Here is a 52269-nt window from a genome sequence, read left to right on the forward strand (position 1 = left end):
CCACCGGCGCGTCCAACGACATCATGCGTGCGAGTCAGATTGCACGGAACATGGTGACCAAGTGGGGACTGTCGGAAAAACTCGGTCCTTTGATGTATGCCGAGGAGGAAGGCGAAGTATTCCTGGGTCGCGGTGGTGGCGGTCAAGCGGCCAGCTTCTCTGGTGAGACAGCCAAGCTGATCGACTCCGAAGTGCGCAGCATCATTGACCAGTGCTATGGCACGGCCAAGCAGATCCTCACCGATAACCGCGACAAGCTCGACGCCATGGCTGACGCCCTGATGAAGTACGAGACCATTGATGCCGATCAGATTGACGACATCATGGCCGGTCGTACGCCTCGCGAGCCTCGCGATTGGGAAGGTGGTTCGGGTACTTCGGGCACGCCTCCAGTGGTACAGAACGAACGCCCTGAAGCTCCAATCGGCGGCCCGGCTGCTGACCATTAAGGTTTGAAATGACTTCTGCGTTGTCCTCGACCCGGTTGCCTTGCGGCAGCCGGGTTCTTGATTTGGCCCGTACGCACGTGATGGGCATTCTTAACGTAACCCCTGACTCTTTTTCCGATGGCGGTCGCTTCAGTCAGCTTGATGCTGCGTTGCGCCATGCGGAAGCCATGGTGGCTGCCGGGGCGACGTTGATTGACGTGGGCGGCGAGTCGACCCGTCCCGGGGCTCGCGCGGTTTCTCCCCTTGAGGAGTTGGAGCGTGTTGCGCCGATTGTCGAGCGCATTCATCGAGAGCTGGATGTGATCATCTCTGTCGACACCTCGACACCGGCTGTCATGCGTGAAACCGCGCGGTTGGGCGCAGGGTTGATCAACGATGTGCGTTCCCTGCAGCGCGATGGTGCTCTGGATGCGGCTGCCGCCACGGGGGTGCCGGTTTGCCTGATGCATATGCTCGGTGAGCCGGGCACCATGCAGGACGACCCGCATTACGACGACCTGGTCGGTGAAGTGAAAGATTTCCTTGCCGAGCGCATGGCTCAATGCGCCGCAGTGGGGATTGCCCCCGAGCGGATAATCCTCGATCCCGGATTTGGTTTTGCCAAGACCTTGCAGCACAATTTAAGCCTGTTCAAGCATATGGAATCCCTGCATGCCCTTGGTCGCCCTTTGTTGGTCGGGGTTTCGCGTAAGAGCATGATAGGTCTGGCGTTGAATCGTCCGGTGGGTGAGCGGCTGCATGGCGGCCTGGCACTTGCGGCACTTGCCGTGGTCAAGGGTGCACGTATTTTGCGCGTGCATGACGTGGCCGAGACGATAGATGTGGTGCGAATGATCGCAGCGGTTGAATCAGCCGAATAAGAATGATGGAGCACTTATGACTAAAAAGTATTTTGGCACCGATGGCATTCGCGGTCGGGTCGGCGAATTCCCGATTACTCCCGATTTCATGCTCAAGCTGGGCTGGGCTGCCGGTATGGCGTTCCGCAGCATGGGTGCCTGCCGCATCCTGGTGGGCAAGGACACGCGTATCTCGGGTTATATGTTTGAGTCGGCGCTGGAGGCAGGGCTGTCCGCTGCTGGCGCCGATGTGATGCTGCTGGGGCCGATGCCTACGCCAGCGATCGCTTACCTGACGCGGACCTTCCACGCTGAAGCCGGTATTGTGATCAGTGCTTCGCACAATCCTCACGATGACAACGGTATCAAGTTCTTCTCGGGCCAGGGCACCAAGCTGCCGGACGAGATCGAGCACATGATCGAAGAGTTGCTGGATGCGCCGATGACCGTCGTCGAATCGAGCAAGCTGGGTAAGGTGTCGCGGATTAACGACGCTTCTGGTCGTTACATTGAATTCTGCAAAAGCAGCGTGCCGAGCAGTACCAATTTTGCCGGGCTGAAAGTCGTCATCGACTGCGCTCACGGTGCGACCTACAAGGTGGCGCCGAGCGTGTTCAAAGAGCTTGGCGCAGACGTTACTGTGCTGTCCGCCCAGCCGAATGGCTTGAACATCAACGACAATTGCGGCTCGACCCATATGGGGCAGTTGCAGGCGGCTGTGCTGGCTGAGCATGCTGACCTGGGTATCGCGTTCGATGGTGATGGTGATCGGGTCTTGATGGTCGATCATACGGGTGCAATTGTTGATGGTGATGACCTGTTATTCATCATTGCCCGTGACTTGCACGAGCGTAACAAGCTGCAGGGCGGGGTCGTCGGCACCTTGATGAGCAATCTTGGCCTGGAGCTGGCCCTGGCAGATCTGGGTGTTCCGTTTGTGCGTGCCAATGTCGGTGACCGCTACGTGATCGCTGATCTGCTGGAGCGTAATTGGCAGGTGGGTGGTGAAAACTCCGGGCATATCGTCTGCTTCCAGCACACGACTACCGGGGATGCGATCATCGCGGCGCTGCAAGTGCTGCTGGCGCTGCGTCGTCGCGAAGAAAGCCTGGCCCAGGCACGGCAGGCGCTGCGCAAGTGCCCTCAAGTACTGCTCAACGTGCGCTTTGCAGGCGGTGACAACCCTATCGAGCATCCGGCTGTGAAAGAGGCCAGCGAGCGTGTCACTGCCGCCATGGCGGGTCGTGGCCGGGTCTTGTTGCGCAAGTCGGGCACAGAGCCTTTAGTGCGTGTCATGGTCGAAGGCGAGGACGAAACACAGGTTCGCGGCTATGCCGAAGAGCTGGCAAAACTGGTAACTGAAGTTTGCGCCTGAATTCGGCTTGCCAGTGATGATGTGGTTGGGTAACATCTGCGCCCACTTTGACCGACGAGGTACAGCATGCGTCGCACTATGGTAGCTGGTAACTGGAAGATGCACGGTACCCGCGCCAGTGTCGCTGAGCTGATCAATGGCCTTCGTCACTTGGCCTTGCCTAGCGGTGTTGATGTCGCGGTATTCCCGCCTTGCTTGTATATCAATCAAGTGATTGATGGCTTGAAAGGCAAGTCGATCCAGGTCGGCGCGCAGAACTCTGCGGTGGAATCCATGCAAGGTGCTTTGACCGGTGAGATTGCACCGAGTCAGCTGGTTGATGCAGGTTGTTCCCTGGTGCTTGTTGGGCACTCCGAGCGCCGTCAGATCATGGGCGAGCGTGATGGGACACTGAATCGCAAATTCGCAGCGGCACAGGCTTGTGGCTTGATTCCGGTGTTGTGCATAGGGGAGACCCTTGAACAGCGTGAGTCCGGTAAAACTCTTGAGGTTGTCGGGCGTCAGCTGGGCAGCATCATCGAGGAGCTGGGAGTCGGTGCCTTTGCAAATGCAGTAATTGCTTACGAGCCGGTCTGGGCCATTGGCACCGGGCTGACTGCTTCGCCGCAACAGGCGCAGGATGTGCACGCAGCCATCCGCGCGCAGTTGGCGGCAGAGAATTCTGAGGTCGCGCAAGGTGTGCGGCTTCTATACGGCGGCAGCGTGAAGGCGGCCAATGCGGTCGAACTGTTCGGCATGCCGGATATCGATGGGGGGCTCATTGGTGGAGCTTCCCTGAATGCAGATGAGTTCGGTGCGATTTGTCGCGCCGCGGGAAACTGAAAAAATGCTGGAAACAGTCATCGTTGTTTTTCATCTGCTGGGTGCACTGGGCGTAGTTGCTCTGGTTTTGCTGCAGCAGGGTAAGGGTGCGGACGCTGGTGCGTCTTTCGGGGCAGGTGCTTCAAATACTGTGTTCGGAAGCCAAGGTTCCTCTACCTTTCTTAGTAAGTTTACTGCTATACTTGCCGCCGGTTTCTTCATAACCAGCTTGGGGTTAGGATACTTTGCTAAAGAGAAAGCTCATGTGCTGACTCAAGTAGGTCTCCCAAACCCAGCAGTGTTGGAAGTACCAAAAGCAAAACCGGCTTCTGATGATGTCCCGGTGCTTCAAGAGCAAAAGTCGGCTACTCCAGCGACTGACGTACCTCCAGCTCAAGAGCAGAAGTAAGAAGGTTGTAAACGCTGTATTGCCGAGGTGGTGGAATTGGTAGACACGCAACCTTGAGGTGGTTGTGCCCATAGGGTGTAGGGGTTCGAGTCCCCTTCTCGGTACCAATTATCAGGAGAGCCCGCTGTTGCGGGCTTTCTTGTAGGTGGAAGGTTACATTGACCCTGTAAAGGATCGGTCGTATACTTCCGCCCCAGCTTTGTCGCGGGGTGGAGCAGTCTGGTAGCTCGTCGGGCTCATAACCCGAAGGTCGTCGGTTCAAATCCGGCCCCCGCAACCAGTTTTAGCGGAGCCCCTTTTAAGGGGCTTTTTGTTAGCTGGACACTTTCAACGCCGCTGTTCGACGGCGTTTCAAGGATGGGCGTTTCGCCCATTTTTTTATTTTGCACAGCATGCACATACATGCACGAGGGGGTTCAGGTGTCGAGCAAGCTAGAAGAGTTGCAGGCCTTGTTGGCCCCGGTGGTCGTGGCCCTAGGCTATGAATGCTGGGGTATTGAGTTTTCGGCTCAAGGTCGCCACTCAATGTTGCGCGTTTATATCGATAAAGAGGGCGGCGTGCTGGTGGACGATTGTGCCATTGTCAGCCGTCAGATCAGCGGTGTCCTGGATGTTGAAGATCCGATCTCCGTTGAATACACCCTCGAAGTTTCCTCGCCTGGCATGGAACGCCCACTGTTCACTATTGATCAGTTTGCAAAATTTGCCGGTGAACAAGTGAAGATCAAGCTGCGCTCTCCCTTTGAAGGGCGACGCAACTTTCAGGGCCTTCTGCGCGGTGTAGAAGAGCAGGACGTCGTGGTGCAGGTAGAAGACCATGAGTTCCTGTTGCCGATCGATATGATCGACAAGGCCAACATTATTCCCAGTTTTGACTGAGACGCGGATCCCGCGGATCCAATGGCTTGCGAAAGGCGAGGCGTACGATGAGCAAAGAAGTACTGCTGGTTGTTGAGTCGGTATCCAATGAAAAGGGCGTACCGGCAAACGTGATTTTTGAAGCGCTGGAGCTGGCTCTGGCCACTGCTACCAAAAAGCGTTTTGAAGACGAAGTTGATCTGCGTGTGGAAATCAACCGCCACACCGGTGCCTACGAGACTTTCCGTCGCTGGACGGTCGTCGAAGAAGCCGATCTTGATGATCCGGCCATCGAAACCTGGCCGAGCAAGGTTGCTGAAACGCATCCGGGCGCACAGGTCGGTGATGTCGTTGAAGAAAAGATCGAATCCATCGAGTTCGGCCGCATCGCTGCACAGACTGCCAAGCAAGTCATCGTGCAGAAGGTCCGCGAAGCCGAGCGCGCTCAAGTCGTTGACGCTTATCGCGAGCGCCTGGGGGAAATCATCTCCGGCACCGTGAAAAAAGTCACCCGCGACAACGTGATCGTCGACCTGGGTAACAACGCTGAAGCGTTGCTGGCCCGCGAAGACATCATTTCCCGCGAAACTTTCCGGGTTGGTGTGCGCTTGCGTGCACTGCTCAAGGAAATCCGCACCGAGAACCGCGGCCCTCAGTTGATCCTGTCGCGTACCGCGCCGGAAATGCTGATCGAGTTGTTCCGCATCGAAGTGCCGGAAATTGCCGAAGGCCTGATCGAAGTCATGGCTGCGTCCCGCGATCCGGGTTCGCGCGCCAAGATCGCGGTCCGCTCCAAGGACAAACGCATCGACCCGCAAGGTGCTTGCATTGGTATGCGCGGTTCGCGCGTCCAGGCAGTGTCGGGCGAATTGGGCGGTGAGCGTGTGGACATCGTCCTGTGGGACGATAACCCGGCGCAGTTTGTGATCAACGCAATGTCGCCTGCTGAAGTGGCGGCAATTATCGTTGACGAGGATGCCCATGCAATGGACATCGCCGTTGGCGCAGACAATCTGGCTCAGGCCATCGGTCGCGGTGGTCAGAACGTACGTTTGGCCAGCCAGTTGACCGGCTGGACCCTGAACGTGATGACCGAATCGGACATCCAGGCTAAGCAGCAAGCAGAAACCGGTGACATCCTGCGCAACTTCATCGACGAGCTGGAAGTCGACGAAGACCTGGCACAGGTGCTGGTAGATGAAGGCTTCACCAGCCTGGAAGAGATTGCCTACGTACCGTTGGAAGAAATGCTCAACATCGACGGCTTTGACGAAGACACCGTCAACGAGCTTCGCGCTCGGGCCAAGGATCGTTTGTTGACTAAAGCCATCGCTACTGAGGAAAAGCTGGCAGACGCCCATCCGGCCGAAGACCTGCTCTCGCTTGAGGGTATGGACAAGGATTTGGCGATGGAACTGGCGGTGCGCGGCGTAATTACCCGCGAAGACCTGGCCGAGCAGTCTATTGACGACCTGCTCGACATCGACGGCATTGACGATGATCGTGCCGGCAAGTTGATCATGGCCGCCCGAGCCCATTGGTTCGAGTAATTAGGCGCGGCCTGAGGAGAGAAGTGCATGACGCAAGTCACGGTGAAACAACTGGCCGATGAGGTCAAAACACCGGTAGAGCGCCTGTTGCAGCAGATGCGTGAGGCAGGTCTGCCGCACACCGCCGCCGACGAAGGTGTGAGCGATAGTGAGAAGCAGTCTTTGCTGACTCACTTGAAGAGCAGCCACAAGGCGAAAGTGGAAGAACCGCGCAAGATTACATTGCAGCGCAAAACCACCAGCACCCTGCGTGTTGCTGGCAGCAAGAGCATCAGCGTTGAAGTACGCAAGAAGAAAGTCTTCGTACAGCGCAGCCCGGAAGAAATCGAAGCCGAGCGCAAACGCGAACTGGAAGAACGTCGCGCAGTAGAAAATGCTGCTCGTCAGAAGGCTGAAGAAGAAGCCAAGCGTCGCGCCGAAGAAGAAGCGCGTCGCCAGCCTGCTGCTGCGCAACCTGCTAACACTGAGGCCGTTGCTGCGCCTAGCGCGCCTGTTGAAGCTGTTCGTGAGGCCGCTCCGGTTGCCGCCGCGCCGGCTCCTGCAGCCGACGCTCGCAAACGCGAAGAACCTCGTCGTCCGGACAAACCACGTGCTGACGATAACAATCGTCGTGGCAGTGGCGATGGTGAGCGCAAAAACGCTCCACATCGTGCTTCGGTCAAAGAGAAGGCGCCAGCGCCACGCGTTGCTCCACGTACTACCGACGAAGAAAGCGACAGCTTCCGTCGCGGTGGTCGCGGCAAGGCCAAGCTGAAGAAACGCAACGCCCACGGTTTCCAGAGCCCAACCGGCCCTGTCGTGCGTGATGTGCAGATCGGCGAGACCATCACTGTTGGCGACCTCGCCAATCAGATGTCGGTCAAGGCTGCTGAAATCATCAAGTTCATGTTCAAACTGGGTACCCCAGCGACCATCAACCAGGTACTGGACCAGGAAACTGCCCAACTGGTTGCTGAAGAGCTGGGCCATAAAGTGACCCTGGTCAGTGACACCGCCCTGGAAGATTCCCTGGCCGAGTCCCTGAAGTTTGAAGGCGAGACTTTCTCCCGTGCGCCAGTCGTGACCGTAATGGGCCACGTTGACCATGGTAAGACCTCGCTGCTCGACTACATCCGTCGTGCCAAGGTAGCTGCAGGCGAAGCCGGCGGTATCACCCAGCACATCGGTGCATACCACGTTGAAACCGAACGCGGCATGGTCACCTTCCTCGACACCCCTGGTCACGCCGCGTTTACCGCCATGCGTGCCCGTGGTGCCAAGGCGACTGACATCGTGATCCTGGTAGTTGCAGCGGACGACGGCGTAATGCCGCAGACCATTGAAGCTGTCCAGCACGCCAAGGCCGCTGGTGTTCCACTGGTTGTTGCAGTGAACAAAATCGACAAGCCGGGCGCCGATCTTGATCGCATCCGTAGCGAACTGTCGGTTCACGGCGTGACTTCCGAAGAGTGGGGCGGTGATACGCCATTCGTTTCGGTTTCGGCGAAAGTCGGTACCGGTGTAGACGAACTGCTCGAAGCTGTTCTGCTGCAAGCCGAAGTTCTCGAACTGAAAGCCACTCCATCGGCCCCGGGTCGTGGTGTTGTGGTTGAATCGCGTCTCGACAAAGGTCGTGGCCCGGTTGCAACCGTTCTGGTTCAAGACGGTACCCTGCGCCAAGGCGACATGGTCCTGGTCGGTTCGAACTATGGCCGTGTACGTGCCATGCTCGACGAGAACGGCAAGCCAATCAAGGAAGCCGGTCCTTCCATTCCTGTCGAGATCCTCGGCCTGGACGGTACCCCGGACGCTGGCGACGAGATGAGCGTGCTGTCGGACGAGAAGAAAGCCCGTGAAGTGGCTCTGTTCCGTCAAGGCAAGTTCCGCGAAGTCAAGCTGGCCCGTGCTCACGCCGGCAAGCTGGAAAACATCTTCGAGAACATGGGCCAGGCAGAGAAGAAGACGCTTAACATCGTCCTCAAATCTGACGTTCGTGGTTCCCTCGAAGCGTTGAACGGCGCCTTGAACGGCCTGGGTAACGACGAAGTGCAAGTGCGTGTTGTCGGTGGCGGTGTCGGTGGTATCACCGAATCCGACGCCAACCTGGCACTGGCTTCCAACGCTGTACTGTTCGGCTTCAACGTGCGTGCCGATGCTGGCGCACGGAAGATCGTCGAGCAGGAAGGCCTGGACATGCGTTACTACAACGTCATCTACGACATCATCGAAGACGTCAAGAAAGCCCTCACCGGCATGCTTGGCAGCGACGTCCGGGAGAACATCCTGGGTGTGGCCGAGGTGCGTGACGTGTTCCGCTCGCCGAAATTCGGCGCGATCGCCGGTTGCATGGTTATCGAAGGTGTTGTGCACCGTAACCGTCCAATCCGTGTACTGCGTGAAGACATCGTTATCTTCGAAGGCGAGCTGGAATCCCTGCGCCGCTTCAAGGATGACGCTTCCGAAGTACGTGCCGGCATGGAATGCGGTATCGGCGTCAAGAGCTACAACGACGTCAAGGCGGGTGACAAGATCGAAGTCTACGAGAAGGTTCAGGTTGCTCGCAGCCTCTAACTCGCGCACTTCAAGGGCCACGCGGCGCCCGGGCATGCAAATGCCTGGCGCCGTGTTCGGACTCTAAACGCAACGCCCGGTCTGGCTTTTGTCAGGCCGGGCGTTTGCCGCTTTCAGACCCCACGGGTTTCACCGTGTGGCAGTAACAGGTAACAAGACATGGCAAAAGAATACAGCCGTACCCAACGTATCGGCGATCAGATGCAGCGCGAGCTGGCACAGCTGATCCGTCGTGAAGTAAAAGACCCACGTGTTGGCCTGGTCACCATCACCGCCGTTGAGGTCAGCCGTGACGTTGGTCACGCCAAGATCTTCATCACCGTGATGGGCCAGGACAGCAGCGAAGAAATCGCGCAAAGCATCAAGGTGCTCAACTCTGCCGCAGGCTTCCTGCGCATGCAGTTGGCCCGTGAAATGAAGCTGCGCAGCGTTCCACAGTTGCACTTCCACTACGACGAAAGCGTCGTGCGTGGTGCGCACCTGTCGGCACTGATCGAGCGGGCCGTGGCTGAAGACAATCAGCACCCGGTATCCGCCACGCCTGAAGACGCCAAGGAGTAATCGGTGGCTCAGGTCAAACGTATCCGTCGTAACGTCAGCGGCATCATTCTGCTCGACAAGCCCATTGGCTTTACCTCCAATGCGGCGTTGCAGAAGGTTCGCTGGCTGCTCAATGCCGAGAAGGCAGGGCACACCGGCAGCCTCGACCCCTTGGCCACCGGCGTGTTGCCGTTGTGCTTCGGCGAGGCCACCAAGTTTTCGCAATACCTGCTCGATTCCGACAAGGGTTACGAAACCCTGATGCAACTGGGCAAGACCACCACCACGGCAGACGCCGAAGGTGATGTTCTGCAGGTTCGCGAAGTGACCGTTGGTCGTGCTGATATCGAAGCGGCTTTGCCTGCTTTTCGTGGGCAAATCAGTCAGATACCGCCGATGTACTCGGCTCTCAAGCGTGATGGCCAGCCGCTTTACAAGCTGGCACGTGCAGGTGAAGTGGTGGAGCGCGAACCGCGTTCTGTTACTATTGCGCGCTTGGAATTGCTCGCCGCTGAAGGCGACACTGCCCGGTTGGCGGTGGACTGCAGCAAAGGCACCTATATCCGTACCCTCGTGGAAGATATCGGTGAGCTACTAGGCTGTGGCGCATACGTTGCAGAACTGCGACGCACCCAGGCAGGCCCTTTCACCCTGGCCCAGACGGTCACGCTGGAAGAGCTGGAAGCCGTACATGCCGAAGGCGGCAACGAAGCGGTTGATCGCTTCCTGATGCCATCGGACAGCGGTTTGCTGGATTGGCCATTGCTGCACTTTTCGGAGCACAGCGCGTTCTACTGGCTTAACGGCCAGCCAGTACGTGCACCGGATGCCCCGAAGTTCGGCATGGTGCGGGTACAAGATCACAACGGTCGCTTTATCGGTATCGGTGAAGTGAGCGAAGACGGGCGCATCGCGCCGCGTCGACTGATTCGGTCAGAATGACCGAACGAGGGTGGCTGTTAACAGGCATGGTCACTACTCATTTTTAGATACAGGGATTTGTCCCTGGCCTGTTGAAACCGCCCTTTGGGTGGTTTCCTGAAAAAAGGATTGCCTCATGGCTCTCGACGTTCAAGAAAAAGCTCAAATCGTAGCTGACTACCAGCAAGCTGTTGGTGACACTGGTTCGCCAGAAGTGCAAGTTGCACTGCTGACCCACAACATCAACAAGCTGCAAGGTCACTTCAAGGCCAACGGTAAAGATCACCACTCCCGTCGTGGTCTGATCCGCATGGTAAACCAGCGTCGTAAGCTGCTGGACTACCTGAAAGGCAAGGATCTGGGTCGTTATCAGACTCTGATCGGTCGCCTGGGTCTGCGTCGCTAATAAGCGATTGCGCTAGAGGTTGGTTGGCTGTCGTGTGTCAGTGGGTTTCCCGCTGGCCCATGGCAGGCTTCCAGCCTCAAGTTTTATCTGGATACACGTTTTACCCTGGACAGGCGTTGGGCCGATTCCCGACATTGCCCAAGAATTTCGCAAGAAGACAAGTTCCCCAAGAGCCACAAAGAAGGTAGGACACCGTGAACCCGGTTATCAAAAAATTCCAGTTCGGTCAGTCGACCGTTACCCTCGAGACAGGCCGTATCGCCCGTCAAGCCTCCGGCGCAGTGCTGGTCACCGTTGACGACGACGTCACCGTATTGGTGACCGTTGTAGGCGCCAAGACCGCTGATCCAAGCAAAGGCTTCTTCCCTCTTTCCGTTCACTACCAGGAAAAGACTTACGCTGCCGGTAAGATCCCTGGTGGTTTCTTCAAGCGCGAAGGCCGTCCTTCCGAGAAAGAAACCCTGACTTCCCGACTGATCGACCGTCCGATCCGTCCGCTGTTCCCAGAAGGCTTCATGAACGAAGTGCAGGTTGTCTGCACCGTCGTTTCCACCAGCAAGAAGACCGATCCGGACATCGCTGCGATGATCGGTACCTCGGCTGCCCTGGCCATCTCCGGTATTCCTTTCGATGGCCCGATCGGCGCTGCCCGCGTTGCATTCCACGAAAGCACCGGCTACCTGCTGAACCCGACTTACGAACAACAGAAAGCGTCGAGCCTGGACATGGTCGTTGCCGGTACTTCGGAAGCGGTGTTGATGGTTGAATCGGAAGCCAAAGAGCTGACCGAAGACCAGATGCTGGGCGCGGTACTGTTTGCTCACGACGAGTTCCAGGTTGTGATCAACGCTGTTAAAGAACTGGCCGCTGAAGCTGCCAAGCCAACCTGGACCTGGGCTCCTCAGCCAGAAGCTACCGCACTGTTGGGCGCTATCCGCTCCGAGTTCGGCACAGCCATCTCCGACGCCTACACCATCACTATCAAGGCCGACCGCTACGCTCGCCTGGGTGAGTTGAAGGACCAGGTTGTTGCCAAGCTGTCCGGTGAAGAAGGCCAGCCTTCTTCCAGCGAAGTCAAAGCAGCCTTCGGCGAAATCGAATACCGCACCGTTCGCGAAAACATCGTTAACGGCAAGCCTCGTATCGACGGTCGCGACACTCGCACTGTACGTCCGCTGAACATCGAAGTCGGCGTTCTGCCAAAAACCCACGGTTCGGCCCTGTTCACCCGTGGCGAAACCCAGGCTCTGGTTGTTGCAACACTGGGTACTGCCCGTGACGCACAGTTACTGGACACCCTGGAAGGCGAGAAAAAAGACCCGTTCATGCTGCACTACAACTTCCCTCCGTTCTCGGTAGGTGAGTGTGGCCGCATGGGTGGCGCTGGTCGTCGCGAAATCGGTCACGGCCGTCTGGCCCGTCGTTCGATTGCAGCCATGCTGCCTGCCGCCGACGTGTTCCCGTACACCATTCGTGTTGTGTCGGAAATCACCGAGTCCAACGGTTCCAGCTCCATGGCTTCGGTCTGCGGTGCTTCCCTGGCTCTGATGGACGCCGGTGTACCGATGAAGGCACCGGTTGCCGGTATCGCCATGGGTCTGGTTAAAGAAGGCGAGAAGTTCGCCATCCTGACCGACATCCTGGGTGACGAAGACCACCTCGGCGACATGGACTTCAAAGTAGCCGGTACCGCCAAAGGTGTTACCGCGCTGCAGATGGACATCAAGATCAAAGGCATCACCGAAGAAATCATGGAGATCGCTCTGGGCCAAGCCCTGGAAGCGCGCCTGAATATCCTCGGTCAGATGAACCAGATCATTGGCCAGTCCCGTACCGAGCTGTCGGAAAATGCTCCGACCATGATCGCGATGAAAATCGATACCGACAAAATCCGTGATGTTATCGGTAAAGGCGGCGCGACCATTCGTGCGATCTGTGAAGAGACCAAGGCTTCGATCGACATCGAAGACGATGGCTCGATCAAGATCTTCGGCGAAACCAAGGAAGCGGCTGAAGCGGCACGTCAGCGCGTCCTGGGTATCACCGCTGAGGCCGAGATTGGCAAGATCTACGTCGGTAAGGTTGAGCGCATCGTCGACTTCGGCGCATTCGTTAACATCCTGCCTGGCAAGGACGGTCTGGTTCACATCTCCATGCTGAGCGATGCTCGCGTTGAGAAAGTGACCGACATCCTGAAAGAAGGCCAGGAAGTGGAAGTGCTGGTACTCGACGTGGACAACCGCGGCCGTATCAAGCTGTCCATCAAGGACGTAGCAGCAGCCAAGGCTTCGGGCGTTTAAATCACCCCGTTGCTGTACGCTGAAAAAGGACTCTTCGGAGTCCTTTTTTTATGTCTGCGGGAAAATGCCGAAAAATCAGGTGCTTACTAAAATCCAAAAGCCGCAACTTGCATGCAGGCACGATCGAATTCATGCAAGTTGCACGATTCCGAAAAAATGGTGATTTTATAAGTTGTTGTTTTATAAGGATTTAATATTGATTCGGGACTTGGCACACTGCCTGCAACAACCCTGTTAACGCTGCAGCATCAAGGTTCACACACTGCAGACTTTTAATAAAACAGGAGTTACTCGTATGAAGAAGTTCGCTCTCGCTACTGCTACCGCTCTGACCCTGGCCATGGGTGCTAACGTGGCCTTTGCACAGACTTCCCAAGCTCCAATGACTCTGGCAGCCGGTGAAGTGACCAAGGCTAAAGAGGCTACCTCGGATACCTGGATCACCACCAAAGTCAAATCCGACTTGCTGACCGAGAAAGGTATTCCAGGTTCGGACATCAAGGTTGAAACCAACAAAGGCGTGGTTTCCCTGTCCTCGACAGTGGCTATCTCCGACGCACAGAAAGCCACTGCTGTAGCGATCACCAAAAAAATCAAAGGCGTAACCGCCGTTTCGGCTGACGGCCTGATGGCTGGCGGCGCTACCAAGGCTGACAACGTCGACAAAACCAAAAGCGCAGCGGCTGACGCCAAAGAGTCCACCTCGGACACTTGGATTACCACTAAAGTGAAAGCTGATCTGGTAACCGAGAAAGGCATTCCTGGCACCGACATCAAAGTCGAAACCAACAAGGGTGTAGTTTCCCTGTCGTCGACCGTCGCAGTGACTGAAGCGCAGAAAACCACCGCGGTGAATATCACCAAGAAAATCAAAGGCGTTAAAGCTGTATCGGCCGATGGCCTGAAAGCAGAGTAACGCTTAGCGAATCGCCTGAACTAGGCAAGAGGCGGCCACGAGCGAGTTAGATATCCGCTCAATGCACCTCACAGGTTCATGCGACCGACCACACGGATGTGGTCATTACAGGCCCCGGCACTTGTGTCGGGGCCTGTTCTATTGCGGGTAGAAAAGCTTGAAGGGTAAGCGAGGCTCTTGTGGCGAGGGGGCTTGCCCCCTCGCCACAGGTACTCAGCGGGTGCCGGATTATTCGGCATCCAGATGCATAGGTGTCACTACCCGACCATCTTTCTCCGCTTCCCCAAGATTGGCATCGATAAAGTAAACCCGCTCATCTTCCAGCTGGCCCTTGTCCACCAGGTAGTCCTTGATCGCACCGGCGCGGTCCTGGCCCAGTTGGCGCAGCAACACGTCACTGCCACTCCAGAACTTGATTACGCCGTCCCGCAGCTTGGCGGTGCGTTCGTCATTGCTCAGGTCTTTCCACTCGGCCGGCGGCTGTTGTTTCAGGCGGGTACGGTAGATGCCTTCCAGCAGCGGCGCCTTTTCCTTTTCCGGAACTTCAAGCAGCGACGCCTGGGCCGGGACCTTATCGCCACGGCGCTGGAGGATCTTGTAGTAGTTGTACTGGTATTCGCGTTCCAGTCGCTGCGCGGCCAACAATGGGCCGTCACTGCTGGCAGCGGCGGTGCCTTCGATCTCCAGGCGCAGGGCAGGGCGCTCCTTGAGGGCCTTGGCCAGGCTGTCCAAGGTTGATTGGGAATCCTTGCTCAGCTCGCTGGAACCCGGGGCGAACGACACGTTGCCAAGGTCTTGAGCACCACTCCCGCTAATCAACCCGCCAATGAACTTGAAGGGCGCCGTGGCCGCGCGCACCACCAGGTTACGCAGGGTTTGCCAGACAATCGGCATCACGCTGAATTGCGGGTTGTTCAAGTCGCCGGTCACTGGCAGTTCGATCGAAATCTTGCCGTCGGAATCCTTGAGCAACGCAATCGCCAGGCGTATCGGCAGGTCCACCGCGTCTGCACTGTCGACCTTCTCACCCAGCTGCAGCTGCTCGACCACCACCTTGTTCTCGGCCTTCAACTGGCCCTTGGTGATGACGTAATGCAGGTCCAGGTTAAGGCGGCCCTTGCGGATTCGGAACCCGGCAAACTTGCCCGAGTACGGTGTCAGGGTGGTCAGTTCGACACGTTTGAAGCTGGTGGCGATATCCAGTGCCGCCATCGGGTCAAACGGGTTCACGCTGCCCTTGATGGTCACCGGTGCATAACGGTCGACCTTGCCCTTGATGTCAACGCTGGCCGGCTTGGCCTGGCGACTGTCGATGGTGCCGATCTGGCCGTTGAGCTGTTGAATCGCCGTGGCGAAGTTCGGGGTCAGGCTGAAGTCGGCGAAGTTGGCCGAGCCGTCGTTGATCGCAATCTGACCAATATGAATCCCCAGAGGCTTCTCTTTGCTCGCCGCAGGTTTGGCTGCGGACTTGCTGCCACTGTTGGCCGGCTGCGGAATCAGCAAGTCATCGACGTTGGTAGTGCGGTCATCATTGATCATGAAACGTGCGTAGGGCTGCAACAGGTTGACCTTGTCGATCGACAGGCTGTCACCATGTTGATAATTCACGCCTTCCAGCACCAACCGCTGCCACTTGAGGAAGTCGCGGTTCTTCATGGTGTCCAGGGTGTGCAACTGGTCGACCTGTGCCCGGCCAGTTACCTGGAACGCCAGGGGCTCGGTGCTTTTCAGGTTGACGTCGAGGTTGCTGCCGAGCATGCCGCTACGCAGTTCCAGGCGGATAAACGGGCTGATGTAGGACTGGGCGACACGCAGGTCGATGTCCTTGGTATCCACTTTCAGCTTGGCGCTGACCGGGCTCAGGTTGACCTGGCCGGTAGCCTGGAGCTTGCCCTGTTTGCCTACGCCGGTATCGAGCTTGAGGGTAAACGGGCTTTGGTTGAGGCTGTCGAAACCCTGCAGGTCAACGTTCAGCGGGCCGACGTCCAGGGCGACGGCAGGTTTAGCCGAACGGTCCGCCAGATGCACTTGATAGTCACGCAGTTGCACGTCCTTGAGCAGCACTTGCCAAGGCTTGCTCGGCGCTGCCGGCGCTGGCTTTGGCGAGTCGGCGGTGGCGGGCGCAGTGGCCGGCTCAGCTGCGGGTGCAGGCTTGCTCGGCTGACTGGCGAACAGTTTCTGCCAATCCAGTTGGCCATCTGCTTCAAGGGCTGCCCAGGTTTCGAGCTTGTTGCTGCGGATCTTGCCGACGATCACTTGCTGTTTGGCCAGGTCTACCGTGGTCTCGCTGACGTCCAGCTTCTCCAGGCGCGCGAGTGGCCGGCCATCCGGCGCCTTGATCGCGAACGGCGCGACACTCAGGGCGACGTTGGTCAGGTTCAGCTCGGTTTCCTTGGCCAGGCTCAGCTTGTAGTCGGTGCTGAAATTGAGGATGCCGTCTTCGAGAACCAGCGGTACCGCATCACGCACATACGGCCACCAGACTTTCATTTTGCCGTCGGTAACCTTGAGTTTGCCTTCGGAGGCAATCGGGATGAGGCTGAAGTTACCGGTCCAGTCGATGTGCCCGCCTTCCGGGCCCGCCGCCACCAAGGTCATGGCGGCGTTGTCATCGGGCAGCGTGCTGAGGTTTTTCAGCTCGAAATCCAGCTTGTCGTAGAGAAACTCGATGGGCTCGCTGGGACGCAAATCCTGGAAGTGCACATAACCGCCCGCCAGCTTGATGTTGTCGATGCGCAGCGGGAATGGTTTGGCGTTCGGGTCCGTTGGCGTCGGTTCGCTGGCTGGCAATTTGAACAGTTGCGCAAGGTTGAGCTGGCCGGATTTGTCGAACCGCAGTTCGGTCTTCGGCTTGTCGAGTTGTATATCGGCCAAGTGCAGGGCGCGGGTCCATAGGCTGTCGATCTGCAGGTTGGCGTACAGGCGTTCAAAGGCTACTTGCTCCTTGCCCGGTTCTCCGATGTTCAGGCCCCACACGGTCAGTTCGAGGCTGAACGGGTTGAGCTCGATACGCTCAATATGCGCCGGCACCGTGGCGTAATTGGCCAACTGCTGGTTGGCCACGCGAAGGGCAATGCCGGGGAGAATAAGGAAGCCCAGCAAGCTGTACAGGGCCAGGGCGGTCAGCAAGGCGCCAGCGGCGCGAATCAATCCTTTGGGCATATGTGACGCCATCTATGTCGATCAAGAGTGCCTTGGAGTATGGCACGGGTTTACGGTTCCGAAGAACCGGGCCTTTATTCGGCGTACAGGCCCCTTTGGGACAAGTCTTACAGCTGCAGGATGAGGGTCTTCAGCGGTGGTTGCTGGTCGAGGGACGGGAAATCGGCGCCGGGTGTCATGATCTGCCAGTCGCGGACCGGCCGCCCGGCCTTTTCGGCGCAACGCAGGACCTGGTCGCGCCAGTCGTCCATGCCGACTTTTGCCAGGTTGTTGCAGCAGATCAGCACGCCGTTATCGGCAGTGGCCAGCAGCGCCGGCTTGAGCAGGCTCTGGTAGTCGCGTAGCAGGTCAACGGTGCCGAAGGCGCTCTTGGCCCAGGCTGGCGGGTCGAGCAGCACCAGGTCGTATTGACGCTGGTCCAGGCGCGGATAACTCGGCAGTTTCTGGCCGCGACGCTGGCTGATAGGCAGGCCGGCCAGTTGGCGGATTGCCGGGAAGTAGTCGGACTGGACGAATTCCATGGTCGGCAATTGCGGATTGAGTTGCCCGTTTTCGCGACCGACCGCCAGGTTGCCCTCGGCAAAGTCCAGGTTGCACACTTCACGGGCACCACCGGCGGCGGCGCTCAGGCCTACGCCGCAGGTGTAGGCGAACAGGTTCAACACGCTTTTGCCGGCACTGTGTGCCTTGACCCAGCCGCGGGTGTTGCGCAGGTCCAGGAACAGCAGCGGGTCTTGCCCGGCATGGCGGCCGCGCACGCGGTAGTTGAGCCCCCACTCGTGGCCGATCAAGTCTTCCAGAGCAGCGGGCTCGGCACGGTAAACCGTGTCTTCACGGTCGATACGCGAGTTGCCCCGGGAGCGGTCGTTGTAGACCAGCAACAGCTCCAGCCCCAGGTGCTGATTGATCGCCTGATGCAGCTGCAGCAGGTCGCCGCTCTCCAGTGACTGGTGAAAACTTTGCACCAGCAGTTGCGGGCCGTAGCGGTCGATCGTCAGGCCGCCAGCGCCTTCCTGGCTGCCGTGGAACAGGCGATAGCAATCGGTGCCTTGTGCATGCAGCTCAGCGAGCAGGTCCTGGCGGTGATCGAGGGCGGCGCGCAGCGCCTGATTCAAGGAAGACATAGTGCGCGCCTTGCAGAGTAATTGGGGCGCGGGAGTTTAACAGTTATGGCTCCAGCAGGCCCATTCGCCTGTGGGCCCGTTGCACCGAACCGTTGCGCATGGCCCAACGCAACAACGGCGCGCTGCGCCTGACCCCGGCGCGAATCATCTGGCGTTGCAGCGGGCTTTGCTTCTGCCCGAGCATGTCGCTGGCCCAGTCCGGCAGCAGGTCGATACCGGCCTGCATCATCAGTGAGCCAAACGGCTTGGCCAACGTACTCGGCGACGGCGCATTCAGCAGCAAGCGCAGGACTTCGTGGCTGCGTTCGTCACACAGCAGTTGCGGGCGAATACGCTCAAGGTAATCGGAAATTTCCTGGCGTGAACGCGGCACATGGCGCGCCCCCAATTGCTCGGCCACCAGGGCGATTTCGCTGTAGTACCGGTCTTGATCTCTCGGAGATAAATCTGGGTTGCGATAACGCAGATGGGCCGCGAGAAAGTTGCTGACCTCCGCCACATGCACCCAGGTCAGCAACTCGGGATCGCTGGCCGCATACGGTCGGCCATCAGGTGCATGGCCGACCACTTGCAGGTGAATGGTGCGCACTTTCTCGATCAGCCATTCGGCGTCGCGGCGCGAACCGAATGTGGTCCCGGAAATGAACTGCGAGGTACGCCGCAAACGCCCGAGCATGTCTTGCCGAAAGTTCGAATGGTCCCACACGCCGGCCAGGGCCAGCGGGTGCAACGCCTGCAGCATCAGCGCGCTGATGCCGCCGATCAACATGCTGCTGAAGTCACCATGGACCTTCCAGCTCACCGAGTTCGGCCCAAAGAGACCTGGATCACCCTTGGGGTTTTCCAGGTCGAGTTGACCCAGTGACAAGCCGGTCAGGCTCATCAGCTGGTTTTCGATGCGGCTGCGAATGAATTCCATGGGGTCCTATCGGTTGAGGCGCTTGTCGATCAGGCCATCCACCACGCTCGGGTCGGCCAGGGTGGAAGTATCCCCCAGGCTGTCCAGCTCGTTGCAGGCAATCTTACGCAAAATCCGCCGCATGATCTTGCCTGAGCGGGTTTTCGGCAAGGCCGGTGCCCATTGAATCAGCTCGGGCTTGGCGAAACTGCCGATTTCCTTGCTCACCAGATCCAGCAGGTGTTTTTTCAGCGCGTCGTCGGGCTCGACGCCATTCATGGGCGTGACGAAAGCATAGATGCCCTGGCCTTTGACGTCGTGGGGATAGCCCACCACGGCGGCTTCGGCGACCTGATCATGCAACACCAGGGCGCTTTCCACCTCGGCGGTGCCGATACGGTGTCCGGACACGTTGATCACATCATCGATACGCCCGGTGATCCAGTAGTCGCCGTCCTCGTCTCGCCGGGCGCCGTCGCCGGTGAAGTAGTAGCCGGGATAGGGTTTGAAATAGGTGTCGATCATCCGCTGCGGGTCGCCGTACACGCTGCGAATCTGCCCCGGCCAACTGGATTTGATCGCCAGCACGCCACTGCCGGCGCCGCTGATTTCCTTGCCTTGCTCATCCAGCAGTACGGGCACCACGCCAAACATGGGTTGGGTGGCGCAACCGGGCTTGATCCGTTGGGCGCTGACCAGCGGGCTGAGCATGATGCCGCCGGTTTCGGTCTGCCACCAGGTGTCGACAATCGGGCAGCGTTGTTCGCCCACTGCATTGAAGTACCAGTCCCAGGCCTCCGGGTTGATCGGTTCGCCGACACTGCCCAGCAGGCGCAGGCTGGCGCGGGACGTATTTTCCAGAGGGGCGTGGCCTTCACGCATCAGTGCGCGCAACGCTGTGGGCGCGGTGTAGAAGATATTGACCTGATGCTTGTCGATCACCTGCCAGAACCGCGAGCTGTCCGGATAACTCGGCACACCCTCGAACATCAGCGATGTGGCGCCGTTGGCCAGCGGCCCGTAGACGATATAACTGTGGCCGGTGACCCAGCCGACGTCGGCGGTGCACCAGAACACTTCGCCGTCGCGGTAGTCGAGCACGTACTTGAACGTCATCGCAGCCTGCAGCAGGTAGCCGCCGGTGGTGTGGAGCACGCCTTTGGGTTTGCCGGTGCTGCCGGAGGTGTAGAGGATGAACAGCGGGTCTTCCGCGTCCATCGGCTCGGGCGGGCAGTCATCGCTGGCTGCGTCCAAGGCCTGTTGATACTTGAGTTCGCGCCCTTCAGTCCAATTGACCGCCGCGCCGGTGCGCTGCACCACCAGTACTGTGCTGACGTCCGGGCAACTGGCCAGGGCCTTGTCGACATTCTGTTTCAGCGCTACCGGCTTGCCCCCGCGTACGCCTTCATCGGCGGTAATCACGGTACGACAGTCGGCGTCGAGAATGCGGTCGCGCAGGGCATCCGGCGAGAAACCACCAAACACCACCGAATGCACCGCGCCGATCCGCGTACAGGCCAGCATCGCGTAGGCTGCCTCGGGAATCATCGGCATGTAGATACACACCCGGTCGCCTTTCTTCACGCCACGGCCTTTCAGCACGTTGGCCAGGCGGCTGACGTTTTGGTGGAGTTGGCGGTAGGTAATTTTGGAAGACTTTGCAGGATCATCGCCTTCCCAGATGAAGGCCGGCTGGTCGGCACGGTGCGCCAGGTGACGGTCGATGCAGTTGTAACTGACGTTCAGTTGGCCGCCGGCAAACCATTGAGCGGCACCGGTCTTGATGTCGGATATCTGGACGGTCTGCCAAGGCGTGGACCAGTCGAGAAAGCGCTTGGCTTGCTCGGCCCAAAAGGTATCGGGTTGTTCGACGGATTGGCGATAGAGGCGCTGGTAGTCCTCTTGACTGAGTTGCGCAGCCCGGCGGACGGCATCGGCGGTGGGGAACGTGCTGATATCGAACATGAGGGATCCTTATTCTTGTTTTTGCGACAAGCAATAAAGATGCACCCTGTGGCAGGTGGGTTCAAGGCCAACGTCCAAACAGACGTTGGCCTTGGGGGCATTACATCAACCGCGGTGACGGCCGCGGAAGTAGTTGATCAACCCTTGGGTGGACGCATCGTCCGCAGGCTGTTCTTCAGTGCCGGTCAGGCGGTTGTAGACGCCTTTGCCCAGCTCTTTGCCCAGTTCCACGCCCCACTGGTCGAAGGCGTTGATGCCCCAGATGACGCTTTGCACGAACACTTTGTGCTCATACATCGCCACCAGCGCGCCGAGACGACGAGGGCTGATGCGCTCGACCACAATGGTGTTGCTCGGACGGTTGCCCGGGATCACCTTGTGCGGTGCCAGCTTCTGCACTTCGGCTTCGGCCATGCCTTTGTCGCGCAGCTCGGCTTCAGCTTCGGCGCGGGTCTTGCCGAGCATCAGGGCCTGGCTCTGGGACAGGCAGTTGGCGTACAGCCACTGATGGTGGTCGGAGACCGGGTTGAAGCTGACGATCGGAACGATGAAGTCGGCCGGGATCAGTTGGGTGCCTTGGTGCAGCAACTGGTGATAAGCGTGCTGACCGTTGCAGCCCACGCCGCCCCAGATAACCGGGCCGGTGTCGGTGGAAACCGGCGTACCGTCCTGGCGCACGCTCTTGCCGTTGGATTCCATGTCCAGTTGTTGCAAGTGCTTGGTGATGTTACGCAGGTAGTGGTCGTACGGCAGGATCGCGTGGCTCTGCGCGCCCCAGAAGTTGCCATACCACACGCCCAGCAGGCCGAGCAGTACGGGCATGTTCGCTTCGAACGGCGCGGTCTGGAAGTGCTGGTCCATGGTGTAGGCACCGGACAGCAATTCCTTGAAGTTGGACATACCGATGGCCAGCGCGATTGGCAGGCCGATGGCCGACCACAGCGAGTAACGACCGCCCACCCAGTCCCACATCGGGAAAATGTTCTCTTCGCGGATACCGAAGGCCACGGCCGCCGCGTTGTTGCTCGATACGGCGATGAAGTGGCGATACAGCTCGGCTTCCGAGCCACCCTGGGCCAGGTACCAGGCGCGGGCGGCCTGGGCGTTTTTCAGGGTTTCGAGGGTGTTGAAGGATTTTGACGAGACGATGAACAGCGTGGTCTCGGCGCGCAGCTTCATGGTCAGCTCGTGGAACTCACTGCCGTCGATGTTCGCCAGGTAATGGCAGCGCACGCCTTTGTGGGCGTAGGACAACAGCGCTTCAGACACCAACTCCGGGCCGAGGAACGAGCCACCGATGCCGATGTTCACCACGTCGGTGATCGGCTTCTCGGTGTAGCCACGCCACAGGCCATCGTGGATGCGGCCGACCAGGTCAGTGATCTGGTTCAGCACCTTGTGCACGTCCGGCATGATGTTCACGCCGTTAACCGATAGCTTGTCACCCACTGGACGACGCAGCGCGGTGTGCAACGCCGGGCGGCCTTCGGAAGAGTTGACCGGCTCGCCGTTGAACAGCGACTTGATCGCGCCCTGAAGGTCGACTTCCTTGGCCAAGCCTACCAGCAGGTCGCGGGTTTCGCTGGTGATCAGGTTTTTCGAGTAATCGAGGAAAAGTCCGCAGCTGCTCAAGGTGAACTGGGTAAAGCGCTGGGGATCGGCATTAAAGGCTTCGCGCATGCTGAAATCCTGCATGGCTTGGCGATGTTGATTGAGCGCTTGCCAGGCGGGCAGAGCGGTAACGTCATGAGGAGTGCGGTAGTACGCCATCGCTGCGGGTTTCCTTTTTATTGCTGGGACTGCTGGTAGGACACTTTAAAGCCGGGAATGTGCTGTCTTTGTGAAGATGACAGGCTCCGGTCGACGCCAACGAATAGCGTAGGGCGAATACATTAAACCTAGCGTGTCGATCTGTCTTGGCTTTGTCTGCGCTGTGGCCGGTACTTTTTTATACCGGCCGATCAGGCAGTGCAACAGGCGGGGTATGCGGCGGGGTCAGTTCAGGTGCAAATGCAGGTTGTCGATCAGCCGGGTGGCGCCCAGGTAGGCGGCGACCAGAATCACCAGATCCTTGTCTTCAGCGGTGGCCGGGCGCAGGTGCAGGCCCTGGCGGACCTCCAGGTAGTCCATGCGAAAACCGGCGGCTTCAATCTGCTGGACCTGTGCGGCACGCAGGTTGGCAAAATCGCGGTCGCCCGCTTCAATGGCGGCGGCAATCTGGCTGAGGCTGCGGTACAGCACCGACGCGATGGCGCGCTGCTCTTCGGTGAGATAACCATTGCGCGATGACAGCGCGAGGCCATCGTCGGCGCGTACAGTCGGCTCGCCGATAATCTGGATCGGCATGTTCAGGTCATGGACCATGGCGCGAATCACCGCCAGTTGCTGGTAGTCCTTCTGGCCAAATACGGCGAGGTCCGGCTGGACCATGTTGAACAACTTGCTGACCACCGTGGCCACACCTTCAAAATGCCCGGGACGGCTGGCGCCACACAGGCCTTCGGACAGTTGTGGCACGCTGACCCGTGTCTGGCCGGCCATGCCGTCGGGGTACATCTCCTCGACGGTCGGGGCGAACAGCAGGTTGCAACCGGCTTGCAGCAGCTTCTCCTGGTCAGCCGCCAAGGTGCGCGGATATTTGTCCAGGTCTTCGCCGGCGCCAAATTGCAGCGGGTTGACGAAAATGCTCGCGACCACGAAGTCCGCTTGTTGCGCAGCCTTGGTGACCAGCGTGGCATGGCCGCTGTGCAGGTTGCCCATGGTGGGCACGAAGCCGATGCGTTTGCCCGCGCTGCGGGCATGAGCGACGGCGGCGCGCAGTTCGCGCACGGTCTTGACGGTGTTCATGCAGAGAATCCGTGTTCGGCGCCCGGGAAGGTAACGGCTTTGACTTCGCTGACGTAGGCGGCGAGGGCCGATTGAATGCTGTCCCGGCCGGCCATGAAGTTCTTCACGAACTTGGGTACGCGGCCGGTCAGGGACAGGCCCAGCATGTCATGCAGTACCAATACCTGGCCGTCGGTGTCAGAACCGGCGCCGATACCGATCACCGGGATTTTAACGGCCTGGGTGATTTCCGCTGCCAGCTCGCTTGGGACGCACTCAAGCAGAATCATGCACGCACCGGCTTGCTCCAGGGCGATGGCATCGGCCCGCATCTGGCGCGCCTGGGCTTCGCCGCGGCCCTGTACCTTGTAGCCGCCGAGGATATTCACCGACTGGGGCGTCAGGCCCATGTGCGCGCAAACCGGCACGCCGCGTTCGGCCAACAGGCGAATCGACTCGGCGAGCCAGGCGGCACCTTCAACCTTGACCATGTGCGCACCGGCACGCATCAGTTGAGCGCTGTTGGTCAGGGTTTGTTCAATGGTGGCGTCGGCCATGAAGGGCAGGTCGGCAATGATGAAGGCGCCCTCGTTGCCGCGTTTGACGCAGGCCGTGTGGTAAGCGATTTCATCGTTGGTGACCGGCAGGGTGCTGTCATTCCCTTGTAGAACCATGCCCAGGGAGTCCCCCACCAACAACACTTCAACCCCTGCCTGGCAGCTGGCCTGGGCAAAAGTGGCGTCGTAGCAGGTCAGCATGGTGATCTTTTCACCTTTGAGTTTGAGGCTCTGCAAGGTGCTCAGGGTAACGTTTGGCATGAAAAGGGTCCTCATTCAGGCGCTTGGAAACAGCGAGTAACGCGCGTGAGTCTTCGTTTATACAGGCGCACTTTCTTAAGGATCAGTGCTTATAAGGCCTGGATTGCGCCCTTTAGCGCCGGGTAGGCGGCAGCGGGACGCCTATAGTCGTGAGGAGGACTCTGGAAGTCAATTGGATGTGTTACCGCATTGTTACGGCCGGGGTGTTACCGCTGTTACTGATGCGATTCAGCAGGCGCCAGGCGTTCCAGGCCGACAAACGGGCAGACGTCCAACAGGTCGCTGAGCAGGCGGCCATCGGCCAGTTGCAGGCTGGCGGGGGCCAGTTCTGCCAATGGGTAAAGCACGAATGCCCGCAGATGCATCTGATAGTGCGGCACCTTCAGGCGCGGCTCGTCGATCAGCCGGTCACCAAATACCAGGATGTCCAGGTCCAGGGTGCGCGGGCCCCAGCGCTCGAGGCGCTCGCGGCCCTGGTCATTCTCGATGGCTTGCAGCGCATCAAGCAGTTGCAGGGGCGCAAGTCCGCTGTCCAGGGCCGCGACCGCATTGGTGTAGCGCGGTTGGCCCGGGAGCAGGGAATCACTTTGATAGAACGCGGAGACGCCCGCCAGCGTGGTGTTCGGCAATTGCGCCAAGGCCTCGATGGCATGGCGCAATTGTTGTTCAGGGGCTGCGAGGTTGCTGCCCATGCCGATGTAGATACGTTCCACGTTATTACTCGCCAGACGCGCTCGAGGCGTCGCCAGCGCTGCGTTTGCGCTTGCTGCCACTGCTGCGGCGACGTTTTTTCGGGCCATCGCCGGTGGCTTCGCCTTTGCTGCTGAGCTCTTTGATCATCTCGCGGCGCTGGCTGTCGTTGGCGTCCTGGTAGTCGGTCCACCATTCACCCAGGCCGTCGGTCTGCTCGCCGGCGCTTTCGCGCAGCAGCAGGAAGTCGTAACCGGCACGGAAGCGCGGGTTGTCCAGCAGCAGGTCGGCACGCTTGCCGCTGCGGCGTGGCAGGCGCTCCTGCATGTCCCAGATTTCGCGGATCGGCATGGTGAAGCGTTTCGGGATGGCGATACGCTGGCATTGTTCGGCGATCAGCTCGTGAGCAGCTTCCTGCATGGCTGGAATTGCCGGCATACCACGGTCTTGCAGGCGCATGACGCGTTTCGGAAGCGCAGGCCACAATAGGGCGGCAAACAGGAACGCCGGGGTAACCGGTTTGTTTTGCTTGATGCGCAGGTCGGTGTTGATCAAGGCTTCGCTGATCAGCGTGTGGGTGTAGGTCGGGTTGTATTCCAGTGCTTCGGCGCTGGCCGGGAACAATGGGTCGAACAGCTGCAGGTCTACCAGCATTTCGAAGGTGTCGGCGGCGTAGCCCGAGAGGAACAGCTTGAGCACCTCCTCGAACAGTCGGGCCGACGGGATTTCCCGCAGCATCGGCGCCAGGTCGCGAATCGGTGCGGCCGTGTGCTTCTCGATGCCGAAGTTCAGCTTGGCCGCGAAACGCACGGCCCGCAGCATCCGCACCGGGTCTTCCTGGTAGCGTTGCGTCGGGTCGCCGATCAGGCGCAGCAGGTTGTTGCGAATGTCGTGCACGCCGTTGGCGTAATCGAGGATGCGCTCGCTGACCGGGTCGTAATACAAGGCATTGATGGTGAAGTCGCGGCGTTGCGCGTCTTCTTCCAGGGTGCCGTAGACGTTGTCCCGCAGGATGCGTCCGCTTTCATTGCGGGAAGACTGGTTAGTGTCTTCTTCTTCATCGTTTTGCGGGTGGTTGGCGCGGAAGGTTGCGACCTCGATGATCTCGCGACCAAAGTGGATATGCACCAACTTGAAGCGCCGACCGATGATCCGCGCATTGCGGAATTCTGCACGCACTTGTTCCGGCGTGGCACTGGTGGCGACGTCGAAATCCTTGGGAGTGATGTTGAGCAACATGTCGCGCACGCAACCGCCAACCAGGTAAGCCTGGTAGCCGGCGTTCTGCAGGCGTTCGACGATGTTCACCGCATAACGGCTGAACTGGGCACGCTGCAACGAATGCTGGTTGCTGTTAAGCACTTCAGGCGTGCTGCGGATGTGTTGCGTACGACGCAAGGGAGAACGGAATGACTGGAACAACTTCTTCAGCATGGGATGCACTGTTTGAAGGAATGTTCGGCCATAACGAAGAATGACCGCATGATGGGCCGGGATTCTAGCATTTAGTCAGGGGATGGTGTAGGAACTAGCTGCAAGGCTTGAGCCAGAAGCTTAAAAGAAGGGTGGCAGGTGCCAAATCGCGGAAACTACAAGGGGAGCCGAAGCTCCCCCAGAAGTAGTTGCGTGCTCTATTTTTATTATTGGTTTCGGGCTTCTTGTTTTTGTTGATCGCCCTCGCCATGAAGCTTCAGCTTCATGACACTCCCAATCGGGAGCCAAGAGCAAACGGATTGCTTTGGTCGCTGTGTTGCTGATCTACGATCCAACCAGTTCAGGCTCTGCCTTAGGGCAGTTTTTGTTGTTCTCGGCCTGGTTGCGGGGCAAGCCCCAAATGCAACGCCTCTCCAAAAGAATCAGTTAGCTGCGCCTCCGCCGTGTTGTTTTTGTTATGCGTGAGTCGATTCGTCTTATTTTTATTGTCTTGTACATTTGCTTGTTATTGTTTTTGTACTAAGCATATAGCAGGGTGCGTGCCAACTTTTGCGAGGCCCAGCAAAATAAGGGGTTCGGAGCACTTTCGGGTTTTTTGAAGGCGAAAAAAAGCCGGGGCTTCGTTACCGTAAGCCCCGGCTTTTGTTACGTGAAAAATCAGCGGTAACAGTTTTTTCACATCTGAGGGTGTTACCTGTGGGGGCGCCCCCACTCAGCTTTCGCTGGCAACCCCGGTCTTGCGCCGTGGGATACCCAGGCGCTGGCGCCGTTCCCACAGGCATTTACGGCTGACGCCCAGTTTGCGCGCCAGTTCGGTCTCGGTCATATGGTCCTGATGCTCAAGGACGAAGTGCTGGAAGTAGTCCTCCAGTGACAAATCCTCCGTCGGCTCATGGCTGTTGTTACTGCCACCCTGCTGAGGCGGCAGGCCGATGAAGTCGTCGTCATCCAGATCGCTGAGCTCGATATCGATCCCCAACAGTTCGGCGGAAATCTCCGGGCTCTCCGACAGAATCACCGCGCGTTCTACCGCGTTCTCCAGCTCCCGCACGTTACCCGGCCAGGAATAGTGACGGATTGCCTGCTCGGCATCGGCAGCAAACTTCAGGTCGGTACGGTTGATCCGTGCGCTCTGGCGGGCCAGGAAGGCGGTGGCGATTTCGTTGACGTCGGCGCCACGCTCGCGCAGGGCCGGCAATTTGAGCGCGATCACGTGCAGGCGGTAATAAAGGTCTTCACGGAACTGGCCGATCTTGGCCAGGCTTTTCAGGTCTCGGTGCGTGGCCGCGATCAGTCGTACATCGACCTTCTGCGACTGTACCGAGCCGACGCGGCGGATTTCGCCTTCCTGGAGGACCCGCAGCAAACGTGCCTGAGCTTCCAGTGGCAGTTCGCCAATCTCGTCGAGGAACAGCGTGCCACCGTCGGCAGCTTCAACCAAACCCGCACGGCCAGCGCTGGCGCCGGTAAAGGCACCTTTTTCATGGCCGAACAATTCGGATTCGATCAGGGATTCGGGGATTGCCGCGCAGTTCACCGAGATCATCGGTGCCTTGGCGCGTTTGGAAAGGTTGTGCAGGGCGCGGGCCACCAGTTCTTTGCCGGTGCCCGACTCGCCTTGAATCAGTACATTGGAGTCGGTCGGCGCCACTTTACGGATCTTGCTGTACAGGTCCTGCATCGGTGGGCAGGAGCCAATGATGCCAATTTCGCCATTACTGTTATCCACGCCGGGCTTTTCAGCACCGTTGACGGCCTTGCCCGCTGCCGGGCGTTCAGCCGGTGCGCTGCTGGCGGACTGACGGTCACGCAGGATGCGCGCCACGGCCTGGAGCATTTCGTCGTGGTCGAAAGGCTTGGCGATGTAGTCCACCGCGCCCATCTTCATCGAGTCCACTGCCGAGCGGAGGCTGGCGTAGCTGGTCATGATCAGCACCGGCGTACCTTGGCCGAGTTTGATCAACTCGGTGCCAGGGGCGCCGGGCAAACGCAGGTCACTGACGATCAGGTCGAACGTGGGAATGCTGAAACGCTCTTGGGCTTCCTGCACCGAGCCGGCTTCGCTGACCTGGTACTGATTACGTTCAAGCAGGCGACGCAAGGCAGAGCGGATAATGGTTTCGTCTTCGACGATCAAAATGTGCGGCATTGATTCAACTCTCTCGACGGTCTCAGTTCACAGCGGACGTCGCTTCGACATGACGCGGCAAGGTCACCCGAATACGGGTGCCGCGTTGGCTTTCGGTGTCAGCCGGGCTGTCGATGGTGATTTGTCCATAATGCTCTTCAACGATGGAATAGACCAGTGCAAGGCCCAGACCGGTACCTTCACCCGGATCCTTGGTGGTGAAGAAGGGTTCGAACAATCGATCCATGATGTTCTGTGGAATGCCGCTGCCTTCGTCCTCGACGATCAGATCGACCGTGTGCTCGAAAGCCTCGCTCTTGACCCGTACCGCGCTGCCGGCCGGCGACGCATCGCGGGCGTTGGACAGCAGGTTGATCAGCACTTGGGCCAGGCGTTGTGAATCACCGTCGACCCAATGTTCCGGGTCGCACAGGTTAAAGAACTGTACTTCGAAATTGCGCCGGTTCAAGGCCAGCAGGCCAATGGCATCCTGGGCGACTTCGGCCAGGCACACGGCTTCGTCGTGATTCTGATGGGCGCCTGCGTGGGCAAAGCTCATCAGGGACTGCACGATGCGGGAAACACGCTTGGTCTGTTCGAGAATCTGCCCGCTGATTTCGATGATCTCGCCGTCCTCTTCGCGCTCTTCCCGCAGGTTTTGCGCAAGACACGCGATACCGGTGATCGGATTGCCGATTTCATGGGCCACGCCCGCCGCCAGGCGCCCGATGCTGGCCAGGCGCTCAGAGTGCACCAGCTTGTCTTCGAGCATCTGGGTGTCGGTCAGGTCTTCCACCAGCAGTACCAGGCCGCTGTTGCCGGGCGCCAGGGGCTCGTCGATGGCGGCCTTGTGCAGGTTGAGCCAGCGGGTCTGGCCGTCCAGCGCCAGGTGTTGTTTGTGCAAGTGTTCGTCGGGCAGGTTGATGAAGCCCTGGAGCAACTCTTTCCACGGGTCGCCGATGGTATTCAGGCGTGAGCCCACCACGCGTTGGGCGGCGATGCCGGTGAGTTCTTCCATGGCCTTGTTCCACATCAGAATCTCTTGATCCTTGGCCAGGGAGCAGACGCCCATCGGCAACTCCTGCAGCGTCTGGCGGTGATAGCGGCGCAAGGCGTCGAGCTCGGCGGCCAGGCCGGTGAGGCGCGAGTGGTAGTCCTCCAGCCGGCTCTCGATGAAGTGGATGTCTTCGGTTACGTAGTTTTCACCGCCGGCCTTGTAGGGCAGGAAGGTCTCGACCATGTCCTGGGACACGCTCGGGCCCATCAAGCCGGAAAGGTTGGCTTCGATGCGGTCCCGCAGACGGCGCAGCGCATAAGGCCGGCGTTCGTCGAACGGCAGGTAGAGATCGCGCAGGGCCTGCTCGACTTCCTTTTGTGCGGCCTTGGCGCCCAGTGGCTTGGCCAATTGCGTGGCGAATTCCTGGGGTGAGGCGGCGTGCAGTTCGCGGCGTTGCGGGCGGCGTACGTTATCCACAGCGCAGGCTTCGGCAGCGCTGGTTTCTTCCGGGCTGGCGTTGGTGAACAGCGAGATCAGGGTGAACATCAGCACGTTGGCCGCCAGCGAGGCAATCGCCGCCATGTGCCAGCTGGTGTCGTCCAACACGTAGATCATGTTCAACAGCGGGATGTAGAAGCCCTGCAAGTTGCCCACCAGCGGCAGCAGCATGGTCACGGTCCATACCAGGATCCCGGCCAACAGCCCGGCGATAAAGCCTCGGCGGTTGGCGGTCGGCCAGTACAGCACCGACAACACGCCCGGCAGGAACTGCAAGGTGGCGACGAAGGCGACGATGCCCAGGTTGGCCAGGTCCTGCTCGGCACCCAGCAACAGGTAGAAACCATAGCCGGCCATGATGATCGCGACGATCAGCGCGCGGCGGGTCCATTTCAGCCAGCGGTAGATATTGCCTTCAGCCGGTGGCTGGTAGAGCGGCAGCACCAGGTGATTGAGCGCCATCCCCGACAGGGCGAGGGTGCTGACGATGATCAGCCCGCTGGAGGCTGACAAACCACCGACATAGGCCAGCAATGCCAGTGACTTGCTGTTGGCGGCAATGCCGACGCCCAGCGTGAAGTATTCGGGGTTGGTGGTGGCGCCCAGTTTCAGGCCGGCCCACAGGATCAGCGGCACCGCCAGGCTCATCAACAGCAGGAACAGCGGCAAGCCCCAGCTGGCGCTGACCAGCGAACGTGGGTTGAGGTTTTCGGTGAAGGTCATGTGGTACATGTGCGGCATTACGATGGCCGAGGCGAAAAACACCAGCAGCAGCGTGCGCCATGGGCCTTCCTGCAATGGCGTGTGCAGCGCGGCCAGGGCGGTCTGGTTTTGCAGCAGCCACAGTTCCAGCTGTTGCGGGCCGTCGAATACCCCGTAGAGCGCATACAGGCCGACGCCGCCGATGGCGATCAGCTTGATCACCGATTCAAACGCGATCGCGAACACCAGCCCTTCATGTTTCTCACGGGTGGCGATGTGCCGTGAGCCGAAGAAAATCGTGAACAGGGTGATCAGCGCGCAGAAGCTCAAGGCCACGCGGTGTTGCACCGGCTCACGGGTGAGGATGCTGATGGAGTCGGCCACCGCCTGGATCTGCAACGCCAGTAACGGCAGCACGCCGATCAGCATGAAGATCGTGGTCAGCGCACCGGCCCAGGTGCTGCGGAAGCGGAACGCAAACAGGTCGGCCAGGGACGACAGCTGATAGGTGCGGGTGATTTTCAGGATCGGATACAACAGCACCGGCGCCAGCAAGAACGCCCCGGACACCCCGAGATAACTCGAAAGAAAGCCGTATCCATACTGATAGGCCAGGCCCACCGTGCCATAGAACGCCCAGGCGCTGGCATACACGCCCAGGGACAAGGTGTAGGTCAACGGATGGCGAATGATCGCCCGCGGAATCATTCCACGTTCACTGATCCAGGCTACCCCGAACAGCGCGGCCAGGTAGGCGGCGCTGATCAGCAGCATCTCGGTCAGGCTAAAGCTCATCGGCATCTTTTTGGCTCTGCAGGATGAAAGTCACGACGATCAGAATCAGCCAAAGCAGATAGGGCCGGTACCAGGCGCCTGTGGCGTCGATCCACCAATCCATGATGGCGGGAGAAAACAGGTAGATCCCGACGACCAACAGCAGGACCAATCGATAGATGTACATGTTGGCCTCTGATTGAAAAACTGCGGCGATGGTAACGGATGGCTAGCAAGCTGCAAGCGCCTTCAACGCAATTGCGCTTCGGCCAGCGTGAGTGTGCGCGGGATCTGTGGGGCGTCCCAGTGCGCAATGCCCCAATCCAGCAGTTCCCGTGGGCTGGCGTGGTTCAGTTCGTCGCCCGCTGGCTGGCCCAGGGCGCGCAGTGCTCTTAACAGCAAAGGCGTGGCCTGGTCTGTGGTCAAGGGGGGGGAACGGTAGGATTTGCCCAGCTTGTTACCGTCCGGCTGGATGATCAGCGGCACATGCAGGTAACGCGGTTGGGGCAGGCCCAGCAGTTCCTGCAGATACAGTTGGCGTGGCGTGGAGTCGAGCAGGTCGGCGCCACGCACGATGTCGGTCACACCTTGCCAGGCGTCATCGAGCACCACTGCCAGTTGGTAGGCATAAAGTCCGTCGCGGCGGCGAATAACGAAGTCGCCTACATCGCGACCCAGATGCTGTCGGAATTCGCCTTGTACACGGTCGGTAAAGTGGTACTCCAGCTCCGGCACCCGCAGGCGAATGGCGGCATCTTGCTGATCGTGGCCGGCATTGCGGCACAGTCCCGGATAAATCCCGTTGTAGGGTTCCAGTTGCTTGCGTGAGCAGGTACAGGCGTAGGCCAGGCCGTGATTGAACAGACGGTTGAGCACTTCGGCGTAGGCATCGTGCCGTTCGCTTTGTCGGACCAATTCCCCGTCCCATTCGAAGCCGTAGCGTTCCAGGGCATTGAGGATTGCGGCCTGGGCGCCGGGCTCTTCCCGTGGCGGATCGAGGTCTTCCATGCGCATCAGCCAGCGGCCTTGATTGGCACGGGCGTCGAGGTAGGAGGCGAGGGCAGCGACCAGGGAACCGAAATGCAGGTGTCCGCTGGGCGTGGGGGCGAAACGCCCGATATAGGAGGAGGCAGTCATGGGGCGGATATTACTGGAAAACCAGCAAACGCCAGAAACAAAAATGGAGCGTTCGCACGCCCCATTTGTACAGCTCGGCGATGGTTACTTGCCGACCTGTTTTTCCTTGATTTCAGCCAAGGTCTTGCAGTCTACGCACAAGTCGGCGGTAGGACGCGCTTCCAGGCGGCGAATACCAATCTCGACGCCGCAGGACTCGCACCAGCCATACTCTTCGTCTTCGATGAGTTGCAGGGTCTTGTCGATTTTCTTGATCAGCTTGCGCTCGCGATCACGGGCGCGCAGTTCAAGGGCAAACTCTTCTTCCTGGCTGGCACGGTCTGCCGGGTCAGGGAAGTTGGCCGCTTCGTCCTTCATATGGTCAACGGTACGGTCAACCTCTTGCATCAAGTCCTGTTTCCACTGCTTCAGGATCTTGGAGAAGTGTTCGCGCATGGGCTTGCCCATGTATTCCTCACCCTTCGATTCGACGTAGGGTTGGAAGCCGCTGATGCTCTGTTGCTTTGCTTGGGTGGGCATGAATGGACCGCCTCTCACTCTTCTAATCCATTGCGCAGGATTGCAACATCACCGACACCTGCCGGCCCTGCGGCTGCAAGCGGGCGAACTTACCAGATAGATTCAGGGTGCGCCACTCCCGGTTGTCGAGGCACCTTCTCTTGAGGGTTGAAAACCGCCGCAGGCCCCAGCGGGGCGGGCTTGTACGGTCTCGAATGTTGATTTTAGCTGTTTTGCAGGTAGTTGCTCGCCGTGCTTGCTACATGGCGTCGGGCAATAGAGCAGGTTTTACGCGGCGGGTTGGGTAGAATCAGGGTTTGTCCTCACAGTTAAGGAAGGCTAATGGCTCAGCCCTACAGTGCGCGCAGTCGCGCTATCGAACCTTTCCATGTCATGGCGTTGCTGGCGCGGGCCAATGAATTGCAGGCCGCCGGTCACGACGTGATTCACCTGGAAATCGGCGAGCCGGACTTCACCACCGCCGAGCCCATCATCAAGGCCGGGCAAGCGGCGCTGGCCAATGGCAAGACCCGTTATACCGCGGCCCGCGGGTTGCCGGAGTTGCGTGAGGCTATCAGCGGTTTCTACCAGCAGCGTTACGGGCTTGGCATCGATCCTGAACGCATTCTGATTACACCCGGCGGTTCTGGTGCCCTGCTGCTGGCGAGCAGTTTGCTGGTGGACCCCGGTAAGCATTGGCTGCTGGCAGACCCCGGTTACCCGTGCAACCGCCACTTCCTGCGACTGGTGGAAGGCGCGGCGCAGTTGGTCCCGGTCGGCCCCGACGTGCGTTATCAACTAACCGCCGACCTGGTGGCTCGTCACTGGGATCAGGACAGTGTGGGTGCGCTGGTCGCTTCGCCCGCCAACCCTACCGGCACCCTCCTGACGCGCGATGAGTTGGCGGGGCTGTCGAGTGCCATCAAGGCGCGTAACGGGCATTTGGTGGTGGATGAGATCTATCACGGCCTGACCTACGGCACCGATGCCGCCAGCGTGCTGGAGGTCGACGATGAAGCCTTCGTTCTAAATAGTTTTTCGAAGTATTTCGGAATGACCGGCTGGCGCCTGGGTTGGCTGGTGGCACCACCGGCGGCCGTGGGTGAATTGGAGAAGTTGGCGCAGAATCTCTACATCAGCGCACCGAGCATGGCCCAGCATGCGGCCCTGGCGTGCTTTACCCCGGAAACATTGAATATTCTCGAAGCGCGCCGAGCCGAGTTTGGTCGTCGTCGCGACTTCCTGCTGCCAGCCCTGCGGGAGCTCGGCTTCGGCATCGCCGTCGAGCCGGAAGGTGCGTTCTACTTGTACGCCGATATCAGCAAATTCGGTGGTGATGCCTTCGCTTTTTGCCGGCACTTCCTCGAAACCGAGCACGTTGCGTTCACTCCAGGCCTGGATTTCGGTCGCTATCAAGCCGGTCACCATGTGCGTTTTGCCTACACGCAAAACCTTGATCGCTTACAGGAAGCCGTCGAGCGGATCGCCCGTGGCTTGCGGAGTTGGCAAGGCTGATGCGCTTTAATCCTCCCCTCGAAGAAGGCCGGCTGATCCGCCGCTACAAGCGTTTTCTCGCCGATATCGAAACCGTTACCGGCGAGTTCCTGACCATTCACTGCCCGAACACCGGCTCGATGTTCAACTGCATGGTGGAAGGTGGCCAAGTCTGGTTCAGCCGCTCCAATGACCCCAAGCGCAAGCTGCCCGGCACCTGGGAAATCAGCGAAACCCCTCAAGGGCGCCTGGCATGTGTGAACACGGCGCGGGCCAATCAGTTGGTGGAAGAGGCGCTGCGGGCCGGGGTTATCACCGAGCTCAACGGCTTTACGGCGCTGAAGCGTGAAGTGGCCTACGGTCAGGAAAACAGCCGGATCGATTTCCGTCTGGATTACCCAACCGGCCTGGCGTATGTCGAAGTCAAAAGCGTCACCCTCGGTTTTGACGGGACCTCGACGGCGGCATTCCCCGATGCAGTGACCCAGCGCGGGGCCAAGCATTTACGCGAGCTGGCGCATCTGGCGCGTGAGGGTGTGCGGGCGGTGCAGTTGTACTGCGTCAACCTCTCGGGGATCGATGCGGTGCGTCCTGCCGAAGAAATTGATGCCGGTTATGCGGCTGCGTTGCGTGAGGCCAAGGCGGCGGGCGTCGAGGTGTTGGCCTATGGCGTGAGGGTGACGTCAGAGGAAATCTGCGTCGAGCGTCGCCTGGAAGTATTGCTCGGCGGTTAGATTTCTACCCAAAGGCCCTGTTCGTCCTCGCGGCCGGGCAGGGCTGTCAGGCTCTGCCCGGCACAAGGCCCCGCGACGCACTCACCGCTCTCGATCAGGAACAGCGCGCCGTGGGTGGCGCACTGGATCAGGCTGGCGCTCGGGTCGAGAAACTGGTGCGGCTGCCATTCCAGCGGTACCCCGCGATGTGGGCAACGGTTGATATAGAAGTAGGCAATGCCTTCGCGGCGCACGGCAAACAGCTTGCGGCCGTCGATATCGAAACCGAGGCTGGCGTTGGCTGCAAGTTCGCTTGAGGTGCAGAGAAACTTCATATCGATCCTTAAGTGCCGCCGTTTGCGGGCTGCAAGGCTATCCTGACGTTGCCGTAGCGCCCGGCGCTTGACGTGTAAATGCAAACAATTATCAAATGCCGGCTTCGCCCGTAAGCTGACTGGGCGCTCTGTACGATGTTCGGCAGTGTTGATCTGTCACATTGCGAGTGTTTCGGCGGGCCCACCCCTTGGAAGGAAACCCTTTTATGCGCTTGAGTGCCAGCGCTATTGCGCTCGTTGTCGGACTGTTGGTCAACGCTGGGGCCCAGGCCTCTGAACTGCCACAACGCTGGGTCAGTGCTGGTGGTGCGTTGTCGGAGTGGGTGACGGCTCTGGGCGGTGAATCAAAGTTGGTGGGTGTGGATACCACCAGCCAGCATCCTGAATCCCTCAAGGCGTTGCCGAGCATTGGTTACCAACGGCAGTTGTCGGCGGAAGGCATTCTGAGCCTGAGTCCGCAGATCCTGGTGGGCACCGAGGAGATGGGGCCGCCGCCGGTGCTGGCGCAAATCCGCAACGCCGGTGTGAAAGTGGAGCTGTTTTCGGCTGAGCCGGATTTGCCGACCCTGCAAGGCAACCTTCAGCATCTGGGCAAGCTGCTGGGCAGCGAAGCGAAGGCTGCCGAGCTGTTCAGCGACTATCAGCAACAACTTGATCAACAAAAGAACTGGGTGACCAAGGCCCAATCCGCTCAAAAGGCGCCTGGCGTCCTGTTGTTGCTGGGACATGCTGGCGGCAAACCGCTGATCGCCGGCAAAGACACGGCGGCTGACTGGATGTTGCAGCAGGCTGGTGGCCATAACCTGGCGACCCACAAGGGTTACAAACCGTTTTCCGTGGAGTCGCTGGCGGGGCTCAATCCCGAGGTACTGGTGTTTGCCGATCGCGCTTTGACGGGGGATGCGGCCCGCGCCGCGCTGTTCAAGGAGAACCCGATCCTGGCTTCGACGCCGGCGGCCAAGAACGGTCGTGTCTACGAGTTGGACCCGACGCTGCTGGTGGGCGGGCTTGGGCCGCGCTTGCCGCAAAGCCTGGTGAAGCTGTCTGCCGGGTTCTATCCGTCCCAGGCTAAAACCGCCCCATGACCACTCTGGTTAAACCGCGAACCCTGTTTATCGGCCTGAGTCTGCTGTGTGTATTGGCGATCTGGTTGTCATTGGCCCTGGGGCCGGTCAGCTTGCCGTTGATGGACACACTGCGGGCAGCCTTACGTTTGATGGGTGTGCCAATCGAGACCCAAGGCCTGGAGCAGGCGGAGTTGATCCTCGGGCAGATTCGTCTGCCGCGTACGTTGCTGGGCCTGGCCGTCGGCGGGGTTCTGGCACTTTCCGGCGTTGCAATGCAGGGGCTGTTTCGTAATCCCTTGGCTGATCCCGGGCTGGTCGGGGTTTCCAGCGGTGCGGCGTTGGGCGCGGCGATTGCGATTGTCGGTGGTTCGTTTTTTGGCGGATTACCGGATGCCTTTGGGCCTTATCTGCTGTCGCTGTGTGCTTTCCTCGGTGGTTTGGGGGTAACAGCGCTGGTCTATCGCCTGGGTCGACGCAACGGCCAAACCAATGTCGCGACCATGTTGCTGGCGGGGATCGCCCTGACGGCGCTCGCCAGTTCGGCGGTGGGCCTGTTCACCTACCTGGCGGATGACGCCACCTTGCGCACCCTGACGTTCTGGAACCTGGGCAGTCTGAATGGCGCCAGCTACTCGCGGTTATGGCCGCTGCTGTTGGTCAGCGCTGGCGTCGCCCTTTGGCTGCCGCGCCGGGCCAAGGCGCTGAATGCACTCCTGCTGGGTGAGTCGGAAGCCAGCCACTTGGGCATTGATGTTGAAGGCCTCAAGCGCGAGCTGGTGTTCTGCACTGCATTGGGGGTAGGCGCGGCGGTGGCAGCGGCGGGGATGATTGGCTTTGTCGGGCTGGTAGTGCCGCATCTGGTGCGCCTGCTGGCGGGGCCGGATCACCGGGTGCTGCTGCCAGCCTCGGTGCTGGCGGGGGCGAGTTTGCTGTTGTTTGCTGATCTGGTGGCGCGCCTGGCCTTGGCGCCGGCGGAATTGCCGATCGGCATTGTTACCGCGTTTATCGGTGCGCCGTTTTTTCTCTACCTGTTGTTGCGAGGGCGCGCCTGATGCTGCGAGTAGAAGACCTGCAGATCCGCCGTGGGCGCAAAACCGTGTTGGCGGACGTCACCCTGGACCTGCTGCCAGGTGAAGTGCTCGGCGTGTTGGGCCCCAACGGTGCGGGGAAAAGTACATTGCTTGGTGCGTTATGCGGTGAGTTGCAACCCGACCAAGGCCGTGTGTGGCTGGATCAGCGTGAGTTGAAGGACTGGGGCGGAGCGCAGCGTGCCCAGCGCCTTGCGGTATTGCCGCAGACCTCGACCCTGGACTTTGCCTTTCGCGTCGAAGAGGTTGTGGGCATGGGTCGCTTGCCTCATCAGACGGGCCGGGTGCGTGACGATGAAATCATCAACGCCGCCTTGCAGGCTGCCGACGTCGGCCACTTGAGCGGGCGCAGCTATCTGGCGTTGTCGGGCGGCGAACGGCAGCGGGTGCACCTTGCACGGGTGCTGGCGCAGCTATGGCCGGGTGAGGCGGGGCAGACCTTGTTGCTGGATGAGCCGACGTCGATGCTTGATCCGCTGCACCAGCACACGACCTTGCAGGCGATCCGCAGCTTTGCCGACCGCGGTGCTGCGGTGCTGGTGATCCTTCACGACCTGAACCTGGCGGCGCGCTACTGTGATCGCATCCTGTTGCTGGAGGATGGTCGGCCCCATGCGCTGGATACACCGGCACAAGTGTTTCGGCCTGAGCCACTGAAGGCGGTATTCGGGCTCGATGTGTTGGTGCAGCCGCATCCGGAGCGCGGCCATCCGTTAATCATTGCGCGCTGAGCTTTTTATAGACAAAAAAAGACCCGGCAAGAGCCGGGTCAAATAACCGTGATTAGCCTGATGAGGAGATAATCTGAGAGTCCGAACCAATGGTCTTTCAGTTATCGGCTGATCTCGCGATCAGTTGTGATAATCATAACGATTCTCATTTGAGAGTCAACATTTGTTTTCCCGACCTCTTCAAATTTCCTCAAACATTCGTTTGGAGTCCCCGGAAACAGTGGTGAAAGTTGCCGTCTCAATTCTTTTGGCGTGCCGAAAGAGCGTCCAGCTGACGGTTCAAAGCCTCCTTGCGTTCAGCGGGAATGTCATTCCAGTGCACATCCATCAGCGCACCTTCAATGGCATACAACAACACTTTGGATGCCCTGAAACCGCGGGTGCGTACGGCACGGTACGCGTCGACTGCCCCCAGGCGGCGTAGGTCGGACGCACTGTGGATGCCCACCGCATGCAGCCATTGCGCCGACGTCTTGCCAAGGTTTTTCAGGTGTTGCAGCTCATCATTCATCAAGCCTCCTTGCGACGGCCGAATGGTTCGGTGGGTATCGTGACCAGGCAAGCCTGAAAGGAGTGTAGCGCTCAGTAGGAAAAGCGTAGTTCTTTGGTCGGCAACGACCAAAAAGCTTCTAAGGCAGGAGTGGATTTTGGCATAGGAAAGGGTGAGGCCCCCGGCACGCCTTGTGCGTGGCCGGGAGGCAATGCAGCGGTTTTACCGTGTGCGGTAGCGCAAGCGCGTGCCGAAATTGACGGACATCAGGATCTCGTCAGCGCTCAACTCAGGTGGGAAATAAGTGCCTGAGATCTGGGCATGCGCCAGACTCGCGCCTTCCAGTGGGCTGTCGCGTAAATCCAGGCCGCGCAAGTCGGCGGAGCGGAAATAAGCGTCGGTGAAATCCACGCCCTCGGCATTCAGGTCGCGCAGGTCCAGGCCGCGAAAGTCGCCACCGCGCATATCGATGGTGCCGTCTTTCGGACGCTCTTGGTTGAAGCCGCGGATGTCATCTTTATGCAGAAGCGCGTACAGCGGGGTATCAAGTAGCTTCGGATGGCTCACAATGGCGACTCCCGTGTTGGAATTATGACGCCATTATAGTGCCACTATTTCTCGGCCGTGAGCCCCGGAGGGCTACACGACCAAGAAATATTTCTTACAGTCCCGGCAGGCGCTGGCGAATATGTGCCACCAACGCGTCCAGGGTTCCGCTTTCATTGGTTTCCACGCGTTTGCTCAGCAGCAGCTCCTCAGCGCCGAGTGGATCACGGGTGGACTGCTGCTCTTCGATGATGGTCAGGGTGGCGTCGGAAGGATCGTTCTTGTCCGCCTGACGCTGTGCCAGCCAAGCAGCGATGACAGCCTGTGGCGCATTGCAGTCGAGGATCAGGAACGGTGCGCCGGTGGCCTCGGCGATCTTGGCTGCAGCGTCGCGTTGTTCACGCTTGAGGAAGGTTGCGTCCAGTACCACCGGGAAACCGGCGCGCAGTACGGTGTCGGCGATCTCGTTCAGGCGTGCGTAGGTGGCGGCGCTGGCGTCTGCGGCGTAGATCCCGGCCTGCGGCGTATTCTCGACCTTCTGCTCGCCGAACAGGCGCTTGCGCTCCACGTCCGAACGCAGGCGAATCGCCCCCAGTGCTTCTACGAGGCGCATGGACACATGGCTTTTGCCAACAGCCGATACGCCGTGGGTGATGGCCAGGAAGCGCGATGGGATGGTGCTGTAGCTTTCCGCCAAGTTGGCGTAGTTGCGGTACTGGCGCAGGGTGGTAGCACGCTGCACCGCGTCCGCCTCGGAAGGCATGCTGAACAGTGCGACCTTGGCGCGTACCAAGGCGCGGTAGGCTTTATAGAAGTTCAGCACCTCCAGGCCTTGATAATCGCCGGTCAGCTCCAGGTACTGGCTGATGAAGCGTCGAGCCAGGCTCTTTAGGCCACGGTCTTCCAGGTCCATCGCCAGGAAGCCGGTGTCGGCATACACGTCGGTGAAGCGGAATGGCTCATTGAACTCGATGCAATCGAAGATCACCACGTGGCCATCAATCATGGTGGCGTTGCCCAGGTGGATATCACCGTGGCATTCGCGGGTGAAGCCATTGAGCTTGCGTTGCTCGAACAGTGGCTTGAGGCGCTCGAAGCTGCTTTCGGCCCAGGCCTGCAAGGCATCCAGTTGCGCCAGATCAGCCTTGTCGCTGAGGAACGGGCGGATCTGCTCGAAGTTTTGCAGCACCGGCGCCATGACGTCGTGCGGCGTGCCGGCGGAGTGAGTGGCCGGCACTTTCGGGGCATTCAGGTGAAAGTGCGCGATCTGCCTGGCCATTTCGTCGATGTGCGCGTTGGTCAGTTCGCCGTTGGCTTGCAGGGTGCTAAGCAGTTGGCTTTGCGGGAACTGGCGCATTTTGAGTACATAGTCGACCACCGGGCCGTCGCCACCCAATTGCGGTGCTTCGGCGCTGCCGGTGATTGGCAACACTTCAAGATACAAATCATCGGTCAGGCGCTGGTTGAGGCGCAGTTCCTCATTGCAGAAATGGCCGCGGGCTTCCAGGGTGGTGAAATCGAGGAAGCCGAAATTCACCGGCTTCTTCATTTTATAAGCATAGGGCCCGGTGAGCAGGACCCAGGAAATATGGGTCTCGATGACTTGGAACTGATCCACCGGATGGGGAAACAGGGCCGGGTTTTGCAGGGCTGCAATCAGGGACTGGCTCACGGGCGATCCTTCAGAGTCTGGGAAAATTCATGGCGGGCATTATGGCTGCTACAGACGGTCGTGCAAACCGCTGTCCGGCTCATGTTGGTCATCAATAAAGTGCGTATAATCCGCCGCCATGACTCGTACCCGATCTCCCCGTTCCCGTAAAAAACCTCCTTCCCGCGGCCTGCGCCCTTGGCTGGGCTGGGCGCTTAAGCTCGGCCTGGTAGGGCTTGTCGTGATCGCCGGCTTCGCGGTTTACCTCGATGCCGTGGTCCAGGAGAAGTTCTCCGGCAAGCGCTGGACCATTCCGGCCAAGGTATACGCGCGCCCGCTGGAACTGTTCACTGGCCAGAAGCTGAGTAAGGAAGACTTCCTCACCGAACTCGATGCCCTGGGCTATCGCCGCGAACCCGTGAGCAACGGCCCCGGCGCGGCTGCCGTCAGCGGTAACACCGTCGACTTGAACACCCGCGGCTTCCAGTTCTATGAAGGCCTGGAAAAACCCCAGCCGGTACGCGTGCGTTTCTCTGGCGACTACGTAGCTGAGCTGTCCTCGCTCAACGGCTCGAAGTTGCCGGTGGTGCGCCTGGAACCCTTAATGATCGGTGGGATTTATCCGAAAAACCTGGAAGACCGCATCCTGATCAAGATCGATCAGGTGCCGCCTTACCTGCTGGATACCCTGATCGCGGTGGAAGACCGGGATTTCTACAGCCACTGGGGCGTATCGCCCAAGTCCATCGCGCGTGCCATCTGGGTCAACACCTCCGGCGGCAAGATGACCCAGGGCGGCAGTACGCTGACGCAACAATTGGTCAAGAACTTCTACCTGACCAACGAACGCAGCCTGACCCGAAAGCTGACCGAAGCCATGATGGCGATGCTGCTGGAGCTGCATTACAGCAAGCAGGAAATTCTTGAGGCGTACCTCAATGAAGTGTTCGTTGGCCAGGACGGTCAGCGTGCGGTGCACGGTTTTGGTCTGGCCAGCCAGTTCTTCTTCGGCCAGCCGTTGTCCGAGTTGAAACTGCATCAAGTGGCGCTGCTGGTGGGCATGGTCAAGGGGCCGTCCTACTACAACCCGCGTCGCAACCCGGAGCGGGCGCTGGAGCGGCGTAACCTGGTGCTCGACGTACTTGAGCAGCAAGGTGTCGCCACTCCGGAGCAAGTCGCTGCCGCGAAGAAAATGCCACTGGGTGTGACTACTCGCGGCAAGCTGGCCGACAGTTCCTTCCCGGGCTTCATCGACCTGGTCAAACGCCAACTGCGTGAAGACTACCGCGACGAAGACTTGACCGAAGAAGGCCTGCGGATCTTCACCAGTTTCGACCCGATCCTGCAGATGAAGGCCGAAGCCTCGGTCAACGATACCTTCAAACGCCTGGCAGGCCGTAAAGGCTCCGACGACGTCGAGGCCGCGATGGTGGTGACCAACCCGGAAACCGGTGAAGTCCAGGCCATGATCGGCAGTCGCCAGGCCAGCTTTGCCGGGTTCAACCGGGCGCTGGACGCGGTGCGGCCGATTGGCTCGCTGGTTAAGCCGGCGGTGTACCTGACGGCGTTGGAAAAACCGAGCAAGTACACGCTGACCAGTTGGCTGTCCGATGACCCGTTGTCGGTCAAAGGGGCTGATGGCCAGATGTGGACGCCGCATAACTTTGATCGTCGCTCCCACGGTACGATTTTCCTGTACCAGGGCTTGGCGCATTCCTACAACATCTCGACCTCCCGCCTTGGTCTCGAGCTTGGCGTGCCGAATGTTCTCAAGACGCTCGGTCGTTTGGGCATCACTCGTGAGTTCCCGGCGTTCCCGTCGATGCTGTTGGGTGCGGGTGCGATGAGTCCAATGGAAGTGGCGACCATGTACCAGACCCTGGCCAACGGTGGCTTCAATACACCGATGCGCGGAATTCGTAGCGTGTTGACGGCCGAAGGCGAACCGCTCAAGCGTTATCCGTTCCAGATTCAACAGCGCTTTGACCCGGCCTCGATCTACCTGATCCAGAACGCCATGCAGCGCGTGATGCGCGAAGGTACAGGGCGCTCGGCCTACAACGTGCTGCCAGCCAACCTGACGCTGGCCGGCAAGAGCGGGACCAGTAACGATTCGCGGGACAGCTGGTTCGCCGGTTTCAGCCAGGATCTGCTGGCGGTGGTCTGGCTCGGACGCGATGACAACGGTAAAACACCGTTTACCGGTGCCACCGGCGCGTTGCAGGTATGGACCAGTTTCATGAAGAAGGCCGACCCATTGCCGCTGAACATGCCGCAGCCGGACAATATCGTCCAGGCCTGGATCGATCCGCATACCGGCCAGGGTTCCGATGCCAACTGTCCGGGTGCGGTTCAGATGCCGTATATTCGCGGCAGCGAACCGCCACCCGGTACCGCGTGCGGTGCCAGTGCGCCCGCCAGCGCTGAATCGGTGATGGATTGGGTCAAGGGCTGGATGAATTAAGCAAAGAGGGTTTCACGTGAACAAGTTGTTGATTCCAGCTATTACAGTTTTGGCATTGCTCGGTGGTTGCGCCAGCGTGGAGCGGGGCTCTATTCCGGTGGTGGATTCCAGCACAACGGTGTCCAACAACGACCGGATTTCTGCCAATGGTGGCTTCCGTCAAACCGTCACCAACCGTCCTGCCCAGGCCCGGCCTCAGGCGCAAGCCGTGCCCCAGGATTCGGGTGTAGTGGTCATGATCCCGGGCGGCGGCGCAGCTACCTCAGCTCCGATCAGTACGCAGCCATGGACGCCTGGCCCGAGTACGTCGGGCCCGATCGACTCCACGCCGATTCAAACGGCACCGATTAACCAGGGTACCTACAACATGCCGTCGACGCCGAGCGGAATCCCTTCTGCCAGCAGCGCCGGTGGGCTGTCCGCTGATGAGCAGTTGGATGGCCCGGTGCTGGCGTTGCTCACCACTGCCCAACAGCAGCAATCGGGTGGCGATTTGAACGGTGCATCGTCGAGCCTTGAGCGCGCTCAGCGCGTGGCTCCCCGTGAGCCGCAGGTGCTTTACCGCCTGGCTCAGGTTCGCATGGCTCAAGGCGATGCCCCGCAGGCTGAACAATTTGCCCGTCGCGGCCTGACCCTGGCCAATGGCCGTCCTGATCTGCAGGCCAGCCTGTGGAGCCTGATCGGCGATGCCCGTGAGAAGCAAGGCGATGCTGCCGGTGCGGCCCAGGCCCGTCAAAAAGCCAAGGTAAGCCTCTGATGGATGCACGCTTTCCGGCCATTGCCGAACAGTTGTTGTTGATCGAGCGCGAACTGCGCTTGCAGGGCTGGTGGGACGAAGTGTCCCCCAGTGCTGAAGCCTTGAGCAGTGTTGAACCCTTTTCCGTCGACACCCTGGACTTTCACCAGTGGCTGCAATGGATTTTCCTGACACGGATGAAGCAAATCCTTGAGCAGGACCTGCCATTGCCCAATGCGTCGGGGATTCTGGAGATGGCCGAGATGGTTTATGCCGATCGGCCGCTTGAGAGCCTTGGCCTGCGGACTGCGCTGAAAAAGTTCGATCAATTGATCGTCGACGCTCGTTAATTGCCTGGCTGCCGGTTTTTCCGGCAGTCTTGCGCATATTTCTACCGCTTTGCGCCATTCAGGCGAGTTTTATCCCTCCTCAAGCCCCTTTCTTCTACGTTCTCATGCGCTTAGTTGGAAAAAAGCGCAATTATTACTTGACTTGAAGGGGCTGAAACAGAAGAATCCAAAGTCCGCTGTAGAGGGACTGCCAGAAGCAGACCCACTCAGCAGATCATGAGGCGCACACCCGCGCCGACCTGTTACACCCGCAACGCGTTACCTCGCGCTGGGTGGGAAAATCCCGCAACACTTGGGACGCTCCCAATACTTGCTCAGTCAGTGCTGACGTAGTCGGCGACCACCGTCGCTCATGCTCTGCTGAGAAGTAAACCTATTAAGACCCGTCGGTTTTCAACGGACGGTATTCTGGCGTTTTAGAGGTGAACAACGTGGAGCTTTTATCTGGCGGTGAGATGCTCGTCCGCTTTTTGCGTGACGAAGGCGTCGACTATATCTACGGGTACCCAGGCGGTGCTCTGCTGCATGTCTACGACGCACTGTTCAAGGAACCGGCTGTTACCCACATCCTGGTTCGCCACGAACAAGCTGCTACCCATATGGCTGACGGTTACGCCCGTGCCACCGGTAAAGCCGGTGTAGTACTGGTGACTTCCGGCCCTGGCGCGACCAATGCCATCACCGGCATCGCGACGGCTTATATGGACTCCATCCCGATGGTGATCATTTCCGGCCAGGTGGCGAGCACCATGGTTGGTACCGACGCATTCCAGGAAACCGACATGATCGGTATCTCCCGGCCGATCGTGAAACACAGCTTCATGATCAAGCATGCCTCGGAAATCCCGGAAGTCATGAAAAAGGCGTTCTACCTCGCACAGTCCGGTCGCCCGGGTCCTGTGGTGGTCGATATCCCGAAAGACATGACCAACCCGGCTGAAAAGTTCGAATACATCTTCCCCAAGAAAGCCAAGCTGCGTTCCTACAGCCCGGCCGTTCGCGGGCACTCGGGGCAAATCCGCAAGGCGGCAGAAATGCTGTTGGCGGCCAAGCGTCCGGTGCTCTACTCGGGTGGTGGCGTGATTCTGGGCGGCGGTTCTGCACCGCTGACCGAACTGGCCAAAATGCTCAACCTGCCAGTTACCAACACCTTGATGGGGCTCGGTGCTTTCCCGGGTTCGGACCGTCAGTTCGTCGGCATGCTCGGCATGCACGGCAGCTACACCGCCAACCTGGCCATGCACCATGCTGACGTGATCCTCGCCGTCGGTGCGCGGTTCGATGACCGGGTGATCAATGGCGCGAGCAAGTTTTGCCCGAATGCCAAGATCATTCACATCGACATCGACCCGGCATCCATCTCCAAGACCATCAAGGCCGACGTGCCTATCGTAGGTCCTGTGGAAAGCGTGCTGACTGAAATGGTCGCTGCGCTGAAGGAAATCGGCGAAGCCCCGAACAAGGACTCCGTTGCCAGTTGGTGGAAGCAGATCGATGAGTGGCGCGGTGACCGCGGCCTGTTCCCTTACGACAAGGGCGACGGCAGCGTGATCAAGCCACAGACCGTGATCGAGACCCTGTGCGAAGTGACCAAGGGCGATGCCTTTGTGACCTCCGACGTGGGCCAGCACCAGATGTTCGCGGCGCAGTACTACAAGTTCGACAAGCCTAACCGCTGGATCAACTCCGGTGGCCTGGGCACGATGGGCTTTGGTTTCCCTGCGGCCATGGGTGTGAAGCTGAGCTTCCCGGATACTGACGTTGCGTGCGTCACCGGCGAAGGCAGTATCCAGATGAACATCCAGGAACTGTCGACCTGCCTGCAATATGGTCTGCCGGTGAAGATCGTCTGCCTGAACAACGGCGTACTGGGCATGGTTCGCCAGTGGCAGGACATGAGCTACGGCAGCCGTCATTCCCATTCCTACATGGAGTCTCTGCCTGATTTCGTCAAATTGGTTGAAGCCTATGGGCATGTCGGCATGCGCATCACCGATTTGAAGGATTTGAAGCCGATGATGGAAGAGGCGTTCGCCATGAAGGACCGCCTGGTGTTCCTTGATATTCAGGTCGACACCAGCGAGCACGTCTACCCGATGCAGATCAAAGACGGCTCCATGCGCGATATGTGGCTGAACAAGACGGAGCGTACCTAATCATGCGGCACATTATCTCCCTGCTTCTGGAGAACGAACCGGGCGCTCTGTCTCGTGTGGTCGGCCTGTTTTCGCAACGTAACTACAACATCGAAAGCCTGACTGTGGCGCCGACCGAAGACCCGACCTTGTCGCGCCTGACGTTGACCACCGTTGGCCATGATGAGGTGATCGAGCAGATCACCAAAAACCTCAACAAGCTGATCGAAGTGGTCAAGTTGGTCGACTTGTCGGAAAGTGCCCACATCGAGCGTGAGCTGATGTTGGTTAAGGTCAAGGCCACGGGGGCCCAACGAGCCGAGATCAAGCGCACTACTGACATTTATCGCGGGCAGATCGTCGATGTGAGCGCCAGCGTTTATACCGTTCAACTGACCGGTACAAGCGACAAGCTGGACAGCTTCATCCAGTCGATCGGGACGGCCTCGATTCTGGAAACTGTACGCAGTGGCGTTACCGGGATTGCTCGTGGCGACAAAGTACTCAGCATCTAACTCAAATTTAGCGAATGGCCTTAAACGGCCTGGATATATAGAGGAACCTCATGAAAGTTTATTACGATAAAGATTGTGACCTGTCGATCATCCAGGGCAAAAAAGTCGCCATCATCGGCTACGGTTCCCAGGGCCACGCTCAAGCGTGCAACCTGAAAGATTCCGGCGTTGACGTGACTGTTGGCCTGCGTAAAGGCTCGGCCACTGTTGCCAAGGCTGAAGCTCACGGCCTGAAAGTGACTGACGTTGCTTCCGCTGTTGCTGCTGCCGACCTGGTCATGATCCTGACCCCGGACGAGTTCCAGTCCGCGCTGTACAAGAACGAAATCGAGCCGAACATCAAGAAAGGCGCCACCCTGGCCTTCTCCCACGGCTTCGCGATCCACTACAACCAGGTTGTGCCGCGCGCTGACCTCGACGTGATCATGATCGCGCCGAAAGCACCGGGCCACACCGTGCGTTCCGAGTTCGTCAAAGGCGGCGGTATCCCTGACCTGATCGCGATCTACCAGGACGCCTCGGGCAACGCCAAGAACGTTGCACTGTCCTACGCTGCTGGCGTTGGTGGCGGTCGTACCGGCATCATCGAAACCACCTTCAAGGACGAGACTGAAACCGACCTGTTCGGCGAACAAGCCGTTCTGTGCGGCGGTACTGTTGAATTGGTCAAAGCCGGTTTCGAAACCCTGGTTGAAGCTGGCTACGCGCCGGAAATGGCCTACTTCGAATGCTTGCACGAACTGAAGCTGATCGTTGACCTCATGTACGAAGGCGGTATCGCCAACATGAACTATTCGATCTCCAACAACGCCGAATACGGCGAGTACGTGACTGGCCCGGAAGTGATCAACGCCGAGTCCCGTCAGGCCATGCGCAATGCCCTGAAACGTATTCAGGACGGCGAATACGCCAAAATGTTCATCAGCGAAGGCGCAACCGGCTACCCTTCGATGACCGCCAAGCGTCGTAACAACGCCGCTCACGGTATCGAAATCATCGGCGAGCAACTGCGCTCCATGATGCCGTGGATCGGTGCCAACAAGATCGTCGACAAAGCCAAAAACTAAGTCGTACGTATCAAGGGAAAACGCGGCTTAGGCCGCGTTTTTTCGTTTGCGGGGCAGGTTCTGGTATAAAGCTGCATCGTTTGCGGGCGAACACTCGCCGCAAGTTTCTGTCGAAATTTTTCACACCGTTGCAAGGTAAAGTCCATGAGCGAACGTCCCGAAGAGCCAAACCAGGCCTCTGACGCCGAAAGCCTGCTACCGATCGATGAGCATGTCGAAGAGGGGCACGATGCTGAAGGCCGTAAAGTCCGGCATCGTGGCATCTATCTTCTGCCCAATCTGTTCACCACCGCGAACCTGTTCGCAGGGTTCTACTCCATCATCAATTCCATGAGCGCCCAGAGTGCATTGGCGGCCGGCGATGCTGCCGGGGCCAGCAAGTATTTTGGTTTCGCCGCGATTGCGATCTTCGTCGCCATGGTCCTTGATGGCCTGGATGGGCGCGTGGCGCGCATGACCAATACCCAGAGTGCCTTCGGCGCCGAGTATGACTCGCTGTCGGACATGGTTGCCTTTGGTGTGGCGCCGGCGTTGCTCGCATTCGCCTGGGCGCTGGGTGACATGGGCAAAGTCGGCTGGATGGTCGCCTTCATCTATGTGGCTGGCGCGGCATTGCGTCTGGCACGCTTCAATACCCAGGTAGGGACTGCCGACAAGCGCTACTTCATTGGCCTGGCCAGCCCGGCTGCGGCGGGGGTGGTAGCCGGTATTGTCTGGGCATTCAGCGACTATGGTATCCAGGGCTCGAAGATGTCATTCCTCGTGGCCTTGATGGTTGCGGCGGCCGGCATGCTGATGGTCAGCAACATCAAGTACAACAGCTTCAAGGAGCTGGACCTCAAGGGGCGCGTGCCGTTTGTGGCCATCCTGGCGGTCGTGCTGGTGTTTGCCGTGGTCTTCAGTGACCCGCCGCGAATCCTGCTGTTGGCGTTCCTGGTCTATGCCGCGTCCGGTCCGGTGCAGTACTTGCTGCATCTTCGTCAGCGCAAAACGTTGCCTTAATGTAATTTCCCCCATACTCCGCAGTCTATTGGTGCATCTGTCCTCCAAAGCTGCGGAGTTGCCATGTTAATCAAGTTTCCCAAAGCGTCTGATTGCCAAGAATCGGACGTCACGCCTGAATCCCTCTATTTCTCTCGCCGCAGCTTGCTCGGTGGTGCGCTTGCCGGCCTTGCTGCCAGCAGCCTGCCGCGTTGGGCCAGTGCGGATGATGCTGCGCGTTACACGGATGTCGAGCCGGGCAAGGCGCCCGGATGGTTTGCCGAAAAGCTGCCCGGCACAAAATGGCAGGCGGTTACGGTCAAGGATGAGGCGATCACTCCGTTCAAGGACGCGACCCACTACAACAACTTCTATGAGTTTGGTACGGACAAGGGCGACCCTGCGGCCAATGCCGGTTCGCTCAAGACCGAGCCATGGAGTGTGGTGATTGATGGGGAAGTCGCCAAGCCCGGGCGTTACGCGCTTGAAGACTTCATGAAACCGTATCAACTGGAAGAGCGAATCTATCGACTGCGCTGTGTAGAGGCGTGGTCGATGGTCATTCCGTGGATAGGATTTCCTATTTCGGAATTGCTCAAGCACGTCGAGCCGACTTCCAAGGCCAAGTACATCCGCTTTGAGACCCTGCAAGATCCGAAGAGCATGCCGGGGCAGCGCTCCAACTTTGCCTTGATCGATTGGCCTTATGTCGAAGGGCTGCGATTGGATGAGGCGATGAATCCCCTGGCGATCCTGGCGGTGGGCATGTATGGGCGGGAGTTGCCAAATCAGAATGGTGCCCCGTTGCGGTTGGTGGTGCCATGGAAGTATGGATTCAAGAGCGTGAAGTCGATCGTGCGCATCAGCCTCGTCAGCGAACAGCCGAAAACCACCTGGCAAAGCATTGCGGCGAGTGAGTATGGGTTTTACGCGAACGTGAATCCCACTGTCGACCATCCGCGCTGGACCCAGGCGCGGGAGCGGCGTTTGCCCAGTGGGCTGTTCAGTCCCAATGTGCGTGAGACGCAAATGTTCAACGGCTACTCCGATGAGGTCGCCTCTCTATATACGGGCCTTGATCTGCGGAAGAATTATTGATGCGCTATCCGATCTGGCGCATCGGCGTCTTTATAGCGGCGGCGGTGTGGCCGCTGTTCTGGTTGTACGAGGCCTGGAGCTTTGCGCTGGGGCCTGACCCTGGGAAGGTGCTCATGGATCGGCTCGGGCTTGGGACCTTGATTCTGCTGTTGATCACCCTGGGCATGACGCCGCTGCAGAAGCTCAGTGGTTGGGCGGGGTGGATTGCTGTACGACGGCAGCTGGGGCTGTGGTGCTTTGCGTATGTGGTTTTGCATCTTGCGGCTTACTGCGTGTTCATCCTGGGGCTTGACTGGTCGCAGTTGGGGGTCGAGCTGCGAAAGCGGCCTTACATTATCGTTGGCACCTTGGGGTTCCTTTCTTTATTAGTGCTGGCAGTCACCTCAAACCGCTACAGTCAGCGCCGCCTGGGTGCGCGCTGGAAGAAGCTGCATCGCTTGGTTTATGTGACTCTCGGGCTTGGCCTACTGCACATGTTGTGGATCGTAAGGGCAGATCTAAAGGAGTGGGCTATCTATGCATCTATAGGAGCGCTGCTTCTATTGCTGCGTGTGCCACCTGTAATGCGGCGGATTCCTCGCCTTATTGCTAAAAAACCATCTTCTGCAACAAAAGCGTAATTAACCCTTGACGGCAGATTCTGGAAGTCTATAATTCGCCCCACTTCCGGCGCAGTCGAAACGGAAAACTCCTTGGTAAACAAAGAGTTATGTAAGTTTCGACAGCGAGTTGCTTCAGGTCATCGAAGCCCAGAAGGAGTTAGTAAGGCCGTGTTGTTTAGCCCTATTAACGGTTCGATCTTCTCGGTCGAAAGCGGAGAAAAAGAGGTGTTGACAGCAGCGTGTAACGCTGTAGAATTCGCCTCCCGCTAACGAGAGATCGGAAGCGCAAGTGGTTGAAGTTACAAAGGAAACTTTGAAAACTTCTGAAAATAATCACTTGACAGCAAATGAGGCTGCTGTAGAATGCGCGCCTCGGTTGAGACGAAAGATCTTAACCAACCGCTCTTTAACAACTGAATCAAGCAATTCGTGTGGGTGCTTGTGGAGTCAGACTGATAGTCAACAAGATTATCAGCATCACAAGTTACTCCGCGAGAAATCAAAGATGTAACCAACGATTGCTGAGCCAAGTTTAGGGTTTCTTAAAAACCCAAAGATGTTTGAACTGAAGAGTTTGATCATGGCTCAGATTGAACGCTGGCGGCAGGCCTAACACATGCAAGTCGAGCGGTAGAGAGAAG

Annotated in this window: 45 protein-coding genes, 2 tRNA genes and 1 rRNA gene (1 of these 48 running past the window's edge); 30 read left to right on the forward strand and 18 right to left on the reverse strand. The window is 59.1% G+C overall.

What is annotated here, in order from left to right:
* From ftsH to D109_RS0120795, 15 genes are all read left to right on the forward strand, one after another.
* Positions 1-449 carry the 3' portion of an ATP-dependent zinc metalloprotease FtsH gene (gene ftsH / locus D109_RS0120725; RefSeq protein ID WP_017478564.1) on the forward strand. The gene continues 1462 nt to the left of window position 1, outside the view, so only the last 449 of its 1911 coding nucleotides appear in the window; its start codon lies off the left edge, out of view; it ends in the stop codon at positions 447-449.
* Positions 450-457: 8 nt separating this feature from the next.
* Positions 458-1309 (forward strand): dihydropteroate synthase, encoded by an 852-nt coding sequence (folP, locus tag D109_RS0120730; protein WP_026078116.1) that lies wholly within the window; start codon positions 458-460, stop codon positions 1307-1309.
* A 16-nt stretch (positions 1310-1325) separates the two neighbouring features.
* Positions 1326-2663, forward strand: a complete 1338-nt coding sequence (glmM, locus tag D109_RS0120735; RefSeq protein WP_017478566.1) for a phosphoglucosamine mutase — start codon at positions 1326-1328, stop codon at positions 2661-2663.
* Between the two features lie 66 nt (positions 2664-2729).
* Positions 2730-3485 carry a triose-phosphate isomerase gene (tpiA, locus tag D109_RS0120740; protein ID WP_026078117.1) on the forward strand — a complete coding sequence of 252 codons (756 nt, stop codon included), beginning with the start codon at positions 2730-2732 and terminating at the stop codon, positions 3483-3485.
* Positions 3486-3489: 4 nt separating this feature from the next.
* Positions 3490-3873 carry a preprotein translocase subunit SecG gene (gene secG / locus D109_RS0120745; protein WP_026078118.1) on the forward strand — a complete coding sequence of 128 codons (384 nt, stop codon included), beginning with the start codon at positions 3490-3492 and terminating at the stop codon, positions 3871-3873.
* 21 nt (positions 3874-3894) lie between these two features.
* A tRNA-Leu gene (locus D109_RS0120750) sits at positions 3895-3980 on the forward strand.
* Positions 3981-4076: 96 nt separating this feature from the next.
* Positions 4077-4153 (forward strand) — tRNA-Met (locus D109_RS0120755).
* 140 nt (positions 4154-4293) lie between these two features.
* Positions 4294-4752 carry a ribosome maturation factor RimP gene (gene rimP, locus D109_RS0120760; RefSeq protein WP_003235029.1) on the forward strand — a complete coding sequence of 153 codons (459 nt, stop codon included), beginning with the start codon at positions 4294-4296 and terminating at the stop codon, positions 4750-4752.
* A gap of 47 nt (positions 4753-4799) precedes the next feature.
* Positions 4800-6281 (forward strand): transcription termination factor NusA, encoded by a 1482-nt coding sequence (gene nusA, locus D109_RS0120765; protein WP_003212187.1) that lies wholly within the window; start codon positions 4800-4802, stop codon positions 6279-6281.
* A 27-nt stretch (positions 6282-6308) separates the two neighbouring features.
* Entirely contained in the window at positions 6309-8831 is a 2523-nt protein-coding gene (infB, locus tag D109_RS0120770) for a translation initiation factor IF-2 (protein ID WP_003212186.1), read from the forward strand.
* Between the two features lie 159 nt (positions 8832-8990).
* Positions 8991-9392, forward strand: coding sequence for a 30S ribosome-binding factor RbfA (rbfA, locus tag D109_RS0120775; protein WP_017478568.1), 402 nt, complete (start codon positions 8991-8993; stop codon positions 9390-9392).
* A gap of 3 nt (positions 9393-9395) precedes the next feature.
* A complete protein-coding gene (gene truB, locus D109_RS0120780; protein ID WP_017478569.1) occupies positions 9396-10313 on the forward strand; it encodes a tRNA pseudouridine(55) synthase TruB in 918 nt (305 codons plus the stop codon).
* Positions 10314-10428: 115 nt separating this feature from the next.
* Positions 10429-10698, forward strand: a complete 270-nt coding sequence (gene rpsO, locus D109_RS0120785) for a 30S ribosomal protein S15 (RefSeq protein WP_003177875.1) — start codon at positions 10429-10431, stop codon at positions 10696-10698.
* A gap of 194 nt (positions 10699-10892) precedes the next feature.
* Positions 10893-12998, forward strand: a complete 2106-nt coding sequence (pnp, locus tag D109_RS0120790; protein WP_003212180.1) for a polyribonucleotide nucleotidyltransferase — start codon at positions 10893-10895, stop codon at positions 12996-12998.
* A 295-nt stretch (positions 12999-13293) separates the two neighbouring features.
* On the forward strand, positions 13294-13914 hold the full coding sequence (locus tag D109_RS0120795; RefSeq protein WP_017478570.1) for a BON domain-containing protein: 621 nt from the start codon (positions 13294-13296) through the stop codon (positions 13912-13914).
* A 228-nt stretch (positions 13915-14142) separates the two neighbouring features.
* Here D109_RS0120795 and D109_RS0120800 read toward each other — a convergent pair whose 3' ends face one another.
* The 14 genes from D109_RS0120800 to dksA form a co-directional block, all read right to left on the reverse strand.
* Positions 14143-17076: a DUF748 domain-containing protein gene (locus tag D109_RS0120800; protein ID WP_017478571.1), complete on the reverse strand. Its 2934-nt coding sequence runs from the start codon at positions 17074-17076 to the stop codon at positions 14143-14145.
* A 107-nt stretch (positions 17077-17183) separates the two neighbouring features.
* On the reverse strand, positions 17184-18200 hold the full coding sequence (locus D109_RS0120805) for a class I SAM-dependent rRNA methyltransferase (RefSeq protein WP_017478572.1): 1017 nt from the start codon (positions 18198-18200) through the stop codon (positions 17184-17186).
* Between the two features lie 43 nt (positions 18201-18243).
* Positions 18244-19119: an oxygenase MpaB family protein gene (locus D109_RS0120810; protein ID WP_017478573.1), complete on the reverse strand. Its 876-nt coding sequence runs from the start codon at positions 19117-19119 to the stop codon at positions 18244-18246.
* 6 nt (positions 19120-19125) lie between these two features.
* Entirely contained in the window at positions 19126-21063 is a 1938-nt protein-coding gene (acs, locus tag D109_RS0120815) for an acetate--CoA ligase (RefSeq protein ID WP_017478574.1), read from the reverse strand.
* 105 nt (positions 21064-21168) lie between these two features.
* The gene (gene pgi / locus D109_RS0120820) at positions 21169-22833 is read right to left on the reverse strand and encodes a glucose-6-phosphate isomerase (protein WP_017478575.1); all 1665 of its coding nucleotides are present in this window, start codon (positions 22831-22833) and stop codon (positions 21169-21171) included.
* Between the two features lie 225 nt (positions 22834-23058).
* Complete coding sequence (panC, locus tag D109_RS0120825; protein WP_017478576.1) at positions 23059-23910, reverse strand: pantoate--beta-alanine ligase; 852 nt, start codon at positions 23908-23910, stop codon at positions 23059-23061.
* Complete coding sequence (gene panB, locus D109_RS0120830; RefSeq protein WP_017478577.1) at positions 23907-24707, reverse strand: 3-methyl-2-oxobutanoate hydroxymethyltransferase; 801 nt, start codon at positions 24705-24707, stop codon at positions 23907-23909. Before panB ends, panC begins: the two co-directional genes overlap by 4 nt.
* 215 nt (positions 24708-24922) lie before the next feature.
* Positions 24923-25420 carry a 2-amino-4-hydroxy-6-hydroxymethyldihydropteridine diphosphokinase gene (folK, locus tag D109_RS0120835; RefSeq protein ID WP_017478578.1) on the reverse strand — a complete coding sequence of 166 codons (498 nt, stop codon included), beginning with the start codon at positions 25418-25420 and terminating at the stop codon, positions 24923-24925.
* A 4-nt stretch (positions 25421-25424) separates the two neighbouring features.
* Positions 25425-26831, reverse strand: a complete 1407-nt coding sequence (locus D109_RS0120840) for a polynucleotide adenylyltransferase PcnB (RefSeq protein ID WP_017478579.1) — start codon at positions 26829-26831, stop codon at positions 25425-25427.
* Between the two features lie 712 nt (positions 26832-27543).
* On the reverse strand, positions 27544-28980 hold the full coding sequence (locus D109_RS0120845) for a sigma-54 dependent transcriptional regulator (protein ID WP_010174370.1): 1437 nt from the start codon (positions 28978-28980) through the stop codon (positions 27544-27546).
* A 22-nt stretch (positions 28981-29002) separates the two neighbouring features.
* Complete coding sequence (locus tag D109_RS0120850) at positions 29003-31957, reverse strand: sensor histidine kinase (protein WP_026078119.1); 2955 nt, start codon at positions 31955-31957, stop codon at positions 29003-29005.
* On the reverse strand, positions 31941-32117 hold the full coding sequence (locus D109_RS1000000133665; RefSeq protein WP_003176118.1) for a hypothetical protein: 177 nt from the start codon (positions 32115-32117) through the stop codon (positions 31941-31943). Before D109_RS1000000133665 ends, D109_RS0120850 begins: the two co-directional genes overlap by 17 nt.
* A gap of 62 nt (positions 32118-32179) precedes the next feature.
* The gene (gene gluQRS / locus D109_RS0120860) at positions 32180-33067 is read right to left on the reverse strand and encodes a tRNA glutamyl-Q(34) synthetase GluQRS (RefSeq protein WP_017478581.1); all 888 of its coding nucleotides are present in this window, start codon (positions 33065-33067) and stop codon (positions 32180-32182) included.
* 84 nt (positions 33068-33151) lie between these two features.
* Positions 33152-33586: an RNA polymerase-binding protein DksA gene (gene dksA / locus D109_RS0120865; protein ID WP_010174401.1), complete on the reverse strand. Its 435-nt coding sequence runs from the start codon at positions 33584-33586 to the stop codon at positions 33152-33154.
* A 321-nt stretch (positions 33587-33907) separates the two neighbouring features.
* On the opposite strand from dksA, the gene D109_RS0120870 reads away from it, so the two are divergent.
* Both D109_RS0120870 and sfsA read left to right on the forward strand, forming a co-directional pair.
* The gene (locus D109_RS0120870; RefSeq protein WP_017478582.1) at positions 33908-35080 is read left to right on the forward strand and encodes a pyridoxal phosphate-dependent aminotransferase; all 1173 of its coding nucleotides are present in this window, start codon (positions 33908-33910) and stop codon (positions 35078-35080) included.
* Positions 35080-35793, forward strand: coding sequence for a DNA/RNA nuclease SfsA (sfsA, locus tag D109_RS0120875; RefSeq protein WP_017478583.1), 714 nt, complete (start codon positions 35080-35082; stop codon positions 35791-35793). The genes D109_RS0120870 and sfsA overlap by 1 nt, the downstream gene beginning before the upstream one ends.
* Here the strand turns inward: sfsA and D109_RS0120880 are convergent.
* Positions 35790-36107, reverse strand: coding sequence for a Rieske 2Fe-2S domain-containing protein (locus D109_RS0120880; RefSeq protein ID WP_017478584.1), 318 nt, complete (start codon positions 36105-36107; stop codon positions 35790-35792). The two genes, sfsA and D109_RS0120880, sit on opposite strands and share 4 nt — an antisense overlap.
* A gap of 206 nt (positions 36108-36313) precedes the next feature.
* On the opposite strand from D109_RS0120880, the gene D109_RS0120885 reads away from it, so the two are divergent.
* The 3 genes from D109_RS0120885 to D109_RS0120895 are packed head-to-tail and all read left to right on the forward strand — an operon-like array spanning position 36314 to position 38993.
* The gene (locus D109_RS0120885) at positions 36314-37192 is read left to right on the forward strand and encodes a hemin ABC transporter substrate-binding protein (RefSeq protein WP_017478585.1); all 879 of its coding nucleotides are present in this window, start codon (positions 36314-36316) and stop codon (positions 37190-37192) included.
* Entirely contained in the window at positions 37189-38226 is a 1038-nt protein-coding gene (locus D109_RS0120890; RefSeq protein WP_017478586.1) for an iron ABC transporter permease, read from the forward strand. The genes D109_RS0120885 and D109_RS0120890 overlap by 4 nt, the downstream gene beginning before the upstream one ends.
* Positions 38226-38993, forward strand: coding sequence for a heme ABC transporter ATP-binding protein (locus tag D109_RS0120895; RefSeq protein WP_017478587.1), 768 nt, complete (start codon positions 38226-38228; stop codon positions 38991-38993). The genes D109_RS0120890 and D109_RS0120895 overlap by 1 nt, the downstream gene beginning before the upstream one ends.
* Positions 38994-39231: 238 nt before the next feature.
* Here the strand turns inward: D109_RS0120895 and D109_RS0120900 are convergent, their stop codons facing one another.
* The 3 genes from D109_RS0120900 to D109_RS0120910 all read right to left on the reverse strand — a co-directional run bounded on the left by D109_RS0120900 (position 39232) and on the right by D109_RS0120910 (position 41701).
* A complete protein-coding gene (locus tag D109_RS0120900; protein ID WP_010206563.1) occupies positions 39232-39504 on the reverse strand; it encodes a TfoX/Sxy family protein in 273 nt (90 codons plus the stop codon).
* A gap of 201 nt (positions 39505-39705) precedes the next feature.
* The gene (locus D109_RS0120905; RefSeq protein ID WP_017478588.1) at positions 39706-40050 is read right to left on the reverse strand and encodes a pentapeptide repeat-containing protein; all 345 of its coding nucleotides are present in this window, start codon (positions 40048-40050) and stop codon (positions 39706-39708) included.
* 94 nt (positions 40051-40144) lie between these two features.
* Positions 40145-41701 carry a bifunctional aminoglycoside phosphotransferase/ATP-binding protein gene (locus D109_RS0120910; protein ID WP_017478589.1) on the reverse strand — a complete coding sequence of 519 codons (1557 nt, stop codon included), beginning with the start codon at positions 41699-41701 and terminating at the stop codon, positions 40145-40147.
* A gap of 118 nt (positions 41702-41819) precedes the next feature.
* On the opposite strand from D109_RS0120910, the gene mrcB reads away from it, so the two are divergent.
* The 10 genes from mrcB to D109_RS01000000132050 all read left to right on the forward strand — a co-directional run.
* On the forward strand, positions 41820-44144 hold the full coding sequence (gene mrcB / locus D109_RS0120915; protein ID WP_026078120.1) for a penicillin-binding protein 1B: 2325 nt from the start codon (positions 41820-41822) through the stop codon (positions 44142-44144).
* 16 nt (positions 44145-44160) lie between these two features.
* Positions 44161-44901, forward strand: a complete 741-nt coding sequence (locus D109_RS0120920; protein WP_017478591.1) for a M48 family metallopeptidase — start codon at positions 44161-44163, stop codon at positions 44899-44901.
* Positions 44901-45230, forward strand: coding sequence for a YqcC family protein (locus D109_RS0120925; RefSeq protein WP_003212129.1), 330 nt, complete (start codon positions 44901-44903; stop codon positions 45228-45230). Before D109_RS0120920 ends, D109_RS0120925 begins: the two co-directional genes overlap by 1 nt.
* A gap of 431 nt (positions 45231-45661) precedes the next feature.
* Positions 45662-47386: an acetolactate synthase 3 large subunit gene (locus D109_RS0120930; RefSeq protein WP_003212127.1), complete on the forward strand. Its 1725-nt coding sequence runs from the start codon at positions 45662-45664 to the stop codon at positions 47384-47386.
* Positions 47387-47388: 2 nt separating this feature from the next.
* Positions 47389-47880 carry an acetolactate synthase small subunit gene (gene ilvN / locus D109_RS0120935; RefSeq protein ID WP_003176102.1) on the forward strand — a complete coding sequence of 164 codons (492 nt, stop codon included), beginning with the start codon at positions 47389-47391 and terminating at the stop codon, positions 47878-47880.
* 50 nt (positions 47881-47930) lie between these two features.
* On the forward strand, positions 47931-48947 hold the full coding sequence (gene ilvC / locus D109_RS0120940) for a ketol-acid reductoisomerase (protein ID WP_003212125.1): 1017 nt from the start codon (positions 47931-47933) through the stop codon (positions 48945-48947).
* Positions 48948-49091: 144 nt separating this feature from the next.
* Positions 49092-49949: a CDP-diacylglycerol--serine O-phosphatidyltransferase gene (gene pssA / locus D109_RS0120945; protein WP_003212123.1), complete on the forward strand. Its 858-nt coding sequence runs from the start codon at positions 49092-49094 to the stop codon at positions 49947-49949.
* Positions 49950-50012: 63 nt separating this feature from the next.
* A complete protein-coding gene (msrP, locus tag D109_RS0120950) occupies positions 50013-51026 on the forward strand; it encodes a protein-methionine-sulfoxide reductase catalytic subunit MsrP (protein WP_017478593.1) in 1014 nt (337 codons plus the stop codon).
* Positions 51026-51646, forward strand: coding sequence for a protein-methionine-sulfoxide reductase heme-binding subunit MsrQ (gene msrQ, locus D109_RS0120955; RefSeq protein WP_017478594.1), 621 nt, complete (start codon positions 51026-51028; stop codon positions 51644-51646). The genes msrP and msrQ overlap by 1 nt, the downstream gene beginning before the upstream one ends.
* A gap of 544 nt (positions 51647-52190) precedes the next feature.
* Positions 52191-52269 (forward strand): 16S ribosomal RNA (locus D109_RS01000000132050); the annotation flags it as partial.

Source organism: Pseudomonas sp. PAMC 26793 (genome assembly GCF_000313235.1).
In the GTDB taxonomy this organism is placed as follows: Bacteria; Pseudomonadota; Gammaproteobacteria; order Pseudomonadales; family Pseudomonadaceae; genus Aquipseudomonas; species Aquipseudomonas yamanorum.

Coding starts and splice junctions, on each gene's coding strand:
- folP (WP_026078116.1), top strand. CDS start 458: ATGACTTCTGCGTTGTCCTCGACCCGGTTGCCTTGCGGCAGCCGGGTT.
- glmM (WP_017478566.1), top strand. CDS start 1,326: ATGACTAAAAAGTATTTTGGCACCGATGGCATTCGCGGTCGGGTCGGC.
- tpiA (WP_026078117.1), top strand. CDS start 2,730: ATGCGTCGCACTATGGTAGCTGGTAACTGGAAGATGCACGGTACCCGC.
- secG (WP_026078118.1), top strand. CDS start 3,490: ATGCTGGAAACAGTCATCGTTGTTTTTCATCTGCTGGGTGCACTGGGC.
- nusA (WP_003212187.1), top strand. CDS start 4,800: ATGAGCAAAGAAGTACTGCTGGTTGTTGAGTCGGTATCCAATGAAAAG.
- infB (WP_003212186.1), top strand. CDS start 6,309: ATGACGCAAGTCACGGTGAAACAACTGGCCGATGAGGTCAAAACACCG.
- rbfA (WP_017478568.1), top strand. CDS start 8,991: ATGGCAAAAGAATACAGCCGTACCCAACGTATCGGCGATCAGATGCAG.
- rpsO (WP_003177875.1), top strand. CDS start 10,429: ATGGCTCTCGACGTTCAAGAAAAAGCTCAAATCGTAGCTGACTACCAG.
- D109_RS0120795 (WP_017478570.1), top strand. CDS start 13,294: ATGAAGAAGTTCGCTCTCGCTACTGCTACCGCTCTGACCCTGGCCATG.
- D109_RS0120800 (WP_017478571.1), bottom strand. CDS start 17,076: ATGCCCAAAGGATTGATTCGCGCCGCTGGCGCCTTGCTGACCGCCCTG.
- D109_RS0120805 (WP_017478572.1), bottom strand. CDS start 18,200: ATGTCTTCCTTGAATCAGGCGCTGCGCGCCGCCCTCGATCACCGCCAG.
- D109_RS0120810 (WP_017478573.1), bottom strand. CDS start 19,119: ATGGAATTCATTCGCAGCCGCATCGAAAACCAGCTGATGAGCCTGACC.
- acs (WP_017478574.1), bottom strand. CDS start 21,063: ATGTTCGATATCAGCACGTTCCCCACCGCCGATGCCGTCCGCCGGGCT.
- pgi (WP_017478575.1), bottom strand. CDS start 22,833: ATGGCGTACTACCGCACTCCTCATGACGTTACCGCTCTGCCCGCCTGG.
- panC (WP_017478576.1), bottom strand. CDS start 23,910: ATGAACACCGTCAAGACCGTGCGCGAACTGCGCGCCGCCGTCGCTCAT.
- panB (WP_017478577.1), bottom strand. CDS start 24,707: ATGCCAAACGTTACCCTGAGCACCTTGCAGAGCCTCAAACTCAAAGGT.
- D109_RS0120840 (WP_017478579.1), bottom strand. CDS start 26,831: ATGCTGAAGAAGTTGTTCCAGTCATTCCGTTCTCCCTTGCGTCGTACG.
- D109_RS0120845 (WP_010174370.1), bottom strand. CDS start 28,980: ATGCCGCACATTTTGATCGTCGAAGACGAAACCATTATCCGCTCTGCC.
- D109_RS0120850 (WP_026078119.1), bottom strand. CDS start 31,957: ATGCCGATGAGCTTTAGCCTGACCGAGATGCTGCTGATCAGCGCCGCC.
- D109_RS1000000133665 (WP_003176118.1), bottom strand. CDS start 32,117: ATGTACATCTATCGATTGGTCCTGCTGTTGGTCGTCGGGATCTACCTG.
- gluQRS (WP_017478581.1), bottom strand. CDS start 33,067: ATGACTGCCTCCTCCTATATCGGGCGTTTCGCCCCCACGCCCAGCGGA.
- dksA (WP_010174401.1), bottom strand. CDS start 33,586: ATGCCCACCCAAGCAAAGCAACAGAGCATCAGCGGCTTCCAACCCTAC.
- D109_RS0120870 (WP_017478582.1), top strand. CDS start 33,908: ATGGCTCAGCCCTACAGTGCGCGCAGTCGCGCTATCGAACCTTTCCAT.
- sfsA (WP_017478583.1), top strand. CDS start 35,080: ATGCGCTTTAATCCTCCCCTCGAAGAAGGCCGGCTGATCCGCCGCTAC.
- D109_RS0120880 (WP_017478584.1), bottom strand. CDS start 36,107: ATGAAGTTTCTCTGCACCTCAAGCGAACTTGCAGCCAACGCCAGCCTC.
- D109_RS0120885 (WP_017478585.1), top strand. CDS start 36,314: ATGCGCTTGAGTGCCAGCGCTATTGCGCTCGTTGTCGGACTGTTGGTC.
- D109_RS0120890 (WP_017478586.1), top strand. CDS start 37,189: ATGACCACTCTGGTTAAACCGCGAACCCTGTTTATCGGCCTGAGTCTG.
- D109_RS0120895 (WP_017478587.1), top strand. CDS start 38,226: ATGCTGCGAGTAGAAGACCTGCAGATCCGCCGTGGGCGCAAAACCGTG.
- D109_RS0120900 (WP_010206563.1), bottom strand. CDS start 39,504: ATGAATGATGAGCTGCAACACCTGAAAAACCTTGGCAAGACGTCGGCG.
- mrcB (WP_026078120.1), top strand. CDS start 41,820: ATGACTCGTACCCGATCTCCCCGTTCCCGTAAAAAACCTCCTTCCCGC.
- D109_RS0120925 (WP_003212129.1), top strand. CDS start 44,901: ATGGATGCACGCTTTCCGGCCATTGCCGAACAGTTGTTGTTGATCGAG.
- ilvN (WP_003176102.1), top strand. CDS start 47,389: ATGCGGCACATTATCTCCCTGCTTCTGGAGAACGAACCGGGCGCTCTG.
- ilvC (WP_003212125.1), top strand. CDS start 47,931: ATGAAAGTTTATTACGATAAAGATTGTGACCTGTCGATCATCCAGGGC.
- pssA (WP_003212123.1), top strand. CDS start 49,092: ATGAGCGAACGTCCCGAAGAGCCAAACCAGGCCTCTGACGCCGAAAGC.
- msrP (WP_017478593.1), top strand. CDS start 50,013: ATGTTAATCAAGTTTCCCAAAGCGTCTGATTGCCAAGAATCGGACGTC.
- msrQ (WP_017478594.1), top strand. CDS start 51,026: ATGCGCTATCCGATCTGGCGCATCGGCGTCTTTATAGCGGCGGCGGTG.